The organism is Streptomyces sp. NPDC041940, from assembly GCF_055589465.1.
The window spans coordinates 111809-163375 of record NZ_JBVJBP010000024.1 but is presented as its reverse complement, the minus strand read 5'-3'; the positions used below and the strand labels follow the sequence as shown (position 1 = coordinate 163375).

Genomic DNA, 51567 nt, shown 5'->3' with positions numbered 1-51567 from the left:
CCCCCCCCCCCCCCCCCCCCCCCCCCCCCCCCCCCCCCCCCCCCCCCCCCCCCCCCCCCCCCCCCCCCCCCCCCCCCCCCCCCCCCCCCCCCCCTGCCGCGTTGGCCCTGCTGGCGCTGACCGGCGGAACGGCTCTGACGGGGGCCTCGGCCGCCGGTGCCGCCGCACCCGCCGGGAAGGCGTGCGCGCCGAAGGAGGGGTTCTCCGGATGCCGTCTGTTCGATCCGGCCGGCGTCCGCGAGGAGTTCCAGGTCCCGGCCGGTGTCACGGCGCTGGACGTGCGGGCATGGGGCCAGGGCGGCGAGGGCACCCCCTTCGCCAACGGCGGCGCGGGGGGCTACACCGCGGGCACGCTCCGCGTCACGCCCGGGGAGCGGCTCTCGCTCGCGGTCGGCGTGCAGCGCTTCGGTGACGCGCTCGGCGGCGCGGGCGGCAAGTACTCCGCGGTCGGCGGCAACAGCAGCGGCGTGCGCACCGCCGACGGGAAGCCGCTGCTCATCGCGGCCGGTGGCGGCGGCGGTGGGTACGGCGACGTCAAGGCAGGCCAGGGTGGTCCCGGCGGCGGTGAGCGCGGCCAGGACGACACCGAGTCGGAGCGCGGCGGCAAGGGCGCGGCCGGTGCCAAGGGCGGCGCGGGCGGCGGTAACGGCTCCCCGGGCGCCGACGCGTCCGCGGGCGGCAAGGGCGGTGCGGGCGGCCCCGGTGCGGGCGGCGAAGGCGGTGGCGGCGGTGCCGGGTACGCGGGCGGCGGCGGTGGCGGCGGTCTGGACGAGGGCCAGGGCGCGAGCGGCAGCGGCGCCGGCGGCAGCGGCTACGTCGACGCGGCCCGCGTGAGCGACGCCCGTCTGCTCAGCGGCACCCGCACGGTGGCCCCCGCGAAGAGCGACCCCTTCTGGCAGGACTCCGACGAGCCGGTGCGCGGTGGCATCGCCGAGGGCGGCGTCAACACCGACGGCTCCGGCCACGGGCGGATCGTGTTCCAGTGGAGGACGTCCGCGGTCGCGGAACTGACCCAGGTCTCCGGAGCCGGCCAGACCGTCCAGCCGGGCGCGGGCGCCGACCCGATGGCCGTGGTGGCCCGGGACAAGGACGGCAAGCCGGTCGAGAACGCCTCCGTGACCTTCACGATCGAGGACCCGGACAAGCTGGGAGCCTTCTTCTCCGTCGGGAACGGCGCCGACACCACGAAGCTGAGCGTGCCGACCGACGCGCAGGGGCGCGCCGGGACCGCGCCGCTCCAGGTGGGCGGCAAGGAAGGCGTGTTCACGGTCCGTGCCGCGGTCGACGGTGTGTCGACGGTCTTCACGGTGAAGGTGAGGAAGTCCGCCTACGTCGTGTCCGTCGCGGGCGGCGACGACCAGCGGGCCGAACAGGGCGAGGCCTTCGCGGACCCCCTCCAGGCCCGCGTGGTCAAGTCGGGTGCCTCCGCACCGGCCGGTACGGAGGTGGAGTTCCGGGTCGAGGACGACAGCGACGACGCGCCCCGCTTCGAGGACGGCGAGCAGGTCGTCCGGGTCAGGACCGACGCGGCGGGCAAGGCGACGGCCCCGGCCCTGACCGCCGGCGAGGGCACGGGCACGTACACCGTGGCCGCGTCCGCCGGTGACGCCATGGCCCAGTTCGCGGTCGAGGTCGTCGCCGGTGACGACGGATCCGCCTCGCCCTCGCCGAGCCCCACCACCGACCCGAGCCCCTCGGCCGACCCGAGCCCCTCGCCCAGCGCGAGTGAGACCGGGACGACCGGAGGCAGCGGTACGACCACGGGCGGCACGTCGACGAACCTCGACGGCGGCAGCCTCGCCTCCACCGGCGCGGGCGGCATCGGCATCCTCCTTGCGGCGGCCGCGGGCCTGGCCACGGTCGGCTTCGCGGCGTTCCGCCTCGCCCCGCGTCTGAGGCTCCGCTCGCGCGACTGAGCCGGTCGCCGTTTCGGCCGTGAGAGAAGTGGCAGATGAGGGAAGGGCGTGTTTTGCGGAACCTTTGCCTGCGGGTCGGGCGTTGGTTCGGTGAGCGCGCGGGAGCGGGTTCGCGAGATGACTCCGACTAATACCGAGGTGACTCAATGGCAGTGTGGGACAAGCTCAAGGACCAGGCCAAGGCCTTCCAGCAGGGCCAGAGCGGGCACGGCACGTCCGGCGGCCACGGCACGTCCGGGGGCCACGGCGCGACCGGCGGGCACGGCTCGGGTTCGCGGTCCGGCGGTGGCAGCAAGGCCCAGCTGGTCGGCCTGTTCAAGACGCAGCTCGGGTCGCTGAAGAACGAGCTGAAGAGCGGTGCCTACCGGGACGCGAGCATGGCCATGTGTGCCCTGGTCGCGGCGGCCGACGGGCAGGTGGATCCGTCCGAGCGGCAGCAGGTCGAGTCGATGATCCTGAGCAACGACGTGCTGCAGAACTTCCCGCCGGAGCAGCTGCGCCAGCGCTTCAACAAGCATGTCGACCAGCTGACGATGAACTTCCAGCACGGCAAGACCGAGGCGATGCAGGAGATCGCCAAGGCCGCCAAGAAGCCCACCGAGGCCAGGGCCGTGATCCAGACCGGCATGGTCATCGCCGGCGCCGACGGCCACTTCTCCCAGGCCGAGGCGACGGTCCTGCGCGAGGCCTGCGCGGCCCTGGGGGTGTCTCCCGCCGAGTTCCAGCTCTGACCTGCCTGGTGGGTGAGCCGGCTCACCGGTACGGCGGCCCCGCCGGGCCGCCGTACCGATGAGGAACCGTCAGCACATCCGGTACGGATCGCTGCGCGGCCGACCGAGGTCTTGGACAGGCCGCCCACGCCGCTGCTGTTCTCGGCGCATGGACTCTTTTTCCGATTACTCCGGATTCGGCCGGAACCGCAGACCGCGCCGGAACGCCGTGCGGGCCGTCACCGCGGGAGCGGTGCTGCTGGCCGTCGCCGCGGGCGGAGCGTACGCGGCCGGTCTCGGGCCCTTCGCGCGGGACACCGGTCCCGACCCCGCCGCCGTGCGACAGGCCCGCGCGTTCCTCTCCGACTGGGCGGCCGGCCGGCTGCCGAGCGCGGCCGGCCGTACGACCAGCCCCGAGACGGCACAACGCGTGCTGGACAGCTTCACCGCCGGACTCGAGATCACGAAGCCCGCGCTCGAGGCCGAGGCCCCGACCGAGGCGGAGGACGGCACGGTCACCGTCCCCTTCACCGCCCGGATGCCCGTCCCCGGCCTGGGCACCTGGACCTACGAGTCGAAGCTGCCGCTGCGCCGGCAGGGCGGCGGCACCTGGAAGGTGGACTGGGCGCTGTCCGTCGTCCACCCGCGCCTGAGCGGCACCGAGAAGTTCCGCCTCGAACGGGAGGAGACCAAGCCCCCCGAGGTCATCGACCGGCAGGGCACGGCCCTGTCCGGCGACGAACTCCCCTCCCTCGCGCCCCTCATGGCCCGGCTCGGCACGACCGGCACGGAGACCGGCGCGCGCGGGGCGATCCACCTGGTCGACCGGGCCACCGGGGACGTCGCGCGCACGGAGGCCAGATTCGGCGCGCGGACGGTCCGGGACAAGGGCCCCGTCCGCACGACCCTGCACGCCGGCTGGCAGTCCGCCGCCGAGCAGGCCCTCGCCACCCAGGCCGAGGGCAAGAACGCCGCGCTCGTCGCCCTGCGCATCGACGACGGCGAGATCCTGGCCGTGGCGAACTCCCCGGCCTCCGGCTTCAACCGCGCCCTCTCCGGCACCTACGCGCCCGGCTCCACCTGGAAGATCGTCACCAGCAGCGCCCTGCTGCTCAAGGACGCCGTCAAGCCGGACGACGTGGTGGACTGCCCCAAGTACCTCATGGCGGGGAAGCGGTTCCAGAACGTGGAGCTCTCCGAACACCCGGGCGCCACCTTCCACAAGGACTTCACCGAGTCGTGCAACACCGCCTTCATCAGCCTGCGCGACCGGCTCTACGACGGGGAACTCGGGGACGTGGCCCGTAAGTACTTCGGCGTGGGCCAGGAATGGCACGTCGGGGCTCCCACGTACGACGGCTCGGTGCCGGCGCCGAAGGACGAGACGGAGAAGGCCGCCTCGATGATCGGGCAGGGCCGGGTGCAGGCCAACCCGCTGCTCATGGCGTCCGTGACCGCGACGGCCGTGTCCGGCACCTTCCACCAGCCCTCGCTCACCGACGGCAACGAGGACCGGACCACCACGACCCGGCTCCCGCGGGACGTCGTCACCCAGCTGCGCGCGATGCTGCGGGCCACGGTCACCGACGGCACCGCGAGCGTCCTCTCCGATCTGCCCGGCGAGATCGGCGCCAAGACCGGCACCGCCGAGGTCTCCGACGCGCAGGACAACAACGGCTGGCTCGTCGCCCACCGCGGCAACGTCGCCGTGGCCTGCGTCGTCGAGGAGGGCGGCACCGGCGGCGGCTCCGCCGGGCCGATCGTCCACAGTCTGCTGGCCGCCGCGTCCGGCGACCCCGGGTGACCGGGGTGCCCGGCATGTCCGTCGACGGGCCCGGCGGACCGTCGCCGCCCTGAACCGGCGACGAGGGCCATGACGAGGGCTATAACGGGGGTCATGATCTATCACGTCGTACCGCTCACCGTCTGGAACACCGCCCCCGGCCCGACGTACGCGCCCGACTCCCTTACCGAGGAGGGCTTCGTGCACTGCTCACCGGACGAGCCGACGACGCTGGCCGTCGTCAACGCCTTCTACCGGGGCGCGCCCAGGCCCCTGCTGGTGCTCGCCCTCGACGAGGCGCGGCTCACCGCGCGGGTCGCGTTCGAGGCGGCGGCCCCCGCCCCGCCGCCCGGGGTGGCCGGGGACGTCCTGTTCCCGCACGTGTTCGGCCCGCTCGACCGGGACGCCGTCGACCACGTCCTCGAAGTCCGGTGGGACGAGGAGGGCCGGGCGGCGGGGCTGAGCCGGCGGGGCTGAGCCGGCGGGGCTGAGTGCGACCGGATGACCGGGTGGACCGGTACGACAAGATGGCCGGGTGATCGAAAAGGATTCCCCCCTCCCCGTCCCGGCCTCCGCCCTGCGCCCGGTCCAGGGCGCGGCCCGCCTCGCCGTCGTCGCTCTCGCCCTCGCCGGAGTCGCCTGGGCGGCCCGGGCGGTCTGGCACATCCGGCTCGCCCTGGCCGGCCGGCCGGCGTCCGGCCCGCCCGACCAGGGCGACGGCGTACACCGTCCCCTGAACGCCCTGGAGAACTCCTACCACCTGGTCGACTCCTCGGGCGGCGCCGTCACGGCGGTGTGCGCGCTCGTGTTCCTGCTCTGGCTGGACCGCGTACGGGACAACGCCCGGACTCTCTCGGGCGCGGAGCCGCGCTACCCCTACCTCTGGCTCTTCCTGGGCTGGATCGTGCCCGTCGTCAACCTGTGGATACCCCGGGGCATGGTCGCGGACGTCCACCGGTCGGTCTTCCCCGACCGGCCGTTGCCCGCCGTCGTGAACTGGTGGTGGGGCCTGTGGCTGGCCGGCCTGGCCGGTGGAGTCGGCCTGATCTACGCCGACTCCACCGACGAGGTCATCGCCCGCGCCTACAGCGGAGTCTGGCCCCTGCTCGCCGCCGACCTGGTGATCGTGGCCGCGGCCGGCACCGCCGCCCTCATGGTCCGCACGCTCAGCGCCGCGCAGCAGCAGCGCATCGACGAGGTCGCGCGCTACTGACCGTTCCGCCCGGCCGACGGCAGGTCCCGCGCCGGGGTCGGTGTGGCCGCCGGGGTGCGGTTCACGGACGTCGGGCCGGTGGTGCGGGGGCTGTCCGTGCGCGGGCCGGTCGTGCCGGGGGCCGGGGTGCCGGTCGCGGAGGAAGGCGCGGAGGAAGGCGCGGAGGACGACGAGGAGGACGACGCCGAAGACGAGGCGGAGGGAGAAGGGGCAGGGGAAAGGGAGGGAGAAGAAGGCGGGGTCGGCTGGGGCGTGGTCGCGGGGGGCGGGGCCATCGGGATCGTCGGGGTGGCAGGGCGGTCCGGGGCGGCGAAACGCAGGGGGAGCGCGACGAGGGCGGCCACGGCACAGCACACGCCGGCCCCGGCCGCGGTGCGCACCAGGCGCCGGCGGCTCGCCCTGCGGCGGACGGCGTCGTACTGGCCGGGCGGCGCGCTCAGGTAGTCGGGGGAGGAGGGGCGCAGGATCACGGCGAGCGGGTCGTCGGCGCCGAACCCGGCCTCGCCCGGCTCACCCGGGTCGTCGTCAAGACGTGTGGTCAAGGCTTCTCCTCAGGTGGACGCGGAGCAGTTCCCGGGCCGCGTGCAGGTCGGCCTTGACGGTTCCTTCCTTGCGCCCGGTCAGTGCGGACACCTCCCGGATCGGCATGTCAGCGTAGTAGTGGAGGAGGATCGGCACGCGCAGTCGCTCCGGGAGCGACTGGACGAGCAGCCGCACCGAGGGGTCGGCCTGCTCGGGGTGGGGCCGTACGGCGGCCTCCGTGGTGACGCGGTGCATGGCCCGGCGCTCGCGCTCCAGTTTGCGCCAGTGGTCCCGGACGAGATTGGCCGCGGTGACGTAGAGGAAGCCGCGGGGCTCCTCCACGGACGTCCAGCGGGCCCAGAGCCGGGTGAACGCCTCCGAGGCGATCTCGTGGGCCGTCCCGTCGTCGTCGACGAGCCGGCGGCACCAGCCGGCGAGGCGCGGGTAGAGGGCGGCGAACAGCTCGGACGCGGCCTTCTCGCGGGACCGTTTCAACGCTCTCCAGGGGTGGGGGACTCGGTGCCGCTCAGCGCGGCGAAGACGATCACGTTGTCTGCGTATTCGCCGTACTCGCCGTACTCGCCGTATTCGCCGCCGGTACGCGCTCCGCCGCACGTGATCAGCCGCAACTCCGGGCGGTCCACGTTCCCGTAGACGTCGTCCGCCGGGAAGTCGGTTTTCGGGGTGGTCCGTACGGCCGTGACGGCGAACTCCGCCGCCGTGCCGTTCTCCAGGCGCGCCACGATCCGGTCGCCCCGGCGCAGCCGGTCGAGACGGCGGAAGACGCCGTCGCCGTACTTCCCGACCGTGACATGACCGAGGATCACCGACGGCCCGGTCCGGCCGGGGGCCGGCGAGTGCCGGTACCAGCCGGCCCGGTCGTCCGCCGTGACCGGCGGCACCTCCACGGTGCCGTCCGGTGCCAGGCCCAGCCGGATGACCGGCGTGTCGACGCCGATGGCCGGGACGAGCAGCCGGACCGGAGCGGAACGGGCCAGGGGACGCGCCCCCTTGGCCGGAACCGGCCGGGGCGTCGGCTGCCGTCCGGTGGTGGTCCCGTGGCCCCCGCACGCCGTCAGCAGGGCCGTCGGCAGCGACGCCAGCGCCGCGGTCGTGAACGCGCGCCTGGAGAACGCGGTCATGCCCCGGTCGCCCGGCGGCGGCGAACGACGAAGACCGCGCCGCCGCCCAGCGCGAACGCCGCGGCGGCGCCCGCGCCGATCGCCGTGCCGTCGCTCCCGGAGGACGAGGACGCCGGTGTCACACCGGTGTCGGGCGCGCCGCTCGGCCGCACGGAGACCTGGTCCTCGGCCGGTGCCCGGGTCGGCTCGGGCTTCGGGGCGGTGCTGTCCGTCGAGCCCGGTGCCCGGGTCGGTTCGGCACTGGCCTCCGGCTGGGTGGTGCTCGGCGGGGTGGCCGAGGGGACCGGGCTCGGGGTCTTGCCCCCGTCGGCGAACGCGGGCCCGGTGCCCAGCAGTACGGCGGTGCCCGCGAGGGCCAGGGCGGTCAGGACGGTTCGGCGCATGGAATCGCTCTCCTTCGTCGGTCCCGCCCGATGGTCGGCCGGCGGGGTGGGTGACGGGTCGTGCGGAGAGACGAGGCAGCCGTGGGGCGGGTTGTAAAGAGATGGCAAAGTCCGCTGAGGGTGTGCGAGGGGGCGCGTGGTTGACCTCGTAGGTGCCGCGTAGTGGACTGGAACGACTGCGAAGGGATGGCCCGTTGACCTCCTCACCCGTCTTCCCCACCGTCCCCCGCACCGCCGGTGTCGTGATCATCGGCGGCGGTGTGATGGGCACGAGCATCGCCTTCCACCTGGCCGAGGCCGGGGTACGGAACATCGTCGTCGTGGAACGCGGTGAGCTGGGCCGCGGCAGCTCCGGCAAACCGATCGGCGGCGTACGGGCGCACTTCTCCGACCCGCTCAACATCGAACTGGGCGACCGGAGCCTGCGCGCCTTCCGGGACTTCCCGGAGCGCCCCGGCGCCGACATCCGCCTCGACACCGTCGGCTATCTCTTCCTGCTCACCACCGAGCGGCAGGCCGCCGACTTCGAGGCCGCCGTCCGGCTGCAGAACTCCCTCGGCGTCCCCAGCCGTATGACCGACCCGGCCGAAGCCCGCCGCCTCTGCCCCTACGTCAGCACCGACGGGCTGGTGGCCGCCGCCCACTCACCCGCCGACGGCCACGCCCGGCCCGCCCTGGTCGTCCAGGGCTACGCGCGTGCGGCCGCCCGGGCCGGAGTCGTCCTCGCGACCCACACCACCGTCACCGGCCTCGACACCCGCGGCGACCGGGTCACCGCCGTCCACACCGACCGCGGGCGGATCGACTGCGCCACGGTCGTCTGCGCCGCCGGCGCCTGGTCGGCACGGATCGGCGACCTGGCCGGAGTCCCCCTCCCCGTAAGGCCGGTCCGCCGCCAGCTGGCCTTCACCGCCCCGCTCACGCCACCCGCCCCCCGGATCCCCTTCACCATCGACTTCTCCTCCTCGGCGTACTTCCACAACAGCGACGACGGGCTCCTGTTCGGCCTGGCCGACCCCGCCGAGCCGGACGGCTTCGACACCACCTGGACCCCCGGGTGGCTGGAGCTCTTCCGCGAGGTCGTACGCCACCGCGCCCCCGACCTCGCCGGCATGGAGACGGCGGGCGGCTGGGCCGGGCTCTACGAGGTCACCCCCGACCACAACGCCCTCATCGGCCGCTCGGAAGAGATCGTCAACTTCCTCTACGCCACCGGCTTCTCCGGCCACGGCTTCCTCCAGGCCCCGGCGGTGGGGGAGATCGTGCGCGACCTGTACCTGGACCGGACGCCCTGTGTCGACGTGGGCCCGCTCAGCGCCGACCGCTTCAGGGCGGGGGCGGGGATCCGGCCGGAGTCGCACGTGGTGTGAGGCGCGGGAAATTCCGTCGCGCGGGCGAGCAAGGGCCGTTAGCATCCGTCGCGATGACGACTCACTCCGAGAACAGATCGGGGGTCCCGTCCGCGCAAGGTGAGTGCTGATGCTCACCGACCTCGCGAACGGGGACTCCCCGCTTTCCTCCGGCCCGTTTTCCTCAGGCCCGCTTTCCTTCTGGCCGCGCGTGCGCGAGTTCGCCGTGCCGCCCTCCATGATCGAGACCGCGACCGCCCGGCGGCAGGCCGGCGACTGGGCCGGTGCGTGCGCCGCCGCCGGTATCGACGTAGACCTCCAGCCGCGTGCCGTGGCCCGGGCCCACGGCCGGGAGTTCGCCGCCAGGCTCCGTGCCGACCTCCGTCACCTGGCGCCCGACCTGCTGCGCTGGCACCTGCCGAGGATCGCCCCCGACGGGCTGCTGCGGCCGGGGCTGACGATCGGGCTGGCCCGGTACGACACCACGGGCCCCGCACCGCCGCAGCTCGTGGTGCGGACCCCACCGGCCTGGGCCGCCGCCGGGCAGCGGCTCAGCCTCGCCCTGTGGGACGCGTCGGACACGGCCGACCGGCGCCATCCGCATCCCCGCCCCAGCAGACGGTTCCGTCTCGACCTGCACCGGCATCTGTGGGATGCGCGCCGGGTGGGGGAGCTGCGGGTGCGGGCGGGGGCGGATCTTCCCGCCACGGACGGTCGTCCGGCGCCCGGGCCGCTGCCGTACGGCCATCGCTGCGCCGTCGACCGGTGGGCGGCCGAGGCGGAGATCCTGCTGCGTGCCGAGGGCCGGCCGGCCGGCAGGGTCGGTGTCCGGCTCGGGGCGCGCGACCGGCTGGTCCTGGACGTGTCCGACGGCACCCCGGTGGTGACGTCGCACGCCCCCGACCCCGCACTGCCCGTCCTGCCCGACGCGGCGACCTGGGTGCTGCCCGACCTGGAACTGCTCCGGGCCGGGGCGATCGATCCCGGGCGGCTGCATCCGCTGGTCGCCTCCGCACTGGGGGCGGAGCGGGCCGGCACCTCCGGGGTGCCGGACGAGACGGGTGATCCACGGCAGGTGGAGTGCCGGGGCGCCCGGCACACCATCGGCCTGGTCGACGGCTCCCTGGCCGCGCTGGACCACGACCCGGACGAGATCCGGCGCGAGGAACTGCTGGCCGCCCTGGGCGGACCACCCCTGCCCTGTCTCCAGGCCATCGACCGCGCACACCGCCGCCCCGACTGCCTCACCGGCGTGCGCGAACGCCTCCGGCACGGCGACGTCACAGGGGCGCTGGCCGCCGTCGAGAGCCTGCTGGGCCCCGAGGCGGTGCTGCGCGACGGCCCGCTGCGGGACGCGCTGGAGACGGCCGCGCGGCGGCGGATCGGCTACGGGCTGTTCCGGACGGGCCTGGACGGGCCCTCGCCCGGCAGCCTGCGCCCCTGGGACCGCCGCCGCTCCCGCGACCACGGCCCGCGCCCCCGCCACATGTGACCTCGCCCCGCCCTTTCGCAGAACCTCCAGACCCAAAGGTGATCACCCATGCCCACACGCAGCACACCCCTGGCCGACACCACCGCCCGACTCGACGTCGCCGCCGACCTGCTGACCCTCCTGCGCGACACCACCACCGAACCCCGCCCCGACACCCAACTGGAAGCCCTCACCCTGGCCGTGGCCGCGGATCTGCCCGTGCTGCTGTGGGGGGAGCCGGGCATCGGCAAGACGGCCGCCCTGAACCAGCTCGCCGACGCCCTGGACCTGCCGCTGACCACGGTGATCGCGAGCGTGCACGAGCCGTCCGACTTCTCGGGGCTGCCGATCGTCGGCGACGACCCCGCCGAACAGGGCGTGCCCCTGGCCCCGCCGGACTGGGCCGTACGCCTGGTGCGGGCCGGCCGGGGACTGCTGTTCCTCGACGAACTGTCCACCGCGCCGCCCGCCGTCCAGGCCGCCCTGCTCCGGCTCGTGCTGGAGCGACGGATCGGCGCGCTGCGGCTGCCGCCCGGCGTGCGGATCGTGGCCGCCGCCAACCCGCGTTCCTCGGCCGCCGACGGCTGGGAACTGAGCCCGCCGCTCGCCAACCGCTTCGTCCACCTCCAGTGGGCGCACGACACCGACGTCGTCGTCCGGGGCCTCGGCGGAACCTGGCCCCGGGCGACCCTGCCCCGACTCGACCCGGGGAAGCTGCCGGAGGCCGTGGCTTTCGCCCGCCGTGCCGTGTGCGAGCTGCTCACCGCACGCCCCGGGCTCGTGCACCGGCTGCCCGGTGGAGAGACCCGCCGGGGCGGGGCCTGGCCGTCGCCCCGCAGCTGGGAGATGACGCTGCATCTCATCGCCTTCGCCACCGCGGCAGGCTCCTCCCGTGACGTGCTGTCCCTGCTGGTCCGCGGCACCGTCGGGGACGGGCCGGGTCTCGAACTGCTGGCGAGCCTGGACCGGATGGACCTCCCGGATCCCGAGACCCTGCTGGCCGACCCGGCCGGAGCGGTCCTGCCCGAGCGGGGCGATCTGCGCCAGGCCGCGCTGGACGCCGTCGTGGCCGCGGTGCGCAGCCGCCCGGAGCGGCCCCGCTGGGACGCGGCGTGGGCCCTGCTGGTCAAGGCGGTGGAGAGCGGGCCCCCGGACGTCGTGGTCGTCCCCGCGACCACGCTCGCCGCCCTGCGCCGGGAGGACTGGGACGTACCGGCGGCGATCGAGCGCCTGGCAGGGGTGGTGTCGCTGTCGCGGAGGGCGGACCGGGCCAAGGCGGCGTCGGAGGCGGGCCGATGACGACGGGCCTCTCCGGCGCGACCGGCACCCTCGACCGGGACAAGCTCTTCACGGCCCGCCTGCACGCCGCCCGCGTCCGCCCCTACCTCGCTACGGCCCTGTTCGCCCTGCATGTCGTGGAGTCGCGCCGGGTGCCGACGATGGGCGTCGACCGGCACTGGCGGTGCTACGTCTCGCCGGTGTTCGTGGACCGTACGCCCGTCGAGGAACTGGCCGGAGTATGGGTGCACGAGGTGGCGCACCTGCTGCGCGACCACCACGGCCGCAGCGACCGGGTCGCCGGGGAACGAGGGCTGAGCGGACCGGGGGAGCGGCTGCGGATGAACATCGCCGCGGACTTCGAGATCAACGACGACGTCTACGGCGACGGTCTGGCCCGCCCCGAGGGAGCCGTCGAGCCGGGTGATCTGGGCCTGGCGGAGGGCGAGTTGATGGAGGAGTACCTCCGCCAGTTCAGCATCGGCCCGCGCATGCAGGACCTGGCCTGGCTGGACTGCGGCAGCGGCGCCGACGGCCGGGGCCGGGAGTGGGAGTTCGGCCCGGACGGCGCGCACGGTCTGAGCGAGCAGGAGCGGGACGCGGTCCGCTTCCGGGTGGCGCGGGGCATCACCGGCCGCCCGGGCAGCGCCCCGCAGGGCTGGCGGCGCTGGGCGGACGAGGCCTTCCACCCGCCCCAGCCCTGGCGGCAGCTGCTGGGCGCGGCGGTGCGCTCGGCGGCGTCCGCCCCCGGCGCGGGCGAGGACTACACCTACGGCCGGCCCGCCCGGCGCTCGACCGCGCTCCCCGGCATCGTCCTGCCCAGCCTCCGCCGCCGCCCGCCCCGGGTCTCCGTCATCATCGACACCTCCGGCTCGGTCAGCGACGCCGAACTGGGCAGCGCGCTCCTGGAGGTCGCCGAGATCGCCCGGGCCGTGGGCGGACGCCGCGACCTCGTCACCGTCGTCCCCTGCGACGCCTCGGCCGGTCTCGCCCGCCGCCTCTGCCGCGCCGAGGGCATCCCCCTGACGGGCGGCGGCGGCACGGACCTCCGCGCCGGCTTCACCCGCGCCCTGCGCTCCCGCCCGGCCCCGGACGTCATCGTGGCCCTCACCGACGGCCAGACGCCCTGGCCGAGCACCCGGCCTCCGTGCCGCACGGTCGTGGGCCTCTTCCCACGCCGCTACGAGGCCCCGTCCTACGACGACCTGCACCACGGCGAGTCCGACCCGGAGTACGTCCCGGACGCGCCACCGGACTGGGCCCGGGTCGTGGACATCGGGTCATGACGGCTCAGGGCCGCCGCAACAGCCCCCGCTCCATCGCCACCACCACCGCCCTCGTACGGTCGTTGACGTCGAGCTTGGCGAACAGCCGCAGCAGATGGGTCTTCACGGTGGCCTCGGCGATGACGAGGCGGCGGCCGATCTCGGCGTTGGTCAGCCCGTCCGCGACCGCGTTCAGGACGTCCGCCTCGCGGGCCGTGAGCGGGATCTGGGCGGGCTGGCGCATCCGGGCGACGAGGCGTTCGGCGACCCGTGGCGCGAGTACGGTCTCGCCGCGCGCCGCCGCGTGGACGGCGTCGGCCAGCTGCTCACGGGTGGTGTCCTTGAGGAGGTAGCCGATGGCCCCGGCCTCCACCGCGCGCTCGATCTCCGCGTCCGTGTCGTACGTCGTCAGGATCAGCACCCGGGTGCGGGGGAAGCGCGCGACGATCTCGGTCGTGGTCGCCACCCCGTCCAGTACGGGCATCCGCAGGTCGACCAGGGCGACATCGGGCTCGTGGCGCTCGACGAGGGCGAGAGCCGCGCGGCCGTCGCCCGCCTCGCCGACGATCTCGATGCCGGTCTCGGAGGCGAGCAGGGCCAGCACTCCGGCCCGCATGACGGTGTGGTCGTCGACGACGATGACGCGCAGCGGTCCGTCGGTCATGCGCAGGCCCCACTCGCGTCAGCCGTCAGGGGTATCAGCGCCAGCACCCGCGTCCCGTCCCCCAGCGAACTCGTCACCGTCAGCCTCCCGCCCAGCTCCGCCAGCCGCTTGCGCATGCCGTCCAGTCCAAAACCCGACGACTCCGCCACCACGAACCCCGTCCCGTCATCGGTGATCTCGAGCTCCACACCGTCCGGCTGCCGGGCCAGCACCACGCCGACCGTGGAGGCACCGGCGTGCTTGCGTACGTTGGCCAGCGACTCCTGGGTGCAGCGCAGCAGCGCGATCCGGGTCTGCTGGTCGCACTCCAGGTCCGCCAGCTCGGCGTCCACGGTGAGGCCGGTGTCCTCGGCGAAACGGTCCAGGGTGCGGCGCAGGGTCTGGGCCACCGAACCCGCCGCCTGGCCGGCGCGCTGGGGCGAGCCGACCAGTTCCCGCGCCTCGGCGAGGTTCTCCCGGGCGGTGGACTCGATCGAGCGCAACTGCTGGGCGCTGCGGGCCGGTTCGGAGCCGAGCCCGGCCCGGGCCGCCTCGGCGAGCACGATGATCGAGGCGAAGCCCTGCGCGAGGGTGTCGTGGATCTCCCGCGCCAGCCGCTCCCGCTCGTCCGCCGCGCCCTGCCGCTGATGCGCCTCGGACAACCGGGCCTGGGTCTCCTCCAGTTCGGTGATGAGCCGGGCCCGCTCGGCACTCTGCCCGACCACCGAGTGCGCCCACAGCCCGATCAGCACCCCTACGCCGACGACGAGCACCGTGGAGACGAGCGTCTCGGTGAAGAACTCCACCGTCCAGCCGTCCTGCCGCAGCACGCTCGCGACCAGGGTCGCGGCCGTGGCCAGCCCCAGGAACACCACCGAGGCCCTCGGCGTCCGCCCGAACAGCCAGTAGTGCGGCAGCGTCACCATGAACAGCCCCGCGTAGTTGCCCCGCAGATACGCCAGCCCGCCCAGCGCGACCACCAGCACCGACAGATACACATGCGGCCGTACGACGGGGTTGGCCGGGAAGCGGTACAGGACCGCGTAGGACACCACCACCCCGCCCAGCAGGGCCAGTGCGACGTACTTGCTCCCGCCGGGCCGGTCGATGGCGGCCAGCCCGACGGCCATCACGGCGAACAGCAGCCAGCACACCGCGTTCCAGCGGCGCAGCGACGTGGTCCAGAAGGCGTCGGCGGTGGACTCGGTGAGAGCGGTCATGGCGGTCAACGTACGTCGGCCACCGCACGGGAGGCGGGGCTTTTCTCCGGGGCCGACGTGGCCGCGGGCCGAGAGGGCCACCAGCTCGCCTCGCCCAGCAGCAGCATCGCCGCAGGCAGGACCATCACCCGGACCACGAACGCGTCGATCAGCACCGCCGCCGCCAGGACGAAGCCGATCTGCTTCATCTCGATGATGTGCAGGAAGACGAAGCTGGCGAACACCGTCGTCATCACCACCGCGGCACTGGTCACCACGCTCGCCGAGGACCGGATCCCGTCCAGCACCGCCTGCCGTGTGGGCACGCCCGCGAGCGCCGCCTCCCTGATCCGGCTGACCACGAACACCTGGTAGTCCATCGACAGTCCGAAGAGGATCACGAAGAGGAACAGCGGCACCCGCGACCCGATCGACCCGGTGGAGTCGAAGTCCAGCAGACCCTCCGCCCACGTCCCCTGGAAGACCAGCACCAGCAGCCCGAGCGCCGCCGCCGCGGACAACAGGTTCAGGACGACGCCGAGCAGCCCGAGCACCACCGAGCGGAAGGCGTACACGGTCATCGCGAACGTCACCAGCAGCAACGCACCGAGGACCAGGGGCAGTTTGCCGTTCTGGTGGGCGGGATAGTCGGCGTAGCGGGCGACGTCCCCGCTCACGCCGTACTCGGCGCCGCCGATCCGGCCCACGGTCGCGGGCAGGAAGTCGTCCCGGAGCCGGTCGAGGGAGTCGTAGGCCTCGTCGGAGTTGCCGAGGTACGGCACCTTCAGTTCGAGGGTGCTGGTGCGGTCGTCGGCCGAGGTCCGGATCCGCGACGCCCCGGTGAACAGCCGGTCGTCCTCCGCGCGCCCGGCCACCTCCCTCAGCGCGGCGACGACCTCCGCCGACCGCGCGGCAGCGGCCCGCACGACCACCTGATGGGTCACCCGCTGCTCGGGGAACGCCTCGTTGAGCCGGTCGTACACCCGCATCGCCGGGATGTCGCGGGAGTGGGTGTCCCGGCTCATCTCGGTGATCTTCAGTCCGGCCAGCGGGACGACGAGGGCGAGCAGGGCGAGGACCGAGACGCACAGGGTGGCCAGGGGGTGCCGGGCGGCGGGCCGCAGTAGGGCACTCCACACCCGGCCGCCGCCCCGCTCACCCCGCACCCGGCGTACGGCCTTTCCGCGCTCGGCCCGCCGCCGCGCCCGGCGTTCCGCCCGCTGCCCGAGCTTGACGAGCAGCGCGGGCAGGGCCGTCAGCGAACTCGCCACCGCCACCACGACGACCACGATCGTGCCGGTCGCGAGGGACGAGAAGATCACGTCGGAGGCGAGATACAGCGTCGCCGTCGAGGCGACCACCGCCATCCCGGAGACCACCACCGCCCGGCCCGAGGTCGCGGCGGCCAGCTCCACCAGCGCCTCGGAGGACAGCCGCCCGCCGGAGCGGGCCCGTTCCTCCCGTTCGCGCTTGAGATAGAAGAGCGTGTAGTCGACGCCGACCGCGAGGCCGATCATCAGGATGACGTTCGTCCCGATCCCGGCGTCGGGCGACACATGCGAGACGACCATCGACAGTCCGACCGCCGCCGCGATCGACGACAGCGCCAGCAGCAACGGCACCCCGGCCATGGTCACCGACCCGAACACGACCAGCAGCGTGAGGAGCGTGACCGGCAGGGTGATCGCCTCGGACAGCGCCAGGTCGTCACTGCGCTGCTGATCGACCCCCTTGCTGACGGAGGGACTCCCGGTCTGTTCCAGCAGCAGCCCGGGGTGGCTCTTCCGCACCACCTCGGTCTGCGCCACGAGCGCGTCGACCTTGTCCTTGGCGTCCCGCTCCTCGCCCTTCAGCGCCACCTCGACCATCAGGATCCGGCGGTCACCGGACCACAACGGGTCGGCCACGCCCGCCACTTCCGGCAGTCGCCGCATCCGCTCGGTGAGATCCTCCGCGGCGGCCCGGGCGGCGCCCTGGTCGAGAGCACCGCCCGAACGGGAGGAGATCAGCACCTGCTCGGCGGCCCTGCGCTCCAGCCGGCCCTCGGCGGCGAGGGCCTCGGCCCGCCCGGCCTCACCGACCCGGTAGTCCGCCGTCTTCGCACTGTTCGTGCCGACGGCACTGCCGACGCCCAGACACACCACCACGAACACCAGCCACCCGGCGATCGCCCGCCAGGGGTGCCGCGCACTCCAGCGCGCCACGCGCACAGTCAATGAATTCATGCCCAAAAGACTTGCTGAACAGGGCAGTTGACAGACAGAGGCACTCGGTTGAACCTGCCGTCCACCGGTCGGTGGACCCGGCCCCTGGGGAAAACCCCACGCCCCTCGGCCGGCCGGGGGCGGGCCTCACAGGCCGAAGAGCTTCGCCCCGTTGTCGTGGCACACGGCCCGCAGCCAGTCCTCCCCGAGGCCCAGCCGCTCCAGCGCGTGGAGCTGGTGCGCGTACGGATAGGGAATGTTGGGGAAGTCGGAGCCGAGCAGAACGCGGTCGCCGAGCGCGGCCAGCCGGGGCAGGGCGCGGCGGGGGAACGGCATGAATCCCTCGCTGAAGTCGGTGAACGCCATCGTCGTGTCCAGCCGCACCTCCTTGTACCGCTCGGCGAGGTCGAGGAACTCCTCGTACTCGGGCATCCCCATGTGCGCGACGATCAGCCGCAGCCGGGGGTGCTGAGCCAGTACCCGGGCGATCGGCTCGGGCCCCGTGTGCTTGCCGGGCGCGGGCCCGGACCCGCAGTGGATCACCACGGGGATCCCGGCCTCGGCCAGCACACCCCACGCCGGCCGCAGCAGTTCGTCGGCCGGGTCGTACGCCCCCACCTGCACATGCGCCTTGAACACCCGCGCCCCCGCCGCCACGGCCTCCCCGACATACGCTTCCACCCCCGGCTCGGGGAAGAGGGTCGCGGTGTGCAGACAGTCGGGCGTACGCCGCGCGAAGTCCACCGCCCAGCCGTTCAGCCAGGAGGCCATGCCGGGCTTGTGCGGGTACAGCATCGAGGTGAAGGCCATCACGCCGAACCCTCTGAGGATCTCCGCCCGTTCCGCCTCCTCCTCCCGATAGGTGATCGGCCACTCCATCCCACCGGTGAGCGGCCCGAGCCCGTCGAAGTACTCCCAGACCTTCCGCAGCACCCGCTCGGGCATGAAGTGCGTGTGCACGTCGACGAGCCCGGGGAGCCCGAGGCGGCTCCAGAAGCGGCGGATCTCGTCGGCCTCGTCACGGTGATCGTCCATGGTGCTCACGATCGGGGCGGGCGGGGTGGTGGGGCCAGGGGCTCGTGCGAAGGGACCGTGAGGGATCCATCACGCCCGGCCTTCAGTCCTCAGCGGCGCCGATCCCGGCAACTCCAGCCAGTCCTCGCCGTTGTGGCCGTTGTCTCCGATGGGCAGTATGACGGGCATGGCGGTGTCCTCGACAGCACGGCAGCTCTGCGACGCCACGTTCTCGCGCGCCGACACCGCGAGTGCGCTGGCACTCCTTGATCTGTATGCGGGCGTGGACCGGGAACGGGTGCACCACGCCCTGGTCCGGCTGAGCGGAGGCCGGGTCGACAGGCTTCGTTCGTGGCTCGCCGAGGCCGAGCAAAGGCCGGAGACCGTCTTGTGGTTCGGCGAGCCGCCCACCGACGTCTCCCCGGAGACTCATGCCTTCGGGGTGGAGTTCATCAACGGCTTCATGGACAAGAACCTCGATGTACGCGCGGCGCTCCGGGGCGAATGACGGTCGAATGGCTGGGTCAGGAACCCGCTGCCTCCGGTGATCAGGACCGTCATGACGTGACACCGTAGGGGATTCTTCCCTCATGGGAGATCAACTCAGGGCGTCGATGGCCTCCACGATCAGAGCCCGCGCATCCGCCCCGTACACGGCGTCGCCGCGGAGCTGCTCGAAAGCCCGGAGGTACAGGGCGATCTCGGAAGGCTGGGTGATCTTTACTCTGGCCGATACGAGTTCGACGGACACCAGCCGATCGTCGTAGACGTGGAAGGTCTCACGCGGCCACTGGGCCCGGCCGGGTGTGGACATGGGGATGACGCCGAGGGACACCTGGGGCAGTGCTCCGGCGGTGAGCAGGTAGCCCAGTTGGGCAGCCATCTCGTCGGCGCCACAGATCTGGTGGCGCAGGGCGTCCTCCTCGACCACGAACACGAAACGGTGCCCTGGCTCGTGGATGACACGTGATCGTTCGACGCGGGCTCGGGCGGCTTCGGCACTGTCGTCGACGGGGACATCACGGAAGCGTGCGCTGATTCCGAGGATTCCGGCGGCGTATCCCTCGGTCTGCAGCAGACCGGGCACCAGCGTCGAGGAGTAGACCCTGAAGAGTTCTGTGTCCTCGAAGAGTCGAGGCTCACTGGTCTGCAAAGCCTTGAGACCGGCTCGCACTTGGGTGCGCCACTCCGTGTACATGGACTCGGCGTGGAGGGACTGGCTGATCAGGACTTCGGTCTGGTCGATGGCGTCGCACGCCCCGCACCACTTGCGGATGTCCGTGGCGGTGGGCGCCGTGCGCGCGTTCTCGATCCGGGAGGTCTTGGCGTGGTGCCACGCGCAGCGGTCGGCCAGCTCGGTGACCGTCAGTCCTGCCGTCTTGCGCAGGTCGCGCAGCCGCTGGGCGACTACCTCGCGCGCGGCCTGAGCAGACGAGGAAGGGGAGAGAGTCATGAGCTGGCTTGTCCCGTGCGTGCTGGGTTAATTGATCTCGTACTCGTCGTGCGGGGCCGCGCGTGCCCACACGGCCTCGAAGGCCTCAGCGCACAGCTTCACCGCCGCCGGCTCTTCGGAGACCTCACCACCTTCGGACACTCCGTCGCCAGTGAAGTGGTTCCAGTAGACGGTGTGGTCGTCGAACAGCCAGAAGTCGTTGCCGGGCAGCGCGAGATCGGATGCCCGGCGTCGAGGAAGCCAGCGCACCAGCTCACCGGCGGCGACGTTCGTGAAGGTGAAGCTGTGCAGGAACCGGGTGTACTCGCTGACCGGTTCCGACACGATCCGGGCCCGGCGGATCACGACGCCACGCCCAGCCGTCTCCTCGACCAGGCTCAGCCAGGGCCGCCACCAGGAAGCCCGGTCGGCGGGATCGTGCCGGTGTCCGCGACGCCACTCGGCGAACGGTCCGGACTCGTAGTCGACGGCGTACGCGTCCCGCATCTCAAGGTGGACGGCGGACCGGGTGGTGCCGGCGAGCAGATCAGTGAACGCGGGCGGCGGCACATTCGGCGGCATCGCATGCCTCCCTGATCATCGGCACCATCCGGGCTGGGATGCGGACCACTGCTTCGTTCTCGGGGATGCCGACCGCGTGGCCCGGCACCTCGAACGCGGCCACTTCCGCTTCGAGTTCAGGCGACGGCTTCCACCCCTGGAAAACGAGCTCCTTCCTCTCCTCGTCGACCCAGACGGTGGGTGATTCGTGGTCTCCGGTGTTCGGGTCGATGCCGATGAACAGTAGCGGCACGGCTGCCTCCATCAGGATGATGTGCAGGGCTGTGCAACAAGCTGACCCACTGCCAGGCCCTGGTCAAGGGCGTCGGATTGCCATCATCCGCAGGAGTGACCTCGCATGCACATATGTGCACATCGCTAGTGGGCTCCTCCACCGCGCTTCTAGCGTCTGTCGGCACGACAAGACCCTGCGAGGAGCGTGAACACCATGAACGCCACGGACCCGACAATCTGCGCCGCAGACCCGCCAGACCTCGCGCCCCTGCGCGAGACCGCGCAACGAGTGCTGGGCCCGGACTCCGGACCGGACACCCTTCCACCACCCGCCGACGAGCTGGACACCCTCGTCGCCCAACTACGCGGCCACATCGAGCTGCTCGCCCCCGAGGTCGAGCGCATGGCCGGACGACTGCCGGAGGCGAGCCTCGCAGGCCATGGCGCCATGGCCTGTGTCGAGGAGGCCCGAGACAAACTCCGTGCCCCCGACCTCAGCAGGACCGCACCGAGCTGCGGCGTGATGTACGCCCGCAGGCTCGCCCGGGTCCTGAACGTCCTGTGCGCGCAGTACGAGGTCCTCGGCACTCTCGGCCCAACGGGCCGGACACCGGAGCAGACCGCGTTCCTGCGTCTGGCCGAGCACTGCGCAAGCTGCCGGACCTGCCGAACCGCGGACGAGACGGGCGCGAACGCCGGGCTCCCCTGCGCGGAAAGCGACCTGCTGTACGGGGAGTACCGACAAGCCCGTGCTCGCCTCACCCCAGCTCGCCTCGGCAGCCATCGGCGGCCGGCGGAGGCTTCGGCGTGACCCCCACCCATGATTTCCAGGAACTGTGCGAGCGACTGGTGCGCACAGCGGAGTCGCCGAGTGCTCGGGCCGCCGTTCAAGCGCTGGCCGAGGAGCGCACGATTCTGGACGTCGCCGCGGCACGGTACGCCCTGAGCGTCGACCCCAACGGTGGTGCCATGGCCTGCTTCGAAAGGCTGGCGGGGCGCCAGTACACGCTCGGCCTGGACGAGCAGCAGCGCGCGTTCCTGAGCCTGGTCCTGTCGATGGTGGGCATCGGGCTCACCACCATCGCAGCCGTGCAGGACCTCGACGACCGCCGTCTGCCGATCATCCTCCGGGCGATCCTGCGGCTCGCGGGCAACGACACCATCGCCGTCGGCACCCGCATCTAGCCCACTTCATGACGAGCCCTCACTCTCCAGGCCCCGATACACCGCCCCCACCCGCTCCCGAAACGGCCGCCGCCCCACCGCCTTCACCACCTCGTTCAACAACTCCGCCAGCGGCATCGACAGCTCCGCGTCCAGCTCCGCCATCGCCGCCGCCGTGGCCTCCCACTCCGCCTCGATCCGCGGCAGCAGGGCGCGGGCCTTCGGGGTCAGGTCGATGAGGCGGCGGCGGCCGTCCAGGGGGTCGGGGGTGTGGGTGACCAGGTCGGCTCGGGCCATCTGGGCGGCGGTCTGGCTCGCGGCCGAGTGGGTGACGCCGATCGCTGCCGCCAAGTCGCTTACGGACAGGGGGCCTTCGGTCAGGAGGACGCGTACGGCCGGGGAGAAGCGGGGCCGGTATCCGGGGAGGCCTTGTTCCTCGTAGATCTTGCACACGTCGCCGTCGAGCAGCTCCAGGACGTGGCGGAGCAGGGTTCCTACGGCGGCCGGAGCCGGGGTGTCTGCCATCCTGTTAATCTAACAGTGCTGTTATGTATCGGGAGGGGTGTCCTGCGTGACCGAGCTCTATCCCCCCATCGAGCCGCACGACCACGGCATGCTCGACATCGCCGACGCCGACGGCAACCGCGTCTACTGGGAGACCTGCGGGGATCCCGCGGGCAAGCCGGCCCTCGTCCTCCACGGCGGGCCGGGATCCGGAGCGGGGCCGTTCTGGCGGCGGCTCTTCGACCCGGCGGCGTACCGCATCGTGCTCCTCGACCAGCGCGGGTGCGGGCGGAGCACGCCCGACGCCGCCGATCCGCGGACCTCGCTCGCCGCCAACACCACACCGCATCTGATCGCGGACGCCGAGCGGTTGCGGCGGCACCTCGGCATCGAGGAGTGGCTGGTCCTCGGCGGCTCCTGGGGTGTGACCCTCGCGCTGGCCTACGCCGAGCAGCACCCGGGATCCGTGTCGGAACTGGTCCTGTTCAGCGTCACGAACACCAGCCGCCGCGAGGTGGAGTGGGTCACGCGGGACATGGGGCGGATCTTCCCCGAGGAGTGGGCCCGGTTCCGGGACGTCGTACCCGAGGGGGAGCGCGACGGCAGCCTGGTGGAGGCGTACGCACGGATGCTCGCCGACCCCGATCCGGCCGTACGGGAGCGGGCCGCGCGGGAGTGGTGCCGTTGGGAGGACGTGCATGTGTCCACCCACCCCGGGCACAAGCCCGATCCCCGTTACGAGGACCCGCACTTCAGGATGCGCTTCGCCCGCCTCGTCACGCACTACTGGCGGCACGCGGGCTTCCTGGAGGACGGGGCGCTGCTGCGCGACGCCGGGAAGCTGGCCGGGATCCCGGGTGTGATGGTCCACGGGCGGATGGACATCAGCGGGCCCCCGGACATCGCGTGGCAGCTGGCGCAGGTCTGGCCGGACGCGGAACTCGTGCTGATCGGCGGGGAGGGCCACGGGCTGTCGGGCGGCACCACGATGGATACCGTGCTGGCGGCTACGGACCTGTTCCGGCCGGTCGGGAACGCGCGCGTCGTCTGACGCGGCCACGTCCGCGAGCGGCTCGCCACGCCGCAGCCCGAGGGCATCGTCGTAGAGGCGGATCCGCTCGCCGGGTCCCCGGGGCCAGACGCCTGTCCGGCGAGATCGGTGAACTCCTGTGTGTGGACACGGTGTTGAGCATGCATGCCCTACACGGTGGCGCGGGCGGAGGCGGGCGGGTCGCCGTCCCGCAGCAGGCCGATGAGGCGTTCGGTCGCGACGGCAGGTCCTGGTGGCGGGCGGCGAACGGACCGAGCAGCTGGAACTCCCTGGGTACCGGGCAGCTTACGTAGACATCGTTTCTTATGGTGTGGTTCCTGTGGCGACACGGTCGTAGGGTTGCCGACTGTTTTCCAGGAAGGGGAGCTTGGTGAGCTCGGAGCAGTGGTCCAGGATCATTTATGTCTCTCTTGCAGTGATTTTCGCTGCACTGTGGGTGTGGTTGCTTGTTGCCCTGTTTGGGTCTGGATCCTGAGGCACAGCAATGGCCTAAAAGGGCTGATCCACATGACGCTCCGGTGGCGCCGTCTACGGTCCGACGATGTGCCGCAGATAGGCGTGCGGGTCGGCGAGATAGCGGCGCCAGTGGTCCACGACGCCGAGTTCCTGCCAGGCGACTCTGCGCAGGCCGTGCTCGCCGACCTCGACGATGTCCGCGCCCGGCAGGGCGGTCAGGAGCGGGGAGTGCGTGGCACAGATGACCTGGCCGCCCTCCTTGGCCAACCGGTCGATGTGCCCGATCAGTTCGAGGCAGGAGGAGAAGGAGAGCGCCGCCTCGGGCTCGTCGAGAACGTAGAGCCCGGCGTGCAGGAACTTCCCGCGGAACGCCGCGAGAAAGCCCTCGCCGTGGCTGACCGAGTCCGGTGAGAAGCCCTCCCTGCCGAGCGCGTCCAGCGCGGTCTCGGCCCGGAGGAAGAAGCCCTTGCGGGCCGACCAGCTCGTGACCATACGGCGCCCGCGCGAGGCCGCGTCGAACTTGATCCGCTCGCCGAGCGCCGACTTGCCGCGCGGGGAGGCGTAGCGCCAGTCGTGGGAGCCGCCGTAGGAGTCCAGGCCGAACCCCTCCGCCAGCGCCTCGACCAGCGTCGACTTCCCCGAGCCGTTCTCGCCGACCAGGAAGGTCACCGGTGCGGTGAAGCGCAGCCCCTCGTCGAGCAGCTGCCGGACGCAGGGCACCGACCAGGGCCAGGCGTCCTCGTCGTACGAGGAGAGGTGGGCGTACGCACGTTCGACAATCACCCGACCAGTGTCGCTCAGGACGCGGAAGGAGCCCCCGTATCCACGCCGACGACGGTGAGGCTTTGGTCAGAGGCCGGGGCCAGACTGGCGCACGCCCTTGCGGCGAGCCCTGGCGTCGGGGAGGGGCAGGGCACCCTGTCGCGCGGCCTGTACATCGTCGACGGCGTCTACACGATGGACATCAGCGCCACCGGATACAAGGCCGTCCATCTCGTCCGGGGGGCTACGGACGACCTGTGCGCCCGCATCGACTGACGCGACCGAGGGGGTCCGCTCTACGGGAGCGGACGCCAGTCGTGACCACGCGAACTGGCGCTGTTTCCCCGTGAAGGGATGCGGGGACGGTTGTAGACCGAGTCGTGTCGGCGCATCGGCAGATGGACAGAGCGCCCACCGCCTGATGCCCGCCCCTACCGCCGGCGGCCCCCCGTACTCTCCCTCCGCACCAACCGCGTAGGCACCAACGTAGTCCCGAACTCCGCCCCGTCCTCCCGTAGTTTGCCGAGCACCCCCTCCACACACAGCCGCCCCACCTCCGCGAAGTCCTGGTGGATGGTGGTGAGGGGCGGGAGGAAGGACGCGGACTCGGGGATGTCGTCGAAGCCGATGACGCTGATGTCGTCGGGGACCCGGCGGCCGCGTTCGTGGAGGGCGCGGAGCAGGCCCAGGGCCATCTGGTCGTTGGCCGCGAAGACCGCTGTGCAGTCGGGCTCGTCGGCCAGTCGCAGTCCGGCCCGGTAGCCGGACTCGGCGGACCAGTCGCCGCGGACCAGGGGCGGGGTCGCCCGGCCCGCGGACCTCAGCGTGTCGCCCCAGGCGTTGGCGCGGCGCTGGGCGGCGAAGGAGCCCTCGGGGCCGGCGAGGTGCCAGACCGTGTCGTGGCCGAGGTCGAGGAGGTGCCGTACGGCGTCACGCGCGCCGCCCGCCTGGTCGGTGTCGACGACGGTGTAGCGGTCGCCGGCGTCCGAGTCGGCGACGACGACCTGCACACCCGGCGGCAGCGAGACCGTCGCCGCGTCTAGCAGATGGATCTCCATGATGACGATGACGGCGTCCACGGCGAGTTCGCCCAGGCGGGAGAAGGCGCCGTTCACCTCGTCCTGGGTGGGGACGGCGACCGGGAGCAGGGTCACGGCGTAGCCGTGCTGCGCCGCCGACGTGGCGATGGCCTCCAGGGTGCGGATGTTGCCCATGGTGGAGAGGGAGAAGGTGATCACGCCGAGGGTGCGGAACTCGCCCCGGCGCAGCGCCCGGGCCGCGCTGTTGGGGCGGTAGCCCAGCTCCCGCATGGCGTCCAGGACCTGCCGGCGGGTGTCCTCGGTGACGCCCGGGAAGCCGTTGGAGACGCGGGAGACGGTCTGGGAGGAGACACCGGCGAGCCGGGCGACGTCGGCCATGGACGCGCCCTGGCGGGGGCGGGCCGTACGCCTTCTCGTACGGCTCGTACGGCTCGTACGGCTCGTACGGCTCGTGCCGCCGGTGCTCCCGGGTTCGCTCTCGCCGTCCACTGTGCCCACCTGCCCCTCGCTCCCCTCGCCGCCCACCTGGCGCGAAAAATTAGGTCCGGAACGACTCCTTGACCCCTGAGATTCGGACAGTGTAGACATCCCGCCAGTGAATGTTTACGTAAACATTGCCAGCGCACCAGAGCCCTGGAGTACTCGAGATGGCACACCGCACCCGTAAGAGAAGGCTCCTCGGGGCCATCGGCGTCACCGCCCTGGCGACCGGAACCGTCCTGGCCACGACCACCCTGCCCGCCGCGCACGCCGAGACGACGACGTCGTCCCAGGCCGCCACCGCCGCGGTCACCGTCCGGCCCGACCCCTCCTACTCGGGGGAGAAGTTCGAGGGCTGGGGCACCAGCCTGGTCTGGTTCGCCAACGCCACCGGCGACTACCCGCCCGCGGTACGCGAGAAGCTCTACAAGCTCCTCTTCGGCGACGAGGGCCTCGCGCTGAACATCGCCCGCTACAACATCGGCGGCGGCAACGCCCCGGACGTCAAGGACTACCTGCGGGCCGGCGGGGCCGTCGAGGGCTGGTGGAAGGCGCCGGCGGGCACGACCCGCGAGGACGTCGACTGGTGGGACGCCGAGGACTCCGGCGACTGGAACAAGAACGCCGACAAGACGCAGCGCTGGTGGGTCGACCGCATCAAGAAGGACATCACCCACTGGGAGACCTTCAGCAACTCCCCGCCCTGGTTCATGACCGAGAGCGGCTACGTCTCCGGCAACTTCGACGCGGGCAAGGACCAGCTCAAGCCGGAGTCCGTCGAGGACTTCGCCAAGTACCTGGTGGGCGCGACCGAACGCCTTGAGAAGGCGCACGGCATCAAGGTCGACACCCTCGACCCCTTCAACGAGCCGAACACCGACTACTGGGGCACCAAGCTCGGCCCGGACGGCGAGCCGACCGGCGGCCGCCAGGAGGGCGCCCACATCGGCCCCGAGATGCAGCAGAAGGTGATCCGGGCGCTGGCCCCGGTGCTGGACAAGTCCCGGTCCGACGCGGAGATATCCGCGATGGACGAGACCAACCCGGGCACGTTCGCCACCAACTGGAACTCCTACCCGCAGGAGGTGCGCGACCTCGTCGACCAGATGAACGTGCACACCTACGGCACCGGGCAGCGTACGACCGTCCGCGACCTGGCCAAGGCCGCCGACAAGCCGCTGTGGATGAGCGAGGTCGAGGGCGACTGGGGCGACGGCCAGAGCTTCACGGACATGCGGCCCGGGCTGGGCCTCGCCCAGCGCATGGTCGACGACCTGCGTGAACTGGAGCCCAAGGCCTGGGTGTTCTGGCAGCCCGTCGAGGACTACGACAACATGAAGCCGGGCGGCGAGTCGGCCAAGGGCGGCAACTGGGGTGAGATCCAGCTTCCGTTCAGCTGCACCAAGACGGACACGCTGAAGTCCTGCCCGGTCTACACGAACACCAAGTTCGACACGGCCCGCAACTTCACGCACTACATCAAGCCCGGCGACCGGCTGATCAAGACGAACGACACGTCCAGCACGGCGGCGGTCTCCCGCAAGGGCGACGCGGCGACGGTCGTCCACGTCAACAGCACGGCCGAGGCCCGTGAGGTCACCCTCGACCTGTCCAAGTTCGGCCGGGTCTCCTCCCGCGCCACCGTCACCCCCGTGGTGACCAGCGCCGACGGCAAGCTCGACCAGCAGAAGGCCGTCCGCGTCAACGGCAAGCAGGCCACGCTCACCGTGCCCGCCCAGTCCGTGACGTCCTTCCTCGTCAAGGGCGTGTCGGGGGTCGCGAAGGACGCGGCGGAGCTTCGCAAGGGCCACACCTACCGCCTGACCGGCGCCCAGAGCGGCAAGGACCTCAGCCTCGCCGACAACGGCACGGGCCTGGTCATCCGGAGTGCGAACGCTTCCGACCCGAGCGGTCAGGAGTGGAAGGTGGAGCAGATCCGAGGGAGTGACAACCGCAAGCGGTACGTCCTCACCGAGGCGAGCGAGGACAAGCGGCTGGCCATCCGGAACGGCGCCCTGGTGGCCGAGCCGGACAAGGGCCGTCGTGACAAGGCCACCGAGTGGATCATGTCGACCACCGGCGACGGCACCTGGACCCTCGTCAACGCCGCGACGGGTCAACTCCCGGACGTCTCCGGCCAGTCCACGAACGACGGCGCTTCCGTCGGCGTGTGGACGCCGAACTCCGGGTCCAACCAGCGATGGAAGCTGACGGATGTGACGGCCGACTAGCAGCCCCGCACCCTACGTCCTCCTGCGGCGCCCCCGCCTGCCGCCACCGTTCCGGTGGCCGGGCCGGGGGCGTCGCGCTGTCTCACCCGGCGCCCCCCCCGGCGCCCCCGGCGTCACCAGCCCCGCCTCGTACACGGCGTCAGCCGTTCTCGGTGATCTCGACCATCCGCAACGCCCGCCCCATGGTCTCCGCGAGCGACGGCCCCGCCGCTCTGGCGGACCGCAGCGCCCAGTCCTCCACCGCGACGCGCATCGCGGTGTTCAGCGCGCCTGCTTCCACCCGGACCGCGAGATCGCCGACGGGCCGGCCCGTGCGGTCGGCGATCATCTCGGCGAACGTCGTCTCCGCGTCGTAGTGCGCCTCCAGCCACACCGCGCGCAGCCCCGGCTCGTCGCGGCACAGCAGCAGCAGGTCGCCCAGGGTCCGCAGGCGGGGTGTGGCGTCGTCGTCGTACCGGACGCTCAGGATCGCCTCGGCGAGTGAGCCGTGCTCGTTCCGGTCCTCCCTCAGATGCTCCGTCAGCAGTTCGAGGCCCGTGGTGAGCAGGGGGCGTACGCACTCCTCCTTGGAGCGGAAGTACCGCCACAGCGTGCGCGTCGACACCCCCGACGCGGAGGCGATGTCCTCCGCGGTCACCGCCGCCACGCCCTTGGCGGCGAAGAGCCGGACCGCCTCCTCGGCGATCTCCATACGCGTCTCGGCGCGCCGCCGCTCCGTCAGCGGTGGCCGCCCCGTGGCACCACCTGCTCGTCCGGCCATGCGCCCTCCTCGACTTGCCGTGCTCACTCTATTTTACGTCGCGTCACGTCTGACTGGCGTGAAACGACCTGGTGGCACGTCGCGTCTTTATGTCGCACTGAGACAAAAACCAGTACCGTGCCTGACGCCACACCAAGCCGCACCACATCACCGCGACGAGCAGACGAGCAGAGGAGTGCCATGGGAGCGACGGGTCTGTCAGGAAAGAGCGTCATCGTCACCGGAGCCGCCTCCGGCATCGGCCGCGCCACCGCCCTCCGGTTCGCTGCGGAGGGAGCGAAGGTCGTGGTCGCCGACCTCAACGCGGAGGGCGCCAAGAGCGTCGTCGAAGCCATCGAGTCCGCGGGCGGAACGGCCCTCGCCGTCACGGGCGACCTGAGCGACGCCGCGGTGGCCGACGCGGTCGTGGCCGCCGCGGTCGGCGCCTTCGGCGGCATCGACGTCCTGGTCAACAACGCGGGCGTCATGGACAGCATGTCCGCCGCCGCGGACGTCACCGACGCCGAGTGGGAGCGGGTGCTGCGGGTCAACCTCACGGCACCGTTCCTGCTGGCGCGTGCCGTCCTGCCGCACATGATCGCCGCGGGCGGCGGAGCCATCGTCAACACCGCGTCGGAGGCGTCGCTGCGGGGCAGCGCGGCCGGTACGGCGTACACGGCCTCCAAGCACGGGGTCCTCGGCCTCACCCGCTCCCTCGCGGTGATGTACCGGGACCAGGGCATCCGCGCCAACGCCATAGCCCCGGGCGGCACGGCCACCGACATCACGGCCGATGTCCACATCGACCGGGAGGCCCACGGACCGTCCGTCGTCGGCAGGCACTTCGTCAACATGGGCCGCATCTGCGCACCGGAGGAGCAGGCCGCCGCCATCGTGTATCTCGCCTCCGACGCGGCGAGCGGTGTCAACGGCGTCATCCTGCCGGTGGACAACGCCTGGGCCGCGGTCTGACCGGCCATCCCCCTCGACTTTCCCGAGTTGAACGAGAGGACACGCATGTCCACCCCCCACACCCCCGAGCCGGCCCTGGGCTTCGACCCGGACGCCCTGCGCGAGCGGTACCGCGCCGAGCGCGACCGGCGGATCCGTCCGGACGGAAACCGCCAGTACCGCCGTACCGCGGGCGAGTTCGGCCACTTCGACGAGGACCCGCACGCCGAGCCCGGCTTCACCCGGGAGCCCCTGCACGACCACGTCGAGGTGGTGGTCGTCGGCGGCGGGTTCGGTGGTCTGCTCGCCGCCGCGCGGCTGCGCCAGGCGGGCCTGCGGGACATCCGGATCATCGAGAAGGGCGCCGACGTCGGCGGCACCTGGTACTGGAACCGGTACCCGGGGATCCACTGCGACATCGAGTCGTACGTCTACCTGCCCCTGCTGGAGGAGCTCGGCTACGTCCCGAAGTGGAAGTACGCGCCGGGCGAGGAGATCAGGGAGCACGCCGAGGCGATCGCACGGCACTTCGACCTCTACCGCGACGCCTGCCTGCGGACCCAGGTGAGCGAACTGCGCTGGGACGAGGCCGAGTCCGTGTGGGTCGTCGCCACCGACCGCGGCGACCGGATGACCGCCCGGCACGTCGTCGTGGCGACCGGCCTGCTCAGCCAGCCCAAACTGCCCGGGATCGAAGGCATCGAGACCTTCAAGGGGCACATGTTCCACACCAGCCGCTGGGACTACGACTACACCGGCGGCGACGCGAACGGCGGCCTGACGGGGCTCGCCGACAAGCGCGTCGCACTCATCGGTACGGGCGCCACGGCCATCCAGGTCGTCCCGCACCTCGGCCGGGACGCGCAGCACCTCTACGTGTTCCAGCGCACCCCGTCCTCCGTGGACGTGCGCGGACAGCGCCCCACGGACCCCGAGTGGGCCAGCTCGCTGAAGCCCGGGTGGGCCCGGGAGCGCAGGGACAACTTCCTCGCCGTCGTCACGGGCGGCCGCGCCGAGAAGGACCTGGTCGCCGACGGCTGGACCAGCAGCGCCCGCCTCCAGCAGAAGCTCATCCCGACCAACAGCTACGACGCCCTCACGCCCGAGGAGCGCGAACGCCTGGAGGAGATCGCCGACTTCCAGAAGATGAACGAGCTGCGGGCCCGGGTGGAGACCATCGTCGAGGACCCTGCCACGGCCGAGAAGCTCAAGCCCTGGTACCGCTACATGTGCAAGCGGCCCACCTTCAGCGACCTGTACCTGGAGACCTTCAACCGGCCGAACGTCACCCTGGTGGACACGGCCGACCACGGAGGCGTCGAGCGCGTCACCGAGCACGCCGTCGTGGTCGGCGGGGTGGAGTACGAGGTCGACTGCCTCGTCTTCGGCACCGGCTTCGAGGTCGGCGTCTCCGGGCTGCTGTCCGGGCAGCTCCCCGCGTACGGCAGGGACGGCACCGCCCTCCTGGACTCCTGGCGCAAGACCGGCCCGAGGACCCTGCACGGTTTCTACAGCCGGGGTTTCCCCAACCTGTTCATGCTCGGCTCCGTACAGAGCGCCAGTTCCGTGAACTACGTGCACGTCCTGGACGAACAGGCCACCCACGTCGCCGAGGTGATCGCGGAGGCGGTGAAGCGCCAGGTCCCGTGCGTCGAGCCGACGGCCGAGGCGGAGGCCGCCTGGGGCGACACGATCCGCCAGAAGTCGGCGGACCTGTACGCGTTCCAGTCCGAGTGCACCCCCGGCTACTACAACGGCGAGGGCATGCCCAGGCCCCGCAGCGAGTCCTACGGCGACGGCCCGGTCGCGTTCTACGAGCTGATCAGACGCTGGCGCGCGGAGGGCGGCATGGGCGAGGTGCTGGGATCGTGACGGGCAGGTACATCGGGGGTGAGGTGCGCGGCACCCGCTGGCAGGCCCGGCGCCTGAACTCCCCCAACCCCCTGTGGGGTTCCAACGGCGTGGCCTTCGGCCCGGACGGGCGGCTGTACGTCGCCCAGTTCCTCGCCGGGAAGATCAGCGCCGTGGACCCGGCCACCGGGGAGGTCGAGGTCGTCGTCCCGATGGACAGCCCCGTCGAGTCGCCCGACGACCTGGCCTTCGGGGCGGATGGTTCGATGTACATCGCCGATCTGGTCCCCGGCCGGGTGTGGCGCCGTAGTCCCGAGGGCGAGTACAGCCTGGTCTCCGAGGAGGTGCGGGTGCCCAACGGCATCACCTGCGTCGGCGACCGGCTCTTCGTCAACGAGATGAAGATGAACGGCCGTCTGCTGGAGCTCTTCCCCGGGGGCGGCGACCCGGTCGTCCTCACCGACGGACTCGCCTTCGGCAACGCCATGCAGCTGGGCCCGGACGGCTGCCTCTACTACCCGCACATGATCAGCAGGCAGGTCTGGCGCATCCCGCCCGACGGCGGGCTGCCCGAGGTGGTCGCCGAGGACGTGCACGACCCGGTCGCGGTCCGCTTCGACCTGGGCGGCGTCCTTCACGTCCTGTCACGCGGCCCCGAGGGCATCGTCACCCGCGTCGACCTGCACGGCACGGGTGCGCGCACGCTGGTCACCAGCGAGGTCACGGGCCTGGACAACGCCGCGTTCGACGCGGAGAACCGCATGTTCGTCTCCAGCTTCGCCAGCGGCGGCATCACGGAACTGCGTCCCGACGGCCGCACCCGCCCGATCGTGCCCCGGGGCCTGGACGGCCCCTACGGCGTGACGATCGACCTGGGCGGCACGGTGTACGCGGCCGACCACTACCGGCTGGCCCGCCCGGAACAACCCGACGAGGGCGGCTCGGGCGACGTCGCGACGGAGATCCTCCAGCCCTTCTTCCACGGCATCACGGCCGACGGCGGACTCCTGCACACCACCTCGCAGTTCGGCACCGTCCAGACCTACGACCCCGCCACCGGCACGACCCGGCTCAGGGCGAACGGCCTGAACCAGCCCCTGGGCATCGCGACCCGGGCCGACGGCGCCCTGGTCGTCGCCGAGACGGGCGCCGGCCGGGTCGTCGCCATCGACGGGACCGACACGCTCACCGTCCTCGCCGAGGGCCTCGACCACCCCGTGGACGTGGCCTTCGACGCCGAGCAGCGCTGTTACGTCAGCGACGACCGGCGCGGGGCGATCCTGCGCGTCGGCGACGGCGAGGCGGTGCCGGTCGCGGAGAACCTCGGCGCCCCGCAGGGTCTCGCCGCCCACGGCGACGAACTCTTCACCGTGGACACCGCACACCGACGGCTGTGGTCGGTCTCCCTGACGACGGGCGCCGCCCGTGTCGAGGCCGAATCGCTGGCGGTGGGCATCCCGCCGGGCACCGCTCCCCGCCCGGCTCCCGCGCTCTTCACCCACCAGGTCCCCGGCCTGGCCCACCGCTTCGCGGGCCTCACCGCGGCCCCGGACGGCTCCCTGCTGCTCTCCGCGAACGGGGAGGGCACGGTGGTGCGGCTGGCGCCGGCCGGGGGTTGTGAACTGTTGTCGAAGTAGTGAGTCGTAGTGATCTCTGGTGAGTGTGAGTGAGTGCTGGGGGTGGCTTCACTCAGGCGTGCAGGCCGATCTGCTCCGCATGCGGTGTGTTCTGAGTCCGCCGCGAGGAAGGAACAAGAGTTCTTGGGTCGAATGGGTGACCTTTGCGGAGGGTGCTCGTTGAGTGCGGTGACGGAGATCTTCGGGCCGGGACGGGGTGAACGGGTGGGTGGTCTGCGGGTGAGCGAGTCGGATGCGGCGGTGCTGACCGAAGTCGGAATGTTCCTGGGCTCGCTGGCGGCTGGTGATCTCGCGGAGCGTTCCCGGCAGGGGCCTGCGCATGATGCCGCCTCGTGGGCGGTACGCAAGCGGGAGTTGACAGGCAGGTCGTCGGCGCGCTGGGCGGGCAGTATCACCAAGGCCACCCACGATCAGTGGGCGCTGGCCCGGCGCGGACAGGCCGCCCACCGGACCTGGCTGCGCGGGCAGATCACCGCGATCGAGGCACGGCTGGCCAGGCCCCTGCGCGCCAAGGCGGACAAGCGGGCAGGACTGGTGCGCGGCTATGCCACCCGCGGCGAGTGGCATGCCAAGGCGCGCCGCCTGCACGCGTTGAAGGACCGCCTCGCGGGGTTGGAGGCGGACTGGGCGGCGGGCCGGGTGCACGTGGTGCGCGGCGGCAAACGCCTCGCCCACACCCGCCACCACCTGGAAGCGGCAGGGCTGAGCGAGCAGGCGTGGCGGCAGCAGTGGCAGGCGGAGCGGATGTTCCTGACCGCCGACGGGGAGTCCGGCAAACGCTTCGGCAACGAGACCATCCGCATCACCGACACCGGACACCTCTCCATCAAGCTCCCGGCTGAACTGTCCCACCTGGCCAACGCACCGCACGGCCGGTACCTGCTGGGTGCCACCGTGGCGTTCAAGCACCGGGGTGCGGAGTGGCGCGACCGGATCACCTCGAATCGGGCGGTGGCCTACCGCATCCACCACGACACCGCACGCGGCCGCTGGTATGTGACCGCCTCCTGGCAGCGCGCCGCCACCCCCGTCCTCCCGCTTCACTCGGCGCTCGCCCGCGGGGTGGTGGGGGTGGACATGAACAACGACCACCTGGCCGCCTGGCGACTGGATGTGCACGGCAACCCGGTCGGCGAACCGCAGCGCTACTTCTACGACCTGAGCGCCAGCGCGGAGCACCGGGACGCCCAGATCCGGCACGCACTGACCCGGCTGCTCCACTACACGCAACGGTGCGGGGCGGCCGCGATCGCGATCGAGGACCTCGACTTCACCGCAGGCACCAGCCGGGAGAAGCACGGCCGCAACAAACGCTTCCGCCGCCTGATCTCCCGCTTCCCCACCGCGAAACTCAAGTCACGGCTGGTATCGATGGCGGCCGAGCAGGACATCGCGATCGTCGCGGTCGATCCCGCCTATACCAGCCGGTGGGGTGCACAGCACTGGCAGAAACCGCTGGCCACCCCGGCCCGCACAATGTCCCGGCACGATGCGGCGAGCATCGCGGTCGGGCGACGCGCCCTCGGGCATCCGATCAGGCGACGGACGGCACCGCCCCCACACGACCAGAGTGATCGTGTGGGGCATCGGACCGTCCAGGCCCGACCGGAGACCCGACGGCGTGAGGAAACCCGCCCCCACCCACCCGGACCGCGCACCAGATGCGCGCCGCCGGGGCGTGGAGCGAAAGCGGGCGACCAGGGTGCCCAACACCGTTCGGGGCAACCGGCTGAGCACGAGTCCTGGCAACAAGACTCACTCCCGCTCAGCCTTTAGGAACGGTGACACATAAGACCCGCGGTTCAGCGGCGGCGGCCCCGGGCGGGCCTGGCGCGCCGGCTGCGCGAGGCGGCACCCGTGCGTGCGGGGCGGTTCTCGGCGGGCGGCGGGGTGAGCACGACGGGCACGCCCGAGGGCGCCTGGGCGCCGGTGATGCGGTTCAGTTCGGCCTCGCCCGAGCGGACCCGGGTGATCCGCGGCGTGATGCCGGCGTCGGCCATCAGCCGGGCCGTCTCGCGCCGCTGGTGCGGCAGGACCAGCGTGACGACGGTGCCCGACTCACCGGCCCGGGCGGTACGGCCGCCCCGGTGCAGATAGTCCTTGTGGTCGCCGGGCGGGTCCACGTTGACGACGAGGTCGAGGTTGTCGACGTGGATGCCGCGGGCGGCGACGTTGGTGGCCACCAGGACGGTGACCTCGCCGTCCTTGAACCGGGCCAGGGTCCGGGTCCGCTGGGACTGGGACTTCCCGCCGTGCAGGGCCGAGGCGCGCACCCCGACGGCCAGCAGCTTCTTGGCCAGCCGGTCGGCGGCGTGCTTGGTGTCCAGGAACATGATCACGCGCCCGTCGCGGGCGGCGATCTCCGTCGTGGTGGCGTGCTTGTCGTCGTCCTCCACGTGCAGCAGGTGATGCTCCATCGTGGTGACCGCGCCCGCGGACGGGTCGACCGAGTGGACCACCGGGTCGTGGAGGTACGTACGCACCAGACGGTCGACGTTGCGGTCCAGGGTGGCCGAGAACAGCAGCCGCTGGCCGCCGGTCTGCACCTGGTCGAGCAGGGCCGTCACCTGCGGCATGAAGCCCATGTCGGTCATCTGGTCGGCCTCGTCCAGGACGGTGACCGAGACCCGGTCCAGCCGGCAGTCGCCGCGGTCTATGAGGTCCTTGAGCCGCCCGGGCGTCGCGACGACGACCTCGGCACCGGCGCGCAGCGCGCTCGCCTGGCGGCCGATCGACATCCCGCCGACCACCGTGGCGAGCCGCAGGCGCAGGGCGCGGGCGTAGGGGGTGAGCGCGTCGGTGACCTGCTGGGCCAGTTCCCTGGTGGGCACGAGGACGAGGGCCACCGGCTGCTTGGGCTCGGCGCGCTGCCCGTCGATCCGGGCCAGCACGGCGAGGCCGAAGGCGAGGGTCTTGCCCGACCCCGTGCGGCCGCGGCCCAGGACGTCCCGGCCGGCCAGCGAGTTCGGAAGCGTCGCGGCCTGGATCGGGAAGGGCTCCACCACGCCCTCGCCCTTCAGCGCGGTCAGCAGCCGATCGGGCAGGTCGAGGTCGGCGAACGCCTCGACGGCGGGCAGCGCCGGGGTGATGGTGGCGGGCGGCGCGAATTCGCCGCCGGGGGCGGTACGACGCCGGGGGGTGCCGCGTCCCGCGCCGGAGGTACGGGAGGAGTTGTTCCGGCCGCCCGTCCTGCGGGAGTGGGGCGAGCCGTTGTTCTTGCGAGCGGTGCGATCCAAGGGGATCCTTCCTCGATGCGGCACGTATCGGGGAATTCCCGGAGGTCAGACGGCTTCTAGGGGCCGCACCAGGATTCGCAAGAATGAGCCGGTTGGGGGATGAGACATGCCGGGGCCCGCACCTCAAGGGTGCGGGCCCCGGTCACGTCGAACGCGTCAGCGTCAGGCGGGAACGATGTTCTCGGCCTGCGGGCCCTTCTGGCCCTGCGTGACGTCGAAGGTAACCTTCTGGCCTTCCTGAAGCTCGCGGAAGCCGGAGGTGGCGATGTTCGAGTAGTGGGCGAAGACGTCCGGGCCGCCACCCTCCTGCTCGATGAAGCCGAAGCCCTTTTCCGCGTTGAACCACTTCACGGTGCCAGTTGCCATAGTGAATCTCCCTTGAGGGGCAAGTTCCCGAGACCCGCACTTTACGGGCTCGGAGTCGCCGCAATGATCACCCTCGGAGAGATCCGAAAATCCTCGGAAACTAAAAAGAGTGCTCGTCGACGAAGGTCGAAAGAGCACTCGAAGTCTCTGGGAACCAAAACTGCAACGCCAGCCAAGGTAGCACAGGTCGACTCGGAAGGCCCGGGATTGTCGTACCCGAGGTGGACCCGCCGGCCCGTTCGTACTGCGTTCCGAGTACCCCGGATTGTCGGCAGCCGCACGACGACGCGGGGGCCTTGTCACGGACACGCTGGGCGGACGATCGACACCGGATGTGGAGACCTGCTGCCGTGGCAACTTTCCTGTATCGAGTGGGCCGTCTGGCCTTCCGGCGACGCTGGTACGTCGCCCTGGTCTGGGCGGCCGTCCTGGCCGCCGTGGGGCTCGGAGCCCTCAAGGCGCCGGGGGCCGTGGACGAGGAGTTCTCGATGCCCGGCATCGAGTCCCAGAAGGCGTTCGACCTCATGGAACAGCGCTTCCCCGGCGCCACGGCCGACGGGGCGACCGCCCGGGTCGTCTTCATCGCGCCGGGCGGCGAGAAGGTGACCGCCGCCGAGAACAAGGAGGCCATCGAGAAGGCCGTGTCCGGCCTCGGCGACGGCACGCAGGTCGCGAGCGCCGTCGACCCGTTCCAGGCGAAGACGATCAGCAAGGACGGCACGACCGCCTTCGCGACCGTCACCTACAAGGTCAAGTCCACCGACCTCACCGATGCCAGCCGTACCCAGCTGGAGCACACCATCGAGGGAGCCCGGGACGCCGGGCTGACGGTCGAGGCGGGCGGCACCGCGCTGGCCGCCGAGGGCGGGCCGGGCGGCATGGCCGAGGTGATCGGCGTCGCGATCGCCGCCGTCGTGCTGCTCGTCACCTTCGGCTCGCTGGCCGCCGCCGGGCTGCCCCTGCTGACCGCCGTCATCGGCGTCGGCGTCAGCATGGCCACGATCCTCGCCCTGTCCAGCGCCCTCGGCCTGTCCACCACCACCGGCACCCTGGCGATGATGCTGGGCCTCGCCGTAGGCATCGACTACGCCCTGTTCGTGGTCTCCCGCTACCGGGAGGAGCGCGCCAAGGGCAGTACGCCGCAGGAGGCGGTCGGCATGGCCGTCGGCACGGCCGGGTCCGCGGTGGTCTTCGCCGGGCTCACCGTCGTCATCGCGCTGGCCGGGCTCGCCGTGGTCGGCATCCCGATGCTCACCAAGATGGGCCTGGCGGCGGCGGGCGCGGTCGTCGTCGCCGTACTGATCGCGCTGACCCTCGTCCCGGCGTTCCTCGGCTTCTGGCCGAACGCGGTGCTCCCGCGCCGGGCCCGCAAGAGCGGCCGGATCGAGCAGAGCACCGGGACCAACGGCGGCGCCCGCTGGGCCCGATTCGTCCTGCGCCGCCCCATACCCGTCCTGCTCCTCGGCGTCGTCGGCCTCGGTGCCCTCGCGCTGCCCGCCGCCGACCTGCAGCTGGGCATGCCCGGCGACGAGGCCAAGCCCACCTCCACCACCGAGCGCCGGGCCTACGACGCGCTCGCCGACGGCTTCGGGCCCGGCTTCAACGGGCCGCTGACCATCGTCGTGGACGGCAAGGGCGCCGCCGACCCCAAGGAGGCCGCGGGCTCGATCGCCAAGGAGATCGGCGGCACGGAGGGCGTCGTCTCCGTCTCCCCGGCGCGCTTCAACCAGGCCGGCGACACCGCCGTCTTCTCCGTCGTGCCGTCCACCGCGCCCACCGACGAGAAGACGAAGAACCTGGTGACGACCATCCGGGACGAACGGCCCGGCATCGAGTCGGACACCGGCGCGAGCTACGAGGTCACCGGCACCACCGCGATGAACATCGACATCGCCGAGAAGGTGCAGGCCGCGCTGATCCCGTATCTGATCGTCGTCGTCGGTCTGGCGATCGTCCTGCTGCTGGTGGTCTTCCGGTCGCTGCTCGTCCCGCTCAAGGCGGCCCTCGGCTTCCTGCTGTCGGTGCTGGCCTCGCTCGGCGCGGTCGTCGTGGTCTTCCAGCAGGGCCACGCCGCGGAACTCCTCGGTGTGGAGCAGACCGGTCCGATCATGAGCCTGATGCCGATCTTCCTGGTGGGCATCGTCTTCGGCCTCGCGATGGACTACGAGGTGTTCCTCGTCTCACGGATGCGGGAGGCGTACGTCCACGGCGAGTCGCCCGCGCAGGCGGTCACGTCCGGCTTCCGGCACAGCGCCCGCGTGGTCGCGGCGGCGGCCCTGATCATGATCGCGGTCTTCGCCGGGTTCATCGGCGAGAGCGACTCCATGATCAAGATGATCGGCTTCGGGCTCGCCTCGGCCGTCCTCTTCGACGCCTTCGTCGTACGGATGGCGATCGTGCCCGCCGTGCTCGCCCTGCTCGGCGACAAGGCGTGGTGGCTGCCGAAGTGGCTGGACCGGGTGCTGCCCCGGGTGGACGTGGAGGGAGAGGCGCTCAGCCGCCGGACCGAGACGGAACCGGCCCCGGACGGCACTCCCGATCTGGAACCGGCGCGCACCTGACCCACCCCCCACCAGGGCCGCCCGTGGCGAAGGACACGGGCGGCCCCTCGGGCGTTCCCGCCCGGAGTCGACCACGATGGTCCCCAGCCCCACCTACCGGAGAGCCCGATGAGTATCAGCCTGGAGCGGCGCTACGCGGATCGCCTCGAGGAGTTCTCGGAACGCCATACGTTCCTCGTCGATCTGGCGATGGTCCTGGCGCTGATGGGCTGCGCGACCCTCGGCAGCTCCCTCACGCTGCCCGGCGCCGACCCGCCGGACCAGGACAAGACCGGTACCGTCCTGATGCTCGCGGCCTGCCTCCCCCTGCTCAGACACCGCACCCACCCGCGCACCGTCGTCACCGTCACCGCGGGCTGCACCGTGGCGGCCGTGGCCATGGGCTATCTGCTCACACCCCTGCTGCTGGCACCGATCATGGCGGCGCTCTACTGGCTGGCCGCGCTCACCGACCGCGGGACCACCCGCGTCTACGGCCTCACCACCCTGGTGGCGGTGACGCTCGCGGCCGTCTTCTCCGACTCCATGAACCATCTCTCGCTGCTGCTTCGGACGATCGGCCCGTTCTTCTGGCTGCTGCTGCCCCTCGCCGCCGGGAACATGACCAGGCTGCGGCGTGCCTACCTCCAGGCCGTGCAGGCCCGGGCCGAGCACGCCGAGCGCACCCGGGAGGAGGAGGCCCGGCTGCGCGTCACCGAGGAGCGGATGCGCATCGCCCGGGAGCTCCACGACGTGGTCGCCCACCACATGGCGCTGGCCAACGCCCAGGCCGGCACGGCCGCGCACCTCGCGCTCACCAGCCCCGAGCAGACCAAGAGGATCCTCACCGACCTGACCGGCACGACGTCCTCCGCGCTGCGGGAGCTGAAGGCCACGCTCGGCCTGCTGCGCGAGAACGACGACGCCCCCGGCTCCCCGGGTCTGGAACCGTCCCCGGGCCTGGCCCGGCTGCCCGAGCTGGTCTCGGCGTGCGAGTCGGCGGGGCTGGAGGTCACCGTCGTCACGGAAGGGGAGCCGCGGCCGCTCTCACCCGGGGTGGATCTGACGGCCTTCCGGATCGTGCAGGAGGCGCTCACCAACGTCACCAAACACGCCGCCGCCGAGGCCGCCCACGTCCGCCTCGAATACGCCCACTCCCGCCTGCTGATCACGGTCCTCAACGAGGGCCCCAGCAAACCGGAGCCCGCCCAGGGACGCGGCTTCGGCCTCATGGGCATGCGCGAACGCGCCCACTCCATCGGCGGTGAACTGCGCGCGGGCCCGCGCCCCCAGGGCGGCTTCGAGGTCACCACCGCGCTGCCGCTGCAACCCTCCACCGACACCGCGGAAGGAACCAGGCCATGGGCATCAGGGTTCTGCTAGCCGACGACCAGGCCCTGCTGCGGGCCACGTTCCGGATCCTCATCGACTCCTGCGCGGACATGGAGGTCGTCGCCGAGGCCTCCGACGGCGCGGAGGCGGTGGAGCTGACCCGCGCCCACCGCCCCGACATCGTCCTCATGGACATCCGTATGCCCGGCACCGACGGCCTCGCCGCCACCGCGACCCTCTGCGCCGACCCGGAGCTGTCCGCCACCCGCGTCCTCATCCTGACGACCTTCGAGACCGAGGACTACGTCGCCGAGGCCCTGCGCGCCGGTGCCAGCGGCTTCCTCGGCAAGGACGTCACCGCCGACACCCTGCTGGCCGGTCTGCGCACGGTGGCCTCCGGCGAGTCGCTCCTCTCACCCGTCGCGACCCGCTCCCTCATCACCCGCTTCCTGCTGGCCCCCGCCCCCGGCACCCACCTCGCCCCGCCGGAACGCCTCGCCGACCTCACGGTCCGCGAACGCGAGGTGATGGCCCTGGCCGCGGAGGGCCTGTCCAACACGGAGATCGCCGAGGACCTCACGCTCAGCCCGCTGACCGTGCGCACCCACATCCACCGGGCCATGACCAAGCTGAACGCCCGCGACCGGGCGCAACTGGTCGTCATCGCCTACCAGACGGGCCTGGTACGGGCGACGCCGCCGGCGACGTAGGAGGGGAGGGCTACGGCCTGCCGTAGGTCGCCACCATGATGTTCTCGGCGACCTTGTTCATGCCCTGGCCCTTGGCGTCGGTGGAGTTGACGCTGTAGACGAGGGTGCGTGAGCCGTTGCGGGTGGAGGCGATGGCAGCGTTGTAGCCCCAGCGGCCGCCCGTCTTGCCCCACACCTCGCGGCCGCCCAGCACCTTCATCGACAGACCGGCGGAGTAGGCGGCTCGCTCGCCGCTCTTGAGGTCGGTCACCCGCGGCAGGGTGAACATCTCCTCCAGCAGCGGCCCGCGCACGACCCGCCCCCGGAACAGGGCCTTGGTGAAGCGTTCGAGGTCTTCGGTGGTCGAGATGATGTCCCCGGCCGCCCAGCCGTCCGTCGACCCCCACACGGACACGTCACGGAGCCCGACCGTGCCGTCGTCGAGCCGCATCGTCTGGTAGCCGTGGTTGTGCGGCCCGACGATGCGCGGGTTCGCGCCCGGGTAGTAGGTGTCGCGCAGCTTCAGCGGCTTGAACACCCGCTCGGCGACCTGGTCCTCGTACGCGTCGCCGGTGACCCGCTCGACGAGCAACCCGGCGATCGTGTACCCGATGTTGAGGTAGTGCTGCCGCTCGCCCGGCGCGAACTCCGGTGTCTTCGATGTCGCCGAGCGGACCATGGCGCGGGGGTCGTACACCTGGAAGCGGTGCTCGTACGCCTCCTCGACCGTGCTGCCGGGGAAGTCGGGGGCCGGGATGCCGTGCGTGTGGTTGAGGAGCTGCCGGACGGTGACGTCCTCGTACGCCGCCGGGATCAGGTCCGGGAGGTAGGAGCGGGCGGTGCGGTCGAGGTCCAGCCGGCCCTCTTCGGCCAGTTGCAGGGCGACGGCGGCGGTGAAGACCTTGGTCACGGAGCCCGCGCGGAAGCGGGCGTCGGGGTCGGCGGGCCGGTTGCTCCGCAGGTCGTGCACGCCCGAACTGCCCCGCCAGGTGCCCTCCTTGCCGCCGACCCGCACGAGCGCGGCGGTCGCGTCGGCGGTGGGCAGGCCGGCGATGGCGGTCTCCAGGGCGGTGTCGCGGGACTGCGCGGACACCACGGCGGCCGGGGCGGCCGGGCCGGACGCGGCGGCCGGGACGACCGACGGCCCCGCCACGACCACCCCCGCGACGAGCACGGCGACGGTCAGCAGACGGCTACGGGTCATGGTCAACTCCGTTGATCGGAACCGGTGTTCGGGACGGTTCCATCCTCCGGACCCGCGGCGCCCGGCGGATCGCCCCAGCGGGCGGTCCCGGCCGGTCAGTTCCTCGCCGACGCGGGGGAGGAACCGTCGCGGCCGCCTCCCCCCGGCGGGGGATCACCGGCCGCGATCAGCCCCGTCTCGTACGCGCAGATCACGGCCTGGATCCGGTCCCGCAGCCCCAGCTTCGCCAGCACGTTGCCGACATGTGTCTTCACCGTGTGGTCGCTGACCACCAGCTCGGCGGCGATCTCGGCGTTCGACAGCCCCCGTGCGAGCAGCAGCAGCGTCTCCCGCTCCCGCCCGGTCAGCACGTCCAGACGCGGATCGGGGCGACGGGGGCGGGCGGCGCCGGGCCGGGTGTACTGCTCGACCAGACGCCGGGCCACGGACGGCGCGAGCAGCGAGTCGCCCCGGGCGACGACCCGTACGGCGTGCACGAGATCGTCCCGGCGCACGTCCTTGAGCAGGAAGCCGCTCGCGCCCGCGTGCAGTGCCTCGTAGACGTACTCGTCGGAGTCGAACGTCGTGAGCATCACGGTCCGGCAGTCGCCCAGGGCGCTGATCGCGCGGCAGGCCTCGATCCCGTCCATGCGCGGCATCCTGATGTCGAGCAGCACCACGTCGGGCGCGTGCCGCCGCACCGCCTCGACCGCCTCGGCCCCGTCGCCCGCCTCCGCGACGACCTCGATGTCCGGCTGGACGTCCAGGATCATCGCGAAGCCGCTGCGCACCAGCTCCTGGTCGTCGGCCACCACGACCCGGATCGTCACGGCCCCACCTCCGCGGCGGCCGGTACGGGGATCGTCACGCGCACCTCGAACCCCCGGCCGTCGGCTCCCCGCCCGGTCACCGCGCTCCCTCCGTGTGCCGCGGCCCGCTCCCGTATCCCCGCGAGCCCGTGCCCGCGCCCGCCGCGGCCGGGTCGCGGCCCGTGCCCGTCATCGGTCACCCTGACATCCAAGTCGCCGCTTCCGTAGGTGAGTCGCACCGCGACGGTACGTGCTCCGGCGTGCCGGACGGTATTGGTCAGGGACTCCTGGACGATCCGGAAGACGGTGGCGGCGACCGCCTCCGGCACGGGCCGGACACCGCCCGCCGTCCCGTACGTGACGTCGAGGCCCCCGGCCCGCACCCGGTCGAGGAGCGCGGGCAGCTCCGCGAGCCCCGGCTGCGGCGCGCGCGGGGCGGCGCTGTCGTCGTCCCCCTCCCGCAGCACGCCCAGCATCCGGCGCAGCTGCGTCATGGCGTCCCGCCCGGTCGCGGAGATCGCGTCGAAGGCGGCCTCCGCACGCTCGGGCGCGGCACGCACCGCCACCGGACCGGCCTCCGCCTGCACGATCATCAGGCTCACCGCGTGGGAGAGGATGTCGTGCATCTCCCGTGCGATCCGGGCCCGTTCGCGGGCGGCGGCCCGCTCGGCCTCGACACGGTGCGCCCGCTGACGGGCGTCGGTGAGCCGCCCGAAGACATAGGCGGCCGTGAACACGATGAGCGAGAAGGTCAGTTCACGCGCGGACCGCGTGTTGAGCCACACCCCCACCGGCACGGCGACCAGCAGCACACCCCCGGTGACGAGCCGCTTCCACGCGGGCGACAACGCGGCGACCGTGTACGTGATCACGAGGCCGGTGTACGGCAGCGGCTGCCCGGGCCCGTCCACGGCCACCCCGTACAGCGCGGTGGTGGCCAGCATCGCGAACAGCACGGCGACGGGAGCGCGCCGCCGCCAGACCAGGGGCAGCACGGTGAGCGTGCTCAGCGCGTAGGCGCCCCAGGTCGCGGGCGGTGCCCCGGCCGCACGCGGCACGACGAACGGCATGGTCATAGCGCACTGCACGAGCAGCGCGATGCCGATGTCGACGACGAGCGGATTGGCGGCCGTCAGCGCCCGCCCGCGCTCCCACCAGAGTCGCGGATCCCTGCGTATACCCCCCATGCGTCACAAGGTAATGGGCCCTTCGGCTTCACGCCCCGGGGGCGCGAAAGGCGACCTGGCGGCGGGTGGCCTCGTCGATCTCGTCGAGGGTGAGGAGCGGGGTCGCCCGGGACTGGATGGCGCCGCTGGCCTTGACGGTGAGACTCACGGCGGCCATGGAGACGGTGTCGGGAAAGTCGACGATCATCACGAGGTCGTCCGCCCCGAAGGCGAAGTACATGGCCTCGACGTCCCCACCGAGCCCGGTGACGACCTGATCGACGACAGCCCGCCGCCCACTGGCACCCTCCTTGAGCAGCCCTTTGGTGCCTTCGGGCGTGTACGTGGCCTGGATCAGGAACTTCGGCATGGGGCATGCCTTCCCGGGGTCACCTCGGCGGCTACCGGCTCAGCGGGCGCATTCACTCGCCCGCGCCATACGGCCTGGCCGACGCGTCGCGCTCAGGAGGTGCTGAACCTCAGCACGGCACCGTCCTCGTCGTGCGCGACGATGGTCGCCTTCAGCGAGTCGCCGAAGCCCGCCTCGCCGCCCGTGCCACCGAGTTGCATCACCGTGCCGTCGGTTCGGAAGGTGACGTGGTCGTCCGTGACGGAGACGCGCACCTTCGTCCCGTTCGCCGTGATGTCCGCCGTGGAGGTCACCAGGACCTCGCACTCGCCGTCAGCGCAGGCGGCGAAGTTCCTGCCGTCCGCCGCCTCGGGCGCGGGAGTGTCCGTGTCGCCGGGCTGCCAACCCGGGGCGCACTGCTCGGCTTTCCGGTACGCGGCCGCGAGGTGCGGATCCTCATCGGCCAGCGCGGGCAGGTCCGGCTTCGGCGGGGTGAGGGTCTGGACGTGCTTGTCGACGTCCGTGGCACTCTCCGCGGCGTTTTCGAGGCCCACGGCCGGTGACACCGTTTCGAGTTTCGCCGCGACACCGTTCACCTTCTTCCGCAAGGCATCGAGCATTCGGTCGGCCGCGGGAACGCCAGTCGGGCCGAGGTCTTCCAGATCGCTCCGCACGCTGTCCACCGCCGACGGTGTGCCGGCGAGATAGCCGAGGGCGGTGGCACCGGCGACGAGATCTCCCTCGCCCGCGCCCCGGATCTCCTTCAGATCGGCGGCGCTCTCCGCCCGCAGATCCTCGAGGGCGATCGTCGCCTCGCAGACACCGCCCGCCCACTTCACCAATTCCGCGGACGGCGGCCGAACCTGCGTGGACGAGGCCGATTTCCTTCCGGCCGAGCCCGTCGCGCCGGCCGAGCCGTCCGCGTCGCCGGCCCCGCCGCTCCCACACCCCCCGACGGCCAGCACCAGCCCGGCGGCCACGACCGCGACGCTCCCTTTGTTACCCATCCGACGACCCCTCTCCCTGTGCCCGGCCACCCGTGGCGGTACGTATTCCGGAAGTGAATTATTCATGGGATTTCACGCCCCATTCCCTTCCGCCTCTGGTGAATCTCCCGTTCGTCGAAAAAGAATTCGAGCAAGGTGATATTACGTCAATAAGGGCAACCAATGCTTTCCGGACTTTATCCGCCGGTAAAGCCACGAAATCGTTTCGTCATATCTACGATCGCTGGCTATGACCGACACTTCTCGGGACAGCTCCGCCACCCGTGCGCGCTGGCAGACCTGTCTCCGGCTCGCCCGCGAACTTCTGCTCGTCGGGCCGGACGGCAAGGACCTCAAACTCGACTATCTGCACACCCTGATAGACACGGGCCGCCTCGGCCCCACCCACCACCCGCGTAAGAAGATCCTCGTCGTCGGCGCCGGAATCACCGGCCTCGTCGCCGGGCGATTACTCAAGGACGCCGGCCACGAGGTCACCATTCTGGAGGCCAACGCCAGCCGGGTCGGCGGGCGCGTCAAGACGTTCCGGGCCACCAAGCACCACCAGCCCTTCGACGACCCGGCCCAGTACGCCGAGGCCGGTGCCATGCGGCTGCCCGACTTCCATCCGCTCGTCCTCGCCCTGGTCGACAAACTCGGGCTCGGCCGCCGCCAGTTCTACAACGTGGACGTGGACCCCGGCACCGGCAGCGGCCCCGACGTCCCCGTGCCCCCGGTGACGTACTCCTCCTTCACCGGCCGGACCTGGTCCTACGGCGACGACAGCCCCGAATTCCGCGAGCCCGACAAGCGCGGCAACTCCTGGATCCGCGTCAACCGCGTCCAGGTGCGGCGCTCCGACTACTCGGCCGGGCCGGAGCGCGTCAACGAGGGCTTCCACCTCACCGGCGACGAAGTCCGGTCCCCCGTCGTGAAAATGGTCGACGACGCGCTGGAATGCGTGCGCGACTACTACTCCGACGTGGTCGACGGCCGGCGCGTCAACAAGCCGTTCGAGGAGTGGGTCGAGGGCTGGGCCCGGGTGATCCGCGACTTCGACGGCTACTCGATGGGCGGTTTCCTGCGCGACCACGCCGGGCTCAGCGACGAGGCCGTCGAGGCCGTCGGAACCCTGGAGAACATGTCCTCGCGGCTGCATCTGTCCTTCTTCCACAGCTTCCTCAGCCGCAGCGACATCAACCCGGGCGTCCGCTACTGGGAGATACCCGGCGGCAGCTGGCGCCTGCCGCACGCCCTCCACCAGGGCCTGCGCGACGAGGTGCGGCTCGGCCACCGCATGATCCGGCTGGAGTACCACGACCCCAGCCGCGACACCGACCCCGAGGGCACCGGCGCCGTCGGACCCGACGGCTGGGGCGTGGCCGTGCAGACCGTCGCCGAGAACGATCCACAGGCCCCGCCCCGCCTGTGGACGGCGGACCTGGCGATCGTCACCGTCCCGTTCTCCGCCCTGCGCTTCGTGGAGATCGTCCCCTCGATGTCGTACAAGAAGCGCCGCGCGATCATCGAGACCCACTACGACCAGGCCACCAAGGTGCTGCTGGAGTTCAGCCACCGGTGGTGGGAGTTCACCGAGGACGACTGGCGCGAGGAGCTGGACCGGATCTCGCCGGGGCTGTACGAGTACTACCAACAGGGCGGCCCGGACGGCACCGGCATGGTCCTCTCGATCGTCGAGGCGGGGGCCGGCCCCGCTGCCTCCGGACTGCTCGGCGCCGCCGTCAAGGACAGCGCCGTCACCGAGGAGATGCGGCAGCTCGACAGCACCCTGCCGCTGCGCGGCCCCGCCGTCCGGCCCGCCACGCACTGCTTCGGCGGAGGCTCCGCGGCCGACAACCCCAACAGGTTCATGTACTACCCGTCGCACCGGGTCGAGGGCAGCACCGGCGGCGTCGTCCTCGCCTCCTACTGCTGGTCCGACGACGCCGCCCGCTGGGACTCCATGCGGAGCGCCGAACGCTACGTCTACGCCCTGCGCAACCTCCAGGCCCTGCACGGGCGCCGTGTCGAGGTGTTCTTCACCGGGCGGGGCGCCACCAAGAGCTGGGCCCGCGACCCGTACGCCTTCGGCGAGGCCGCCATCTACACCGCGCACCAGATGACCAGCTTCCACCTGGACGTCTCCCGGCCCGAGGGCCCGGTGCACTTCGCGGGAGAGCACACCTCCCTCAAGCACGCCTGGATCGAGGGCGCCCTGGAGAGCGCAGTGCGGGCCGCGCTCGCCGTCCACCAGGCCCCGCCGGTCACCGTCCCGGGGGAGGGGGCATGACCGCGATCGACCGCAGGTGCACGGTCGCCCGCTATCTCGCCCTGCGGCTGGCCGAGTTGGGCATCACCCATCTCTTCGGCGTCCCCGGCAACCACCTCGGCCCGTTCCTGACCACCCTGCGGGACGAGGACGACATCGAGTGGGTCGGCACCCCCACCGAGGGCGGCGCCGGCCAGGCCGCCGACGCCTACGCCCGCATCCACGGCGTGGGGGCGGTCGCCGTCACCTACAGCGTGGGCGCGTTCAACCTGCTGGGCGCCTGCGGCGGCGCCTACGTCGAACAGGTACCGCTGGTCGCGATCAACGCCTCCCCGCCCTACGAGCAGTGGCAGAACTACCGTGCCGTCGGCCTGCTCACCTCGCACATGAGCCCCCGCGCGGAGAGCAACCTGGACGTCTACCGGCAGGTCACCGTCGACGCGCAGGTCGTCTCCCACCCGGGCCTCGCCCCCGGCCAGATCGACGCCGCGCTCACCGCGTGCCTCTCCGAGCGCCGCCCGGTCTACCTGGAGATCATGGAGGACCTCTGGGACGAGCCCTGCCCCGCGCCCGAGATACCGATCGTCCCCCGGGAGCGGCCGTTCAGCGCGCGCAACCAGGAGCTGCTGGACCACGCCGTGCAGGCGATCCTGACCCTGGTCGAGGAGCATCCCGGCCCGGACGGCAGGCCCCGCCCGATCGTGTGGGCCGGCGAGGAGATCGACCGGTTCCGCCTCGGCGAGCAGCTCACCGGCCTGGTGGAGGCCACCGGCGTGCCGTTCTGCACCACCGTCGGCGCCAAGGCCGTCGTCGACGAGGACCTGCCGCGGTTCCACGGCGTCTACAACGGCCCGGCCAGCCACCCCGACGTGCACGCCGTCTTCAAGGACTGGGCCACCTGCCGCATCGGGCTCGGCGCCTGGTCCACGTCGAAGAACCTCGGCGGCGAGCAGTCCGTCGGCGGCGACTGGGTGATGGCCGCGCTCGGCGGCGTCAGCGTCGGCACCTCCTACTTCCCCGACGTCCAGCTCCGCCACCTGCTGCCCGCCCTCCAGGACGCGCTGGTGAAGGCCTACGGCTCCGGGGGCCTGGCCGCCGACTACTACGCCGAGTCCTACGCCCACCACGGCTCACCGGGCGACCGCCCCGCGGCCCTCGAACACCACCGCGCCTCCCTCCGTACCGCAGCCACGCGCTCCCACCGGCCGGACGGGCAACGCCTCACCTACGACGGTGTCTTCGACCGGATCAACCACTTCCTGAACCACGACACCGGCGAGGACTGGACGGTCGTCTCGGACGCCGCTTTCTCCCTCATCGGCTCGATGAACCTGTCCCTGCCGGCGGGCGGGTTCCTCTCGCAGGTCAGCTGGCTGTCCATCGGCTGGTCGGTCGGCGCGGCCACCGGCGCCGCGCTCGCCCCCGAGCGGGAGGACGCCCGCCCGATGGTGTTCGTCGGCGACGGCGCCTTCCAGGAGACCTGCCAGGAACTCTCCACCCACACCCGGCTCGGGCTCCGCTCGGTGGTGTTCGTCATGGACAACGGCCACTTCTACGGCATCGAACAGATGCTGGTGCACCCGGAGTTCTACGCGGACCGGGACGCCGCGGACCCCGACTTCTACAACGTCCTGCACCCCTGGCACTACGACCGTCTCGCGGCCGTCTTCGCCGGCGGGAAGACCCCGGCGAACGGCGTCAGCGTCACGCACACCGCGGACCTGGACGACCTCCTGGCCCGCCTCACCGACCCGGCCGACCCACTCAACGCCGGACCGCTCCTGGTGCGCGTCCGGCTGCACCGGCACGACTACCCGCGGGCGATGGCCTACAAGGTTCCGACAGAGAAGGAGCAGGACCATGGCTGATCTCAACGTACTGATCGCGTTCGACGCGGCCACGATCGTCGAGCAGAACCCCAACGCGTCCAGGAACCCCGACGCGCCGACCTACGTCGACGAGAGCCTGATCTACATGACGACCCGGCACGACCACATCGTCGGCACGTCGGGCGCCGAGCTGAACCTCCGCGCCGAACCCGGTGACACCGTCAAGTGGCGCGAGACGACCGTCTCCCTGGGCAGCGAGTACAAGGCGCTGCTGTACCGCTACGTCAGCAGCGACAGCGGGCACCAGCTCATCCGCACACCGGAGATCGAGGTGATCGACGGCATCTACCCGCTGCCGAAGGAGGGCAGCGAGGGCCGGCCGGAGTTCGACACCCAGCGGTACCAGGACCACTACTGGCGGACGACCGTCAAGAGCGCCGGCAGGGTCACCTACCACTTCTACTTCCAGATCCTGGACCGCCACCGCCAGTTGAAGGGGTACTTCCAGTGGGACCCCTTCATCACCATCGAGGACGCCTGACGCGTCCCCGGCCGCTCAGCGGCGCCGCAGTGACGGGTCGAGCAGCGCGGGCGGGGTGTCGTGCTTCTCGTGCGGGGCCAGGTCGGTGCCGGGCGCGACGATCGCGTCGATCGCGTCGAGGACGTCGGCGCTGAGCACGGTGTCGGCGGCGGCGAGCTGCGCGGTGAGGTGGTCCGCGGTGCGGGGGCCGATGAGCGCGCTGGTCACGCCGGGGTGCGCGGTCACGAAGCCGAGCGCCAGCTGGACCATGGTCAGGCCGGCCTCGTCGGCGACCCCGGCGAGCCGCTCTACGGCGTCGAGCCTGGCCCGGTTGTGGGGGAGGGAGGTGTCGAAGCGCTCCGGCATGAACGCCGAGCGGTTCGTGGTGATGTCCCGGCCCTCGCGGACGGCGCCCGTCAGCCAGCCCGAGGCGAGCGGGCTCCACACCAGCACGCCCAGTCCGTACTCCTGTGTGACGGGCAGGACATGGGACTCGATCCCGCGCTGGAGGATCGAGTAGCCGGGCTGTTCGGTGACGTAGCGGCTCAGGTGCCGCTCGCGGGCGGCCCACTGGGCCTGCGCGATGCGGTACGCGGGGAAGGTCGAGGAACCGAAGTACCGGATCTTCCCCGCGCGTTGCAGGTCGGTCAGCGCCGACAGGGTCTCCTCGTCGCCGGTGCGCGGGTCCCACCGGTGGATCTGGAACAGGTCGACGTGGTCGACCCCCAGTCGGCGCAGGCTGTCGTCCAGTGCGGTGACCAGCCAGCGGCGCGAGGCGCCCTGGTGGTTGCGCTCGTCGCTCATCGGCATGCTCGCCTTCGTGGCCAGCACGATGTCCTCGCGGCGGCCCGCGATGGCCTTGCCGACCATCTCCTCGGACTCGCCGTCGCTGTACCTGTCGGCGGTGTCGATGAGGTTGATCCCCGCCTCCAGGGCGGCGTCGACGAGGGCGGTGGCCTCGTCCTGGGTGGTACGTCCGATCCGGCCGAAGTTCATCGCGCCGAGCGCGAGGGAGCTGACCTGCACGCCGGTGCGGCCCAAGGTGCGGTACTGCATGACCGTGTCTCCTCTGGCATCATGGATGAAGCGGAACGCCGTTCCGCTTCAT

48 protein-coding genes are annotated in these 51567 nt (G+C 72.0%); 25 read left to right on the top strand and 23 right to left on the bottom strand.

Going from position 1 to position 51567, the window contains the following annotated elements; all coding sequences use genetic code 11:
* Positions 1-101 precede the first annotated feature (101 nt).
* The 5 genes from ACZ6I3_RS32560 (at position 102) to ACZ6I3_RS32540 (ending at position 5622) form a co-directional block, all read left to right on the top strand.
* Positions 102-1916 carry a hypothetical protein gene (locus ACZ6I3_RS32560; RefSeq protein WP_469419550.1) on the top strand — a complete coding sequence of 605 codons (1815 nt, stop codon included), beginning with the start codon at positions 102-104 and terminating at the stop codon, positions 1914-1916.
* Positions 1917-2062: 146 nt separating this feature from the next.
* On the top strand, positions 2063-2647 hold the full coding sequence (locus tag ACZ6I3_RS32555) for a tellurite resistance TerB family protein (protein WP_469419548.1): 585 nt from the start codon (positions 2063-2065) through the stop codon (positions 2645-2647).
* Between the two features lie 148 nt (positions 2648-2795).
* The gene (locus ACZ6I3_RS32550; RefSeq protein WP_469419547.1) at positions 2796-4430 is read left to right on the top strand and encodes a penicillin-binding transpeptidase domain-containing protein; all 1635 of its coding nucleotides are present in this window, start codon (positions 2796-2798) and stop codon (positions 4428-4430) included.
* Positions 4431-4523: 93 nt separating this feature from the next.
* A complete protein-coding gene (locus tag ACZ6I3_RS32545) occupies positions 4524-4886 on the top strand; it encodes a DUF952 domain-containing protein (RefSeq protein ID WP_469419546.1) in 363 nt (120 codons plus the stop codon).
* 61 nt (positions 4887-4947) lie between these two features.
* On the top strand, positions 4948-5622 hold the full coding sequence (locus tag ACZ6I3_RS32540) for a DUF4328 domain-containing protein (RefSeq protein WP_469419554.1): 675 nt from the start codon (positions 4948-4950) through the stop codon (positions 5620-5622).
* On the opposite strand, the gene ACZ6I3_RS32535 is transcribed toward ACZ6I3_RS32540, so the two are convergent.
* The 4 genes from ACZ6I3_RS32535 to ACZ6I3_RS32520 are packed head-to-tail and all read right to left on the bottom strand — an operon-like array spanning position 5616 to position 7669.
* On the bottom strand, positions 5616-6164 hold the full coding sequence (locus ACZ6I3_RS32535; RefSeq protein ID WP_469419545.1) for a hypothetical protein: 549 nt from the start codon (positions 6162-6164) through the stop codon (positions 5616-5618). The genes ACZ6I3_RS32540 and ACZ6I3_RS32535 overlap by 7 nt on opposite strands.
* Positions 6148-6639 carry an RNA polymerase sigma factor gene (locus ACZ6I3_RS32530; RefSeq protein ID WP_469419543.1) on the bottom strand — a complete coding sequence of 164 codons (492 nt, stop codon included), beginning with the start codon at positions 6637-6639 and terminating at the stop codon, positions 6148-6150. The genes ACZ6I3_RS32535 and ACZ6I3_RS32530 overlap by 17 nt, the downstream gene beginning before the upstream one ends.
* Complete coding sequence (locus tag ACZ6I3_RS32525) at positions 6636-7286, bottom strand: class F sortase (protein ID WP_469419542.1); 651 nt, start codon at positions 7284-7286, stop codon at positions 6636-6638. Before ACZ6I3_RS32525 ends, ACZ6I3_RS32530 begins: the two co-directional genes overlap by 4 nt.
* Positions 7283-7669: a sortase-dependent protein gene (locus ACZ6I3_RS32520; RefSeq protein ID WP_469419541.1), complete on the bottom strand. Its 387-nt coding sequence runs from the start codon at positions 7667-7669 to the stop codon at positions 7283-7285. The genes ACZ6I3_RS32525 and ACZ6I3_RS32520 overlap by 4 nt, the downstream gene beginning before the upstream one ends.
* A gap of 194 nt (positions 7670-7863) precedes the next feature.
* Between ACZ6I3_RS32520 and ACZ6I3_RS32515 the strand changes: the two genes are divergently transcribed.
* The 4 genes from ACZ6I3_RS32515 (at position 7864) to ACZ6I3_RS32500 (ending at position 13053) form a co-directional block, all read left to right on the top strand.
* Positions 7864-9039, top strand: a complete 1176-nt coding sequence (locus ACZ6I3_RS32515; RefSeq protein WP_469419540.1) for an NAD(P)/FAD-dependent oxidoreductase — start codon at positions 7864-7866, stop codon at positions 9037-9039.
* A 109-nt stretch (positions 9040-9148) separates the two neighbouring features.
* The gene (locus tag ACZ6I3_RS32510) at positions 9149-10510 is read left to right on the top strand and encodes a hypothetical protein (RefSeq protein WP_469419538.1); all 1362 of its coding nucleotides are present in this window, start codon (positions 9149-9151) and stop codon (positions 10508-10510) included.
* A gap of 48 nt (positions 10511-10558) precedes the next feature.
* Positions 10559-11788, top strand: coding sequence for an AAA family ATPase (locus tag ACZ6I3_RS32505; RefSeq protein ID WP_469419537.1), 1230 nt, complete (start codon positions 10559-10561; stop codon positions 11786-11788).
* On the top strand, positions 11785-13053 hold the full coding sequence (locus ACZ6I3_RS32500; protein WP_469419536.1) for a vWA domain-containing protein: 1269 nt from the start codon (positions 11785-11787) through the stop codon (positions 13051-13053). The genes ACZ6I3_RS32505 and ACZ6I3_RS32500 overlap by 4 nt, the downstream gene beginning before the upstream one ends.
* A gap of 4 nt (positions 13054-13057) precedes the next feature.
* Here ACZ6I3_RS32500 and ACZ6I3_RS32495 read toward each other — a convergent pair whose 3' ends face one another.
* From ACZ6I3_RS32495 to ACZ6I3_RS32480, 4 genes are all read right to left on the bottom strand, one after another.
* A complete protein-coding gene (locus ACZ6I3_RS32495) occupies positions 13058-13696 on the bottom strand; it encodes a response regulator (protein WP_469419535.1) in 639 nt (212 codons plus the stop codon).
* Positions 13693-14895: a sensor histidine kinase gene (locus ACZ6I3_RS32490; protein WP_469419533.1), complete on the bottom strand. Its 1203-nt coding sequence runs from the start codon at positions 14893-14895 to the stop codon at positions 13693-13695. The genes ACZ6I3_RS32495 and ACZ6I3_RS32490 overlap by 4 nt, the downstream gene beginning before the upstream one ends.
* Before the next feature lie 5 nt (positions 14896-14900).
* Complete coding sequence (locus ACZ6I3_RS32485; RefSeq protein ID WP_469419532.1) at positions 14901-17099, bottom strand: MMPL family transporter; 2199 nt, start codon at positions 17097-17099, stop codon at positions 14901-14903.
* A gap of 126 nt (positions 17100-17225) precedes the next feature.
* Positions 17226-18113: an amidohydrolase family protein gene (locus ACZ6I3_RS32480; protein ID WP_469419531.1), complete on the bottom strand. Its 888-nt coding sequence runs from the start codon at positions 18111-18113 to the stop codon at positions 17226-17228.
* Between the two features lie 166 nt (positions 18114-18279).
* Here ACZ6I3_RS32480 and ACZ6I3_RS32475 point away from each other — a divergent pair, with 166 nt between their 5' ends.
* Positions 18280-18600: a hypothetical protein gene (locus ACZ6I3_RS32475; protein ID WP_469419530.1), complete on the top strand. Its 321-nt coding sequence runs from the start codon at positions 18280-18282 to the stop codon at positions 18598-18600.
* Between the two features lie 90 nt (positions 18601-18690).
* Here ACZ6I3_RS32475 and ACZ6I3_RS32470 read toward each other — a convergent pair whose 3' ends face one another.
* The 3 genes from ACZ6I3_RS32470 to ACZ6I3_RS32460 are packed head-to-tail and all read right to left on the bottom strand — an operon-like array spanning position 18691 to position 20350.
* Positions 18691-19545 (bottom strand): helix-turn-helix domain-containing protein, encoded by an 855-nt coding sequence (locus ACZ6I3_RS32470; protein ID WP_469419528.1) that lies wholly within the window; start codon positions 19543-19545, stop codon positions 18691-18693.
* Between the two features lie 27 nt (positions 19546-19572).
* A complete protein-coding gene (locus ACZ6I3_RS32465; RefSeq protein ID WP_469419526.1) occupies positions 19573-20106 on the bottom strand; it encodes a DUF6879 family protein in 534 nt (177 codons plus the stop codon).
* The gene (locus ACZ6I3_RS32460; RefSeq protein ID WP_469419525.1) at positions 20072-20350 is read right to left on the bottom strand and encodes a hypothetical protein; all 279 of its coding nucleotides are present in this window, start codon (positions 20348-20350) and stop codon (positions 20072-20074) included. Before ACZ6I3_RS32460 ends, ACZ6I3_RS32465 begins: the two co-directional genes overlap by 35 nt.
* Before the next feature lie 183 nt (positions 20351-20533).
* Between ACZ6I3_RS32460 and ACZ6I3_RS32455 the strand changes: the two genes are divergently transcribed.
* Entirely contained in the window at positions 20534-21130 is a 597-nt protein-coding gene (locus ACZ6I3_RS32455; protein WP_469419524.1) for a DUF6415 family natural product biosynthesis protein, read from the top strand.
* Complete coding sequence (locus ACZ6I3_RS32450) at positions 21127-21504, top strand: hypothetical protein (RefSeq protein ID WP_469419523.1); 378 nt, start codon at positions 21127-21129, stop codon at positions 21502-21504. The genes ACZ6I3_RS32455 and ACZ6I3_RS32450 overlap by 4 nt, the downstream gene beginning before the upstream one ends.
* A gap of 6 nt (positions 21505-21510) precedes the next feature.
* On the opposite strand, the gene ACZ6I3_RS32445 is transcribed toward ACZ6I3_RS32450, so the two are convergent.
* Positions 21511-22008: a MarR family winged helix-turn-helix transcriptional regulator gene (locus ACZ6I3_RS32445; protein ID WP_469419521.1), complete on the bottom strand. Its 498-nt coding sequence runs from the start codon at positions 22006-22008 to the stop codon at positions 21511-21513.
* A gap of 46 nt (positions 22009-22054) precedes the next feature.
* Here ACZ6I3_RS32445 and pip point away from each other — a divergent pair, with 46 nt between their 5' ends.
* Positions 22055-23038, top strand: a complete 984-nt coding sequence (pip, locus tag ACZ6I3_RS32440; RefSeq protein WP_469419520.1) for a prolyl aminopeptidase — start codon at positions 22055-22057, stop codon at positions 23036-23038.
* Positions 23039-23566: 528 nt separating this feature from the next.
* On the opposite strand, the gene ACZ6I3_RS32435 is transcribed toward pip, so the two are convergent.
* Positions 23567-24277, bottom strand: coding sequence for an AAA family ATPase (locus tag ACZ6I3_RS32435; RefSeq protein WP_469419518.1), 711 nt, complete (start codon positions 24275-24277; stop codon positions 23567-23569).
* A gap of 54 nt (positions 24278-24331) precedes the next feature.
* Here ACZ6I3_RS32435 and ACZ6I3_RS32430 point away from each other — a divergent pair, with 54 nt between their 5' ends.
* Positions 24332-24532: a hypothetical protein gene (locus ACZ6I3_RS32430; RefSeq protein WP_469419517.1), complete on the top strand. Its 201-nt coding sequence runs from the start codon at positions 24332-24334 to the stop codon at positions 24530-24532.
* Positions 24533-24687: 155 nt separating this feature from the next.
* On the opposite strand, the gene ACZ6I3_RS32425 is transcribed toward ACZ6I3_RS32430, so the two are convergent.
* On the bottom strand, positions 24688-25674 hold the full coding sequence (locus ACZ6I3_RS32425; protein ID WP_469419553.1) for a LacI family DNA-binding transcriptional regulator: 987 nt from the start codon (positions 25672-25674) through the stop codon (positions 24688-24690).
* A gap of 269 nt (positions 25675-25943) precedes the next feature.
* On the opposite strand from ACZ6I3_RS32425, the gene ACZ6I3_RS32420 reads away from it, so the two are divergent.
* On the top strand, positions 25944-28007 hold the full coding sequence (locus ACZ6I3_RS32420; RefSeq protein WP_469419515.1) for a glycoside hydrolase: 2064 nt from the start codon (positions 25944-25946) through the stop codon (positions 28005-28007).
* Positions 28008-28146: 139 nt separating this feature from the next.
* Here the strand turns inward: ACZ6I3_RS32420 and ACZ6I3_RS32415 are convergent, their stop codons facing one another.
* Complete coding sequence (locus tag ACZ6I3_RS32415) at positions 28147-28767, bottom strand: TetR/AcrR family transcriptional regulator (protein WP_469419513.1); 621 nt, start codon at positions 28765-28767, stop codon at positions 28147-28149.
* 180 nt (positions 28768-28947) lie between these two features.
* Between ACZ6I3_RS32415 and ACZ6I3_RS32410 the strand changes: the two genes are divergently transcribed.
* From ACZ6I3_RS32410 to ACZ6I3_RS32395, 4 genes are all read left to right on the top strand, one after another.
* Positions 28948-29718 (top strand): SDR family NAD(P)-dependent oxidoreductase, encoded by a 771-nt coding sequence (locus ACZ6I3_RS32410; protein ID WP_469419512.1) that lies wholly within the window; start codon positions 28948-28950, stop codon positions 29716-29718.
* Positions 29719-29763: 45 nt separating this feature from the next.
* The gene (locus ACZ6I3_RS32405; RefSeq protein ID WP_469419511.1) at positions 29764-31569 is read left to right on the top strand and encodes a flavin-containing monooxygenase; all 1806 of its coding nucleotides are present in this window, start codon (positions 29764-29766) and stop codon (positions 31567-31569) included.
* Positions 31566-33185, top strand: a complete 1620-nt coding sequence (locus tag ACZ6I3_RS32400; protein ID WP_469419509.1) for an SMP-30/gluconolactonase/LRE family protein — start codon at positions 31566-31568, stop codon at positions 33183-33185. The genes ACZ6I3_RS32405 and ACZ6I3_RS32400 overlap by 4 nt, the downstream gene beginning before the upstream one ends.
* Positions 33186-33443: 258 nt before the next feature.
* Positions 33444-34961, top strand: coding sequence for an IS200/IS605 family accessory protein TnpB-related protein (locus tag ACZ6I3_RS32395; protein WP_469419552.1), 1518 nt, complete (start codon positions 33444-33446; stop codon positions 34959-34961).
* Positions 34962-34987: 26 nt separating this feature from the next.
* Here the strand turns inward: ACZ6I3_RS32395 and ACZ6I3_RS32390 are convergent, their stop codons facing one another.
* A complete protein-coding gene (locus ACZ6I3_RS32390) occupies positions 34988-36421 on the bottom strand; it encodes a DEAD/DEAH box helicase (RefSeq protein WP_469419507.1) in 1434 nt (477 codons plus the stop codon).
* Positions 36422-36583: 162 nt separating this feature from the next.
* The gene (locus ACZ6I3_RS32385) at positions 36584-36787 is read right to left on the bottom strand and encodes a cold-shock protein (protein ID WP_030846597.1); all 204 of its coding nucleotides are present in this window, start codon (positions 36785-36787) and stop codon (positions 36584-36586) included.
* A 350-nt stretch (positions 36788-37137) separates the two neighbouring features.
* On the opposite strand from ACZ6I3_RS32385, the gene ACZ6I3_RS32380 reads away from it, so the two are divergent.
* From ACZ6I3_RS32380 to ACZ6I3_RS32370, 3 genes are all read left to right on the top strand, one after another.
* Positions 37138-39348: an MMPL family transporter gene (locus ACZ6I3_RS32380; RefSeq protein WP_469419506.1), complete on the top strand. Its 2211-nt coding sequence runs from the start codon at positions 37138-37140 to the stop codon at positions 39346-39348.
* A gap of 108 nt (positions 39349-39456) precedes the next feature.
* Positions 39457-40710 (top strand): sensor histidine kinase, encoded by a 1254-nt coding sequence (locus ACZ6I3_RS32375; protein WP_469419504.1) that lies wholly within the window; start codon positions 39457-39459, stop codon positions 40708-40710.
* Positions 40689-41369 (top strand): response regulator transcription factor, encoded by a 681-nt coding sequence (locus ACZ6I3_RS32370; RefSeq protein ID WP_469419502.1) that lies wholly within the window; start codon positions 40689-40691, stop codon positions 41367-41369. Before ACZ6I3_RS32375 ends, ACZ6I3_RS32370 begins: the two co-directional genes overlap by 22 nt.
* Before the next feature lie 10 nt (positions 41370-41379).
* Here the strand turns inward: ACZ6I3_RS32370 and ACZ6I3_RS32365 are convergent, their stop codons facing one another.
* The 5 genes from ACZ6I3_RS32365 to ACZ6I3_RS32345 form a co-directional block, all read right to left on the bottom strand.
* The gene (locus ACZ6I3_RS32365; RefSeq protein WP_469419501.1) at positions 41380-42552 is read right to left on the bottom strand and encodes a serine hydrolase domain-containing protein; all 1173 of its coding nucleotides are present in this window, start codon (positions 42550-42552) and stop codon (positions 41380-41382) included.
* A gap of 95 nt (positions 42553-42647) precedes the next feature.
* Positions 42648-43361, bottom strand: coding sequence for a response regulator (locus tag ACZ6I3_RS32360; RefSeq protein ID WP_469419499.1), 714 nt, complete (start codon positions 43359-43361; stop codon positions 42648-42650).
* Complete coding sequence (locus ACZ6I3_RS32355; protein WP_469419497.1) at positions 43358-44527, bottom strand: sensor histidine kinase; 1170 nt, start codon at positions 44525-44527, stop codon at positions 43358-43360. The genes ACZ6I3_RS32360 and ACZ6I3_RS32355 overlap by 4 nt, the downstream gene beginning before the upstream one ends.
* A 28-nt stretch (positions 44528-44555) precedes the next feature.
* Positions 44556-44876 (bottom strand): GYD domain-containing protein, encoded by a 321-nt coding sequence (locus tag ACZ6I3_RS32350; RefSeq protein WP_469419495.1) that lies wholly within the window; start codon positions 44874-44876, stop codon positions 44556-44558.
* Positions 44877-44968: 92 nt separating this feature from the next.
* Complete coding sequence (locus tag ACZ6I3_RS32345) at positions 44969-45862, bottom strand: hypothetical protein (protein WP_469419494.1); 894 nt, start codon at positions 45860-45862, stop codon at positions 44969-44971.
* A 229-nt stretch (positions 45863-46091) separates the two neighbouring features.
* On the opposite strand from ACZ6I3_RS32345, the gene ACZ6I3_RS32340 reads away from it, so the two are divergent.
* The 3 genes from ACZ6I3_RS32340 to ACZ6I3_RS32330 are packed head-to-tail and all read left to right on the top strand — an operon-like array spanning position 46092 to position 50480.
* On the top strand, positions 46092-48131 hold the full coding sequence (locus ACZ6I3_RS32340) for a flavin monoamine oxidase family protein (protein WP_469419492.1): 2040 nt from the start codon (positions 46092-46094) through the stop codon (positions 48129-48131).
* The gene (locus ACZ6I3_RS32335; RefSeq protein ID WP_469419490.1) at positions 48128-49978 is read left to right on the top strand and encodes a thiamine pyrophosphate-binding protein; all 1851 of its coding nucleotides are present in this window, start codon (positions 48128-48130) and stop codon (positions 49976-49978) included. The genes ACZ6I3_RS32340 and ACZ6I3_RS32335 overlap by 4 nt, the downstream gene beginning before the upstream one ends.
* Positions 49971-50480, top strand: a complete 510-nt coding sequence (locus ACZ6I3_RS32330) for an inclusion body family protein (protein WP_469419489.1) — start codon at positions 49971-49973, stop codon at positions 50478-50480. Before ACZ6I3_RS32335 ends, ACZ6I3_RS32330 begins: the two co-directional genes overlap by 8 nt.
* 15 nt (positions 50481-50495) lie before the next feature.
* On the opposite strand, the gene ACZ6I3_RS32325 is transcribed toward ACZ6I3_RS32330, so the two are convergent.
* Entirely contained in the window at positions 50496-51515 is a 1020-nt protein-coding gene (locus tag ACZ6I3_RS32325; RefSeq protein ID WP_469419487.1) for an aldo/keto reductase, read from the bottom strand.
* Positions 51516-51567 lie beyond the last annotated feature (52 nt).

Excerpts from the sequence above, each read along its gene's own strand:
- ACZ6I3_RS32555 (WP_469419548.1), top strand. The coding sequence starts at position 2,063 with ATGGCAGTGTGGGACAAGCTCAAGGACCAGGCCAAGGCCTTCCAGCAG.
- ACZ6I3_RS32550 (WP_469419547.1), top strand. The coding sequence starts at position 2,796 with ATGGACTCTTTTTCCGATTACTCCGGATTCGGCCGGAACCGCAGACCG.
- ACZ6I3_RS32545 (WP_469419546.1), top strand. The coding sequence starts at position 4,524 with ATGATCTATCACGTCGTACCGCTCACCGTCTGGAACACCGCCCCCGGC.
- ACZ6I3_RS32525 (WP_469419542.1), bottom strand. The coding sequence starts at position 7,286 with ATGACCGCGTTCTCCAGGCGCGCGTTCACGACCGCGGCGCTGGCGTCG.
- ACZ6I3_RS32520 (WP_469419541.1), bottom strand. The coding sequence starts at position 7,669 with ATGCGCCGAACCGTCCTGACCGCCCTGGCCCTCGCGGGCACCGCCGTA.
- ACZ6I3_RS32510 (WP_469419538.1), top strand. The coding sequence starts at position 9,149 with ATGCTCACCGACCTCGCGAACGGGGACTCCCCGCTTTCCTCCGGCCCG.
- ACZ6I3_RS32505 (WP_469419537.1), top strand. The coding sequence starts at position 10,559 with ATGCCCACACGCAGCACACCCCTGGCCGACACCACCGCCCGACTCGAC.
- ACZ6I3_RS32500 (WP_469419536.1), top strand. The coding sequence starts at position 11,785 with ATGACGACGGGCCTCTCCGGCGCGACCGGCACCCTCGACCGGGACAAG.
- ACZ6I3_RS32495 (WP_469419535.1), bottom strand. The coding sequence starts at position 13,696 with ATGACCGACGGACCGCTGCGCGTCATCGTCGTCGACGACCACACCGTC.
- ACZ6I3_RS32490 (WP_469419533.1), bottom strand. The coding sequence starts at position 14,895 with ATGACCGCTCTCACCGAGTCCACCGCCGACGCCTTCTGGACCACGTCG.
- ACZ6I3_RS32485 (WP_469419532.1), bottom strand. The coding sequence starts at position 17,099 with ATGAATTCATTGACTGTGCGCGTGGCGCGCTGGAGTGCGCGGCACCCC.
- ACZ6I3_RS32480 (WP_469419531.1), bottom strand. The coding sequence starts at position 18,113 with ATGGACGATCACCGTGACGAGGCCGACGAGATCCGCCGCTTCTGGAGC.
- ACZ6I3_RS32475 (WP_469419530.1), top strand. The coding sequence starts at position 18,280 with ATGGCGGTGTCCTCGACAGCACGGCAGCTCTGCGACGCCACGTTCTCG.
- ACZ6I3_RS32470 (WP_469419528.1), bottom strand. The coding sequence starts at position 19,545 with ATGACTCTCTCCCCTTCCTCGTCTGCTCAGGCCGCGCGCGAGGTAGTC.
- ACZ6I3_RS32465 (WP_469419526.1), bottom strand. The coding sequence starts at position 20,106 with ATGCCGCCGAATGTGCCGCCGCCCGCGTTCACTGATCTGCTCGCCGGC.
- ACZ6I3_RS32460 (WP_469419525.1), bottom strand. The coding sequence starts at position 20,350 with ATGGAGGCAGCCGTGCCGCTACTGTTCATCGGCATCGACCCGAACACC.
- ACZ6I3_RS32455 (WP_469419524.1), top strand. The coding sequence starts at position 20,534 with ATGAACGCCACGGACCCGACAATCTGCGCCGCAGACCCGCCAGACCTC.
- ACZ6I3_RS32445 (WP_469419521.1), bottom strand. The coding sequence starts at position 22,008 with ATGGCAGACACCCCGGCTCCGGCCGCCGTAGGAACCCTGCTCCGCCAC.
- ACZ6I3_RS32425 (WP_469419553.1), bottom strand. The coding sequence starts at position 25,674 with ATGGCCGACGTCGCCCGGCTCGCCGGTGTCTCCTCCCAGACCGTCTCC.
- ACZ6I3_RS32420 (WP_469419515.1), top strand. The coding sequence starts at position 25,944 with ATGGCACACCGCACCCGTAAGAGAAGGCTCCTCGGGGCCATCGGCGTC.
- ACZ6I3_RS32415 (WP_469419513.1), bottom strand. The coding sequence starts at position 28,767 with ATGGCCGGACGAGCAGGTGGTGCCACGGGGCGGCCACCGCTGACGGAG.
- ACZ6I3_RS32410 (WP_469419512.1), top strand. The coding sequence starts at position 28,948 with ATGGGAGCGACGGGTCTGTCAGGAAAGAGCGTCATCGTCACCGGAGCC.
- ACZ6I3_RS32405 (WP_469419511.1), top strand. The coding sequence starts at position 29,764 with ATGTCCACCCCCCACACCCCCGAGCCGGCCCTGGGCTTCGACCCGGAC.
- ACZ6I3_RS32395 (WP_469419552.1), top strand. The coding sequence starts at position 33,444 with ATGTTCCTGGGCTCGCTGGCGGCTGGTGATCTCGCGGAGCGTTCCCGG.
- ACZ6I3_RS32385 (WP_030846597.1), bottom strand. The coding sequence starts at position 36,787 with ATGGCAACTGGCACCGTGAAGTGGTTCAACGCGGAAAAGGGCTTCGGC.
- ACZ6I3_RS32375 (WP_469419504.1), top strand. The coding sequence starts at position 39,457 with ATGAGTATCAGCCTGGAGCGGCGCTACGCGGATCGCCTCGAGGAGTTC.
- ACZ6I3_RS32370 (WP_469419502.1), top strand. The coding sequence starts at position 40,689 with ATGGGCATCAGGGTTCTGCTAGCCGACGACCAGGCCCTGCTGCGGGCC.
- ACZ6I3_RS32365 (WP_469419501.1), bottom strand. The coding sequence starts at position 42,552 with ATGACCCGTAGCCGTCTGCTGACCGTCGCCGTGCTCGTCGCGGGGGTG.
- ACZ6I3_RS32355 (WP_469419497.1), bottom strand. The coding sequence starts at position 44,527 with ATGGGGGGTATACGCAGGGATCCGCGACTCTGGTGGGAGCGCGGGCGG.
- ACZ6I3_RS32350 (WP_469419495.1), bottom strand. The coding sequence starts at position 44,876 with ATGCCGAAGTTCCTGATCCAGGCCACGTACACGCCCGAAGGCACCAAA.
- ACZ6I3_RS32345 (WP_469419494.1), bottom strand. The coding sequence starts at position 45,862 with ATGGGTAACAAAGGGAGCGTCGCGGTCGTGGCCGCCGGGCTGGTGCTG.
- ACZ6I3_RS32340 (WP_469419492.1), top strand. The coding sequence starts at position 46,092 with ATGACCGACACTTCTCGGGACAGCTCCGCCACCCGTGCGCGCTGGCAG.
- ACZ6I3_RS32335 (WP_469419490.1), top strand. The coding sequence starts at position 48,128 with ATGACCGCGATCGACCGCAGGTGCACGGTCGCCCGCTATCTCGCCCTG.
- ACZ6I3_RS32330 (WP_469419489.1), top strand. The coding sequence starts at position 49,971 with ATGGCTGATCTCAACGTACTGATCGCGTTCGACGCGGCCACGATCGTC.
- ACZ6I3_RS32325 (WP_469419487.1), bottom strand. The coding sequence starts at position 51,515 with ATGCAGTACCGCACCTTGGGCCGCACCGGCGTGCAGGTCAGCTCCCTC.